The sequence below is a fragment of the Aestuariimicrobium sp. G57 genome (assembly GCF_050110855.1).
Lineage (GTDB): Bacteria > Actinomycetota > Actinomycetes > Propionibacteriales > Propionibacteriaceae > Aestuariimicrobium.
The window spans coordinates 1-57671 of the sequence record NZ_JBNINW010000006.1; the positions used below are offsets into that span (position 1 = coordinate 1).

At 68.6% G+C, this 57671-nt stretch carries 49 protein-coding genes and 5 tRNA genes (1 of these 54 running past the window's edge); 31 read left to right on the forward strand and 23 right to left on the reverse strand.

The window, feature by feature from the left end; translation table 11 throughout:
• Positions 1-12: 12 nt before the first annotated feature.
• The 3 genes from ACQCX5_RS12770 to ACQCX5_RS12780 all read right to left on the reverse strand — a co-directional run bounded on the left by ACQCX5_RS12770 (position 13) and on the right by ACQCX5_RS12780 (position 2006).
• Positions 13-85, reverse strand: a tRNA-Lys gene (locus tag ACQCX5_RS12770).
• A gap of 62 nt (positions 86-147) precedes the next feature.
• Complete coding sequence (locus tag ACQCX5_RS12775; protein WP_434542426.1) at positions 148-867, reverse strand: type 1 glutamine amidotransferase; 720 nt, start codon at positions 865-867, stop codon at positions 148-150.
• Positions 864-2006: a MurT ligase domain-containing protein gene (locus ACQCX5_RS12780; RefSeq protein WP_434542556.1), complete on the reverse strand. Its 1143-nt coding sequence runs from the start codon at positions 2004-2006 to the stop codon at positions 864-866. Before ACQCX5_RS12780 ends, ACQCX5_RS12775 begins: the two co-directional genes overlap by 4 nt.
• A 312-nt stretch (positions 2007-2318) precedes the next feature.
• Here ACQCX5_RS12780 and ACQCX5_RS12785 point away from each other — a divergent pair, with 312 nt between their 5' ends.
• Positions 2319-3161: an SDR family oxidoreductase gene (locus tag ACQCX5_RS12785; RefSeq protein ID WP_434542427.1), complete on the forward strand. Its 843-nt coding sequence runs from the start codon at positions 2319-2321 to the stop codon at positions 3159-3161.
• A 110-nt stretch (positions 3162-3271) separates the two neighbouring features.
• Here the strand turns inward: ACQCX5_RS12785 and ACQCX5_RS12790 are convergent.
• The 3 genes from ACQCX5_RS12790 to ACQCX5_RS12800 all read right to left on the reverse strand — a co-directional run bounded on the left by ACQCX5_RS12790 (position 3272) and on the right by ACQCX5_RS12800 (position 4207).
• Positions 3272-3347, reverse strand: a tRNA-His gene (locus ACQCX5_RS12790).
• 75 nt (positions 3348-3422) lie between these two features.
• The gene (gene orn, locus ACQCX5_RS12795) at positions 3423-4088 is read right to left on the reverse strand and encodes an oligoribonuclease (protein WP_434542428.1); all 666 of its coding nucleotides are present in this window, start codon (positions 4086-4088) and stop codon (positions 3423-3425) included.
• 43 nt (positions 4089-4131) lie between these two features.
• Positions 4132-4207 (reverse strand) — tRNA-Arg (locus ACQCX5_RS12800).
• Between the two features lie 48 nt (positions 4208-4255).
• Between ACQCX5_RS12800 and ACQCX5_RS12805 the strand changes: the two genes are divergently transcribed.
• The 6 genes from ACQCX5_RS12805 (at position 4256) to treS (ending at position 13767) form a co-directional block, all read left to right on the forward strand.
• Entirely contained in the window at positions 4256-5596 is a 1341-nt protein-coding gene (locus tag ACQCX5_RS12805) for a PrsW family intramembrane metalloprotease (protein ID WP_434542429.1), read from the forward strand.
• Between the two features lie 76 nt (positions 5597-5672).
• Positions 5673-7547, forward strand: a complete 1875-nt coding sequence (locus tag ACQCX5_RS12810; protein WP_434542430.1) for a GTPase — start codon at positions 5673-5675, stop codon at positions 7545-7547.
• On the forward strand, positions 7547-9163 hold the full coding sequence (locus ACQCX5_RS12815; protein WP_434542431.1) for a GTPase: 1617 nt from the start codon (positions 7547-7549) through the stop codon (positions 9161-9163). The genes ACQCX5_RS12810 and ACQCX5_RS12815 overlap by 1 nt, the downstream gene beginning before the upstream one ends.
• A gap of 114 nt (positions 9164-9277) precedes the next feature.
• Positions 9278-9715 carry a single-stranded DNA-binding protein gene (locus tag ACQCX5_RS12820; RefSeq protein WP_434542432.1) on the forward strand — a complete coding sequence of 146 codons (438 nt, stop codon included), beginning with the start codon at positions 9278-9280 and terminating at the stop codon, positions 9713-9715.
• 98 nt (positions 9716-9813) lie between these two features.
• Positions 9814-11496 (forward strand): energy-dependent translational throttle protein EttA, encoded by a 1683-nt coding sequence (ettA, locus tag ACQCX5_RS12825; RefSeq protein WP_434542433.1) that lies wholly within the window; start codon positions 9814-9816, stop codon positions 11494-11496.
• A 36-nt stretch (positions 11497-11532) separates the two neighbouring features.
• Positions 11533-13767: a maltose alpha-D-glucosyltransferase gene (gene treS, locus ACQCX5_RS12830; RefSeq protein ID WP_434542434.1), complete on the forward strand. Its 2235-nt coding sequence runs from the start codon at positions 11533-11535 to the stop codon at positions 13765-13767.
• Positions 13768-13779: 12 nt separating this feature from the next.
• Here treS and ACQCX5_RS12835 read toward each other — a convergent pair whose 3' ends face one another.
• The 4 genes from ACQCX5_RS12835 to ACQCX5_RS12850 all read right to left on the reverse strand — a co-directional run bounded on the left by ACQCX5_RS12835 (position 13780) and on the right by ACQCX5_RS12850 (position 18463).
• Positions 13780-14160 carry a GntR family transcriptional regulator gene (locus tag ACQCX5_RS12835; protein WP_434542435.1) on the reverse strand — a complete coding sequence of 127 codons (381 nt, stop codon included), beginning with the start codon at positions 14158-14160 and terminating at the stop codon, positions 13780-13782.
• Positions 14160-15023 (reverse strand): hypothetical protein, encoded by an 864-nt coding sequence (locus tag ACQCX5_RS12840; RefSeq protein WP_434542436.1) that lies wholly within the window; start codon positions 15021-15023, stop codon positions 14160-14162. Before ACQCX5_RS12840 ends, ACQCX5_RS12835 begins: the two co-directional genes overlap by 1 nt.
• Before the next feature lie 65 nt (positions 15024-15088).
• Positions 15089-17926, reverse strand: a complete 2838-nt coding sequence (locus tag ACQCX5_RS12845; protein WP_434542437.1) for an FAD-binding and (Fe-S)-binding domain-containing protein — start codon at positions 17924-17926, stop codon at positions 15089-15091.
• Positions 17927-17935: 9 nt separating this feature from the next.
• Entirely contained in the window at positions 17936-18463 is a 528-nt protein-coding gene (locus ACQCX5_RS12850; RefSeq protein WP_434542438.1) for a MarR family winged helix-turn-helix transcriptional regulator, read from the reverse strand.
• 73 nt (positions 18464-18536) lie between these two features.
• Between ACQCX5_RS12850 and ACQCX5_RS12855 the strand changes: the two genes are divergently transcribed.
• Entirely contained in the window at positions 18537-19448 is a 912-nt protein-coding gene (locus ACQCX5_RS12855; RefSeq protein ID WP_434542439.1) for an acyl-CoA thioesterase, read from the forward strand.
• A gap of 14 nt (positions 19449-19462) precedes the next feature.
• Here the strand turns inward: ACQCX5_RS12855 and ACQCX5_RS12860 are convergent, their stop codons facing one another.
• A complete protein-coding gene (locus ACQCX5_RS12860; protein WP_434542440.1) occupies positions 19463-21175 on the reverse strand; it encodes a glycoside hydrolase family 13 protein in 1713 nt (570 codons plus the stop codon).
• 103 nt (positions 21176-21278) lie between these two features.
• Positions 21279-22739: an NADP-dependent phosphogluconate dehydrogenase gene (gene gndA / locus ACQCX5_RS12865; protein WP_434542441.1), complete on the reverse strand. Its 1461-nt coding sequence runs from the start codon at positions 22737-22739 to the stop codon at positions 21279-21281.
• Positions 22740-22947: 208 nt separating this feature from the next.
• On the opposite strand from gndA, the gene ACQCX5_RS12870 reads away from it, so the two are divergent.
• Entirely contained in the window at positions 22948-24021 is a 1074-nt protein-coding gene (locus tag ACQCX5_RS12870; protein WP_434542442.1) for a sugar kinase, read from the forward strand.
• A 130-nt stretch (positions 24022-24151) separates the two neighbouring features.
• A complete protein-coding gene (locus ACQCX5_RS12875; RefSeq protein ID WP_434542443.1) occupies positions 24152-24847 on the forward strand; it encodes a M50 family metallopeptidase in 696 nt (231 codons plus the stop codon).
• A 3-nt stretch (positions 24848-24850) separates the two neighbouring features.
• Here ACQCX5_RS12875 and ACQCX5_RS12880 read toward each other — a convergent pair whose 3' ends face one another.
• Entirely contained in the window at positions 24851-26122 is a 1272-nt protein-coding gene (locus ACQCX5_RS12880) for a dihydroorotase (RefSeq protein WP_434542444.1), read from the reverse strand.
• Positions 26123-26286: 164 nt separating this feature from the next.
• Here ACQCX5_RS12880 and ACQCX5_RS12885 point away from each other — a divergent pair, with 164 nt between their 5' ends.
• On the forward strand, positions 26287-27903 hold the full coding sequence (locus tag ACQCX5_RS12885) for a hypothetical protein (protein ID WP_434542445.1): 1617 nt from the start codon (positions 26287-26289) through the stop codon (positions 27901-27903).
• 98 nt (positions 27904-28001) lie between these two features.
• On the opposite strand, the gene pyrB is transcribed toward ACQCX5_RS12885, so the two are convergent.
• A complete protein-coding gene (gene pyrB, locus ACQCX5_RS12890) occupies positions 28002-29051 on the reverse strand; it encodes an aspartate carbamoyltransferase (protein WP_434542446.1) in 1050 nt (349 codons plus the stop codon).
• Between the two features lie 92 nt (positions 29052-29143).
• Between pyrB and ACQCX5_RS12895 the strand changes: the two genes are divergently transcribed.
• Positions 29144-29386, forward strand: coding sequence for a hypothetical protein (locus ACQCX5_RS12895; RefSeq protein ID WP_434542447.1), 243 nt, complete (start codon positions 29144-29146; stop codon positions 29384-29386).
• A gap of 109 nt (positions 29387-29495) precedes the next feature.
• Here the strand turns inward: ACQCX5_RS12895 and pepN are convergent, their stop codons facing one another.
• The gene (pepN, locus tag ACQCX5_RS12900) at positions 29496-32072 is read right to left on the reverse strand and encodes an aminopeptidase N (protein WP_434542448.1); all 2577 of its coding nucleotides are present in this window, start codon (positions 32070-32072) and stop codon (positions 29496-29498) included.
• A 191-nt stretch (positions 32073-32263) separates the two neighbouring features.
• On the opposite strand from pepN, the gene ACQCX5_RS12905 reads away from it, so the two are divergent.
• On the forward strand, positions 32264-32866 hold the full coding sequence (locus ACQCX5_RS12905; protein WP_434542449.1) for a mycothiol-dependent nitroreductase Rv2466c family protein: 603 nt from the start codon (positions 32264-32266) through the stop codon (positions 32864-32866).
• A 1-nt stretch (position 32867) separates the two neighbouring features.
• Positions 32868-34997, forward strand: a complete 2130-nt coding sequence (gene ligA, locus ACQCX5_RS12910) for an NAD-dependent DNA ligase LigA (RefSeq protein ID WP_434542450.1) — start codon at positions 32868-32870, stop codon at positions 34995-34997.
• 15 nt (positions 34998-35012) lie between these two features.
• Here the strand turns inward: ligA and ACQCX5_RS12915 are convergent, their stop codons facing one another.
• Positions 35013-36290 (reverse strand): GNAT family N-acetyltransferase, encoded by a 1278-nt coding sequence (locus tag ACQCX5_RS12915; RefSeq protein WP_434542451.1) that lies wholly within the window; start codon positions 36288-36290, stop codon positions 35013-35015.
• A gap of 53 nt (positions 36291-36343) precedes the next feature.
• Between ACQCX5_RS12915 and ACQCX5_RS12920 the strand changes: the two genes are divergently transcribed.
• Positions 36344-36799 carry a ribose-5-phosphate isomerase gene (locus tag ACQCX5_RS12920; protein WP_434542452.1) on the forward strand — a complete coding sequence of 152 codons (456 nt, stop codon included), beginning with the start codon at positions 36344-36346 and terminating at the stop codon, positions 36797-36799.
• A gap of 3 nt (positions 36800-36802) precedes the next feature.
• Here the strand turns inward: ACQCX5_RS12920 and ACQCX5_RS12925 are convergent, their stop codons facing one another.
• On the reverse strand, positions 36803-37027 hold the full coding sequence (locus tag ACQCX5_RS12925) for a hypothetical protein (protein WP_434542453.1): 225 nt from the start codon (positions 37025-37027) through the stop codon (positions 36803-36805).
• Between the two features lie 66 nt (positions 37028-37093).
• Between ACQCX5_RS12925 and ACQCX5_RS12930 the strand changes: the two genes are divergently transcribed.
• Both ACQCX5_RS12930 and ACQCX5_RS12935 read left to right on the forward strand, forming a co-directional pair.
• On the forward strand, positions 37094-37909 hold the full coding sequence (locus tag ACQCX5_RS12930) for an Fpg/Nei family DNA glycosylase (RefSeq protein ID WP_434542454.1): 816 nt from the start codon (positions 37094-37096) through the stop codon (positions 37907-37909).
• Positions 37882-39360, forward strand: coding sequence for a hypothetical protein (locus tag ACQCX5_RS12935; RefSeq protein WP_434542455.1), 1479 nt, complete (start codon positions 37882-37884; stop codon positions 39358-39360). Before ACQCX5_RS12930 ends, ACQCX5_RS12935 begins: the two co-directional genes overlap by 28 nt.
• A gap of 12 nt (positions 39361-39372) precedes the next feature.
• On the opposite strand, the gene ggt is transcribed toward ACQCX5_RS12935, so the two are convergent.
• Positions 39373-41247, reverse strand: coding sequence for a gamma-glutamyltransferase (gene ggt / locus ACQCX5_RS12940; RefSeq protein WP_434542456.1), 1875 nt, complete (start codon positions 41245-41247; stop codon positions 39373-39375).
• 74 nt (positions 41248-41321) lie between these two features.
• Complete coding sequence (locus tag ACQCX5_RS12945; protein WP_434542457.1) at positions 41322-41552, reverse strand: hypothetical protein; 231 nt, start codon at positions 41550-41552, stop codon at positions 41322-41324.
• A 56-nt stretch (positions 41553-41608) separates the two neighbouring features.
• Here ACQCX5_RS12945 and ACQCX5_RS12950 point away from each other — a divergent pair.
• The 13 genes from ACQCX5_RS12950 to ACQCX5_RS13010 all read left to right on the forward strand — a co-directional run bounded on the left by ACQCX5_RS12950 (position 41609) and on the right by ACQCX5_RS13010 (position 52252).
• Positions 41609-41684: transfer RNA gene (locus ACQCX5_RS12950), tRNA-Pro, on the forward strand.
• Between the two features lie 44 nt (positions 41685-41728).
• On the forward strand, positions 41729-41968 hold the full coding sequence (locus ACQCX5_RS12955) for a CopG family ribbon-helix-helix protein (RefSeq protein ID WP_434542458.1): 240 nt from the start codon (positions 41729-41731) through the stop codon (positions 41966-41968).
• Complete coding sequence (locus tag ACQCX5_RS12960) at positions 41952-42302, forward strand: type II toxin-antitoxin system PemK/MazF family toxin (protein ID WP_434542459.1); 351 nt, start codon at positions 41952-41954, stop codon at positions 42300-42302. Before ACQCX5_RS12955 ends, ACQCX5_RS12960 begins: the two co-directional genes overlap by 17 nt.
• Positions 42303-42390: 88 nt before the next feature.
• Entirely contained in the window at positions 42391-42813 is a 423-nt protein-coding gene (locus ACQCX5_RS12965) for a CBS domain-containing protein (protein ID WP_434542460.1), read from the forward strand.
• A gap of 13 nt (positions 42814-42826) precedes the next feature.
• Positions 42827-43486 (forward strand): hypothetical protein, encoded by a 660-nt coding sequence (locus ACQCX5_RS12970; protein ID WP_434542461.1) that lies wholly within the window; start codon positions 42827-42829, stop codon positions 43484-43486.
• 47 nt (positions 43487-43533) lie between these two features.
• A tRNA-Gly gene (locus tag ACQCX5_RS12975) sits at positions 43534-43607 on the forward strand.
• A 91-nt stretch (positions 43608-43698) separates the two neighbouring features.
• Positions 43699-45192 (forward strand): trigger factor, encoded by a 1494-nt coding sequence (gene tig, locus ACQCX5_RS12980; protein ID WP_434542462.1) that lies wholly within the window; start codon positions 43699-43701, stop codon positions 45190-45192.
• Positions 45193-45316: 124 nt separating this feature from the next.
• The gene (locus ACQCX5_RS12985) at positions 45317-46633 is read left to right on the forward strand and encodes an AI-2E family transporter (protein WP_434542463.1); all 1317 of its coding nucleotides are present in this window, start codon (positions 45317-45319) and stop codon (positions 46631-46633) included.
• 131 nt (positions 46634-46764) lie between these two features.
• Entirely contained in the window at positions 46765-47331 is a 567-nt protein-coding gene (locus tag ACQCX5_RS12990; protein WP_434542557.1) for an ATP-dependent Clp protease proteolytic subunit, read from the forward strand.
• 10 nt (positions 47332-47341) lie between these two features.
• Complete coding sequence (locus ACQCX5_RS12995; protein ID WP_434542464.1) at positions 47342-48001, forward strand: ATP-dependent Clp protease proteolytic subunit; 660 nt, start codon at positions 47342-47344, stop codon at positions 47999-48001.
• 183 nt (positions 48002-48184) lie between these two features.
• Entirely contained in the window at positions 48185-49468 is a 1284-nt protein-coding gene (clpX, locus tag ACQCX5_RS13000; protein ID WP_434542465.1) for an ATP-dependent Clp protease ATP-binding subunit ClpX, read from the forward strand.
• Between the two features lie 26 nt (positions 49469-49494).
• A complete protein-coding gene (locus ACQCX5_RS13005; protein ID WP_434542466.1) occupies positions 49495-50271 on the forward strand; it encodes a nitrilase-related carbon-nitrogen hydrolase in 777 nt (258 codons plus the stop codon).
• Between the two features lie 139 nt (positions 50272-50410).
• The gene (locus tag ACQCX5_RS13010; RefSeq protein WP_434542467.1) at positions 50411-52252 is read left to right on the forward strand and encodes an AMP-dependent synthetase/ligase; all 1842 of its coding nucleotides are present in this window, start codon (positions 50411-50413) and stop codon (positions 52250-52252) included.
• A gap of 3 nt (positions 52253-52255) precedes the next feature.
• Here the strand turns inward: ACQCX5_RS13010 and ACQCX5_RS13015 are convergent, their stop codons facing one another.
• Genes ACQCX5_RS13015 through ACQCX5_RS13030 form a run of 4 tightly spaced genes read right to left on the reverse strand, consistent with a single transcriptional unit; the run spans position 52256 to position 56671 of the window.
• Complete coding sequence (locus ACQCX5_RS13015) at positions 52256-52681, reverse strand: hypothetical protein (protein WP_434542468.1); 426 nt, start codon at positions 52679-52681, stop codon at positions 52256-52258.
• Between the two features lie 22 nt (positions 52682-52703).
• A complete protein-coding gene (gene valS, locus ACQCX5_RS13020) occupies positions 52704-55277 on the reverse strand; it encodes a valine--tRNA ligase (RefSeq protein ID WP_434542469.1) in 2574 nt (857 codons plus the stop codon).
• A gap of 42 nt (positions 55278-55319) precedes the next feature.
• Positions 55320-56162 (reverse strand): thioredoxin domain-containing protein, encoded by an 843-nt coding sequence (locus ACQCX5_RS13025; RefSeq protein ID WP_434542470.1) that lies wholly within the window; start codon positions 56160-56162, stop codon positions 55320-55322.
• Positions 56159-56671: a DoxX family protein gene (locus ACQCX5_RS13030; RefSeq protein ID WP_434542471.1), complete on the reverse strand. Its 513-nt coding sequence runs from the start codon at positions 56669-56671 to the stop codon at positions 56159-56161. The genes ACQCX5_RS13025 and ACQCX5_RS13030 overlap by 4 nt, the downstream gene beginning before the upstream one ends.
• A 147-nt stretch (positions 56672-56818) precedes the next feature.
• On the opposite strand from ACQCX5_RS13030, the gene ACQCX5_RS13035 reads away from it, so the two are divergent.
• On the forward strand, positions 56819-57671 hold the 5' portion of the coding sequence (locus ACQCX5_RS13035) for a bifunctional folylpolyglutamate synthase/dihydrofolate synthase (RefSeq protein ID WP_434542472.1). It continues 593 nt past the right edge of the window; 853 of the gene's 1446 nt are visible here — the first part of the coding sequence; the start codon lies at positions 56819-56821; its stop codon lies off the right edge, out of view.

Sequence of the window (57671 nt, forward strand, 5' to 3'; positions counted from 1 at the left end):
CCGATGCCACCGTACGCCGCCCGGGACTCGAACCCGGAACCCGCTGATTAAGAGTCAGCTGCTCTGCCAATTGAGCTAGCAGCGCGCGCGAGAAATAACTATAGACGGTCTGGCCCCAAAGGTGAAATCGGGGGTGAGGGCGGCCCCTCAGCGCCCCCTGACGGCGGCCACCCGCTCGGCGCGCAGCACCTCGATCGAGGGCATGACAAGGGGTTCCAGTGCGCGGCCCAGCGCCAGCTCGAGCAGGTGGTCGGCCAGGTCGGGGTTGCGCGCCAGCACCGGGCCATGGGGATAGGTGCCGATGACATTGCCCTGCACCGCACCCTCGGTGCCGCCGCCGTCGTTGCCGATGCCCTTCTCGACGGTGGCGAGCGGGGTCGCCGCCGGGCCCAACCTGGTGTAGCCACCGTGGTTCTCGAAGCCGGTGATCAGGCTGGTGCTGCCGTCGGGGCGCTGCCAGCGGGTCAGGATCTCGCCGACGGCCCGCGTGGCGCCACGGGTGGTGGTCACGTCAAGAAGGCCGAGGCCCTCGTGCACGGTGTCCTGGGCACCCACCGTGAAGCTGTGGCCACAGATCTGGTAGCCGGCGCACACGGCGAACAGCACGCCGCCCCCCTCGAGGCCGCGGAAGAGGTTGCCGTCGGCCCGCAGGGCCTTGACGGCCGAGACCTGCGCCAGGTCCTCGCCGCCGCCGAGCAGGTAGACATCGCCGTCTGCGGGCACCTCGTCCCCGGGTTCGACGACGACCAGTTCGGCCTCGAGACCGCGGCGGCGCAGCCGCTGCACCAGCACCGTCGAGTTGCCGCGGTCGCCATAGATGCCCAGCAGCGACTGGTAGACGAGGACGATCCGGGTGGGGGTGGTCATGCGAGGCCTCCCAGCTTGCGCAGCTTCTGGAACGGGGTGTAGGTCGCGACCACGTCGACGGGGCCGTCGTGGGCCAGCACCCGGGGGTCGCGGAAGGCCTCGGCCAGGTCTTTGATCACGAGGTGGTCAACGCCGGCATAGTCGAGTCGCACAGCCAGGTCCTGGGCACGGGGACCGGTGGCGATCACGGTGCGGCCGGCCAACTGCTCGTACTCGACGTCCCACAGCCAGGACACGTCGCGGCCGTCGGCTGCGGCGGCGTCGATGGCGAGGACGACCGGCTCGCTGGTGGCCAGAGGCAGCGACTCGGCCCACCCGGCCGGGTTCTTCGCCAGCAGCAGGCGCCCCTGTGCCGCGCCGAAGGTGCCGGTCGCGTAGCGTCCGGCCGGGGACGTGACCCCCGCCATGCCGCGCAGGGCGTCCTCGGCCGAGACCCCCATCACCCGGGCGGCGGCGAGGGCACAGGCCGCATTGGCGAGGTTGAACCGGCCCGGCACCTGCAACTGCAGTGTCCAGGCCTGGCCGTTCGGGTCAGTGATCGTGTCGCCGTCGAGCACGTAGTCAGCAGTGGGCTGGACGAGGTCGCCGGTGGGACAGGCCCAGCGCCCGTCCTCGCGTCCGAGCACTGAGCCGCACTCGGGACATAGCGACGCATCCTGGGTCCACGGGTCGGCGGTGTCGACCCAGATGACGCGGCGGGCGGGCTGCGCAGACCAGACGATCAGGGGGTCGCAGGCATTGGCGACCACGACGGGGCCGACATCGCCCGCAGCGGCCAGGGCCTTGCGCCAGCCGCGGCCCAGGGCATTGATCTCGTGGTGGCGGTCGAGTTGGTCACGGCTGAAGTTCAGCAGCACGAGCACCTCGGGGGCGCCGAGTTCAACGACGGCGGGCACGACGCGCTCGTCGGTCTCGAGCACGGCGATCGAGGCATGCGGGTGGGTGGCCAGCGCCGAGGCGATGCCGTGATGCAGGTTCGCGCCGTCGGCGTTGGTGACGACCTCGGTGGGGTCAGCCAGCGAGGCCTCGACGGCAGCGGCGAGCAGGTGGGTGGTGGTGGTCTTGCCGTTGGTGCCCGACACGGCGGCCACGCGGCGGCCGGCCAGCAGCTTGCCGAGTGCCTTCGGGTCGACCTTCAACAGCACCTTGCCGCGGATCGAGGCTCCGGAGCCGCGGCCGGTCACCCGTGAGGCCAGGGCTGCGCCGCTGCCGGCCAGTGCGGCGGCATCAAGGTGCAGGCGTGCCAACAGGCCCGGGCGGGGGCGGCTGAAACGAAGTCTCGGTCGTGCCATGGCGACCATTGTGACACGGGTTGTGGTGGGTGGGACTGCGCTGTGAGTAGGGGGTCCACTGCTCGGCAGCAGCAGTCCAGCCTCGCGACCGTCAGGGCAGGGTGATGTGGTGGATACTGACCGTGTCGTGATCCAGGTCGAGCACAGGAGGACGAGCCCATGAATGCCAAGCCATTGATCGCGCTCAGCGGTGCCACCGGAAACATCGGCAGGGCGGTCAGCGCCCAGCTTGCCGATGAGGGTGCCCGGCTGCGCCTGCTGGTGCGTGACCCGAGCCGAGCGCCGTCCGGGGCCGAAGACGTTGCCGTGGCCGGCTATGGCGACGGGGAGGCCGCAACGGCGGCGCTGCGTGGCGTCGATGTGCTGTTCATGGTCTCGGCCGCAGAGAGCGCTGACCGGTTGGCGCAGCATCGAACCTTCATCGATGCCGCCGCCGAGGCCGGCGTGGGCCATGTGGTCTACACGTCCTTCCTGGGGGCAGCCCCCGATGCGACCTTCACGCTCGGCCGCGACCACTTCATCACCGAGGAGCACCTGCGTGCCTCCGGGATGGCCTGGACGTTCCTGCGGGACTCCATGTACCTGGATTTCCTGCCCGAACTTGCCGGGCCGGATGGGGTCATTCGCGGTCCAGCAGGGGAGGGCCGGGTGGGCGCCGTGGCGCGGGCCGATGTCGCCCGCAGCGCCGCCGCCGTGCTGGCTGACCCTGCGCGGCACGCGGGCAGCATCCTCGAGCTGACCGGGCCGCAGGCGCTCAGCCTGGCCGAGGTCGCTCGCCTCACGACAGAGATCACCGGGCGGGCGACCAGCTACCACGAAGAGACCATCGAAGAGGCGTATGCCTCGCGTGCGGGCTACGGCGCCCCTGACTGGCAGGTCGACGCCTGGGTCTCGACCTACACCGCGATCGCGTCCGGTGAACTGGACCTCGTGACCGACACCGTCGAACGGCTGACCGGCAGGCCGCCGATCAGCCTGGTGGACCTGTTGCAGCAGGCTTGAGGGTCCGCGCGGGTTCGGCCCGCCAGGTCTTGGCCCCAAGTACGCGGAATTATGCACGGTGCTCGACGCGGCCATCGCCGCAACGATCCTCTGGGCGGTGTTTGGGAGTGTGGGGTGAGTAACGGGACTTGAACCCGCGACATCCGCGACCACAACGCGGCGCTCTACCAGCTGAGCTATACCCACCATGTCCACACATCACGCCGGTAAACCGGCTCGCATGAATATACCGGTCGAGCCTCCGGCCCGGCAAATCGGGGCCTACTCCACGTCCTGCTCGCCGATCGGCGCCGTCGCCTCGTCCGCGGTGCCAACGCCGGTGAGCGAACCCTGCACACGTCGCGAAATGGCCCGGGCATCCTGCGTCGAGGGCCCCGGGGCAGGGACGAAGACGGCTTCGCGGTAGTAGCGCAGTTCCTCGATCGACTCCTGGATGTCGGCCAGGGCGCGGTGGTTCCCCGACTTCGCAGGGGAGTGGTAATAGGCCTTGGGGAACCAGCGCCGGCTCAGTTCTTTGATGGAACTCACGTCGACGTTGCGGTAGTGCACCCAGCCCTCGAGCTCGGCCATGTCGCGGGCCAGGAACGCCCGGTCAGTGCCGATGGAGTTGCCGGCCAATGGTGACTTGCGGGCCACCGGCACATGCTCGCGGATGTAGTCGAGCACCAGCTCTTCGGCCTCGCGCATCGTCAGCCCCTGGGGCAGTTCATCGAGCAGGCCCGACGTGGTGTGCATCTCGCGCACGAAGTCGCCCATCTGCTCCAGCGCCTGGTCGCTGGGCTTGATGATGACGTCGACGCCCTCACCGAGCACATTGAGGTCGGAGTCGGTGACCAGCGCCGCCACCTCGATGAGCGCGTCCGCCCCGATGTCGAGACCGGTCATTTCGCAGTCGACCCAGACCAGGGTCTCGCTGGTGGCACTCAACGGGGGCGGCTCCTTCGTGGATGATGCGGCTGGGCGGATCATGTGGCGCCCCAGGCAGGAATCGAACCTGCGCACGACAGATTAGAAGGCTGTTGCTCTATCCGCTGAGCTACTGGGGCTGGCTGCACCAGCATATCGCCGGAACTGCGGGCGCTACTCTGGAGCACATGGCCCAGACACACAAGCTCGAGCGGCGCGCCCGTGTGCTCAACGGCATTCCGCGCGACCCTGTGCCGGGACGAAGCCCCGCGCAGCGGTTGCTGCGCAACCCCTGGGTGTGGTCGACGCTGGTGCTGGCCCTGGTCAGCTTCGTCGGACTCTGGGACATGTACGCGATGATGCACCCCGACGTCGAAGTGCCCGGCGGCATCATCCCCGGCATCACGAACCAGTCCTTCATCCTGGCCGCGAAATACGCCTGGCCGACAGCCGCAGTGTGGGTGGCGTTGTTCGTGCTGCTCGACCGGTTCCGGCGCCAGAACGTATGGATGTACCTGCTGGTGTTCCTGTGGGGCGGGGCCATGTCGACGTGGTTCAGCATCTACGTCAACACCTGGATGGGCGAGAAGCTCGGTGTCAGCGGGGCAGACCCGAGCGCCGGTGCCCGGTCGGCGGTGTTCTCGGCGCCGTTCGTCGAAGAGATCGCGAAGACGGCCATCATCTTCCTGCTGGCGATCCTGCTGCGCTACCGCTTGGTCAGCACGCTGCAGACCGTCAGCATGGCCGGCATCGCCGGCATCGGCTTCGCATTCGTCGAGAACATCGTCTATTACGCCCGCGCGCACAACTTCGCGACGCTGACCCCAGAGATTGTCGACCCCGAGGCCGCCATGCTCGAACTGGTGATGCTGCGCGGCGTCTACACCTCGTTCGGGCACCCGCTGTTCACCGCGATGACGGGCTTCGGCATCGCGGTCGCGTTGCGGCACCGCTCCAAGATTGTGCGCATCTGTGCGCCACTCGCCGGCTTTGCGCTGTCGTGCCTGGGACACATGATCTTCAACGGCATCAGCTCGGTCGTGCCCGGCGAGCAGCTGCGCATCTATTGGTTCATGGCGCTCGGTCTGGTGCTGATGGTGGTCATCGCCCTGGTGGGCCAGACCATCACCGAAGGACGACGCATCCGCGCCCGGCTCACCGACTTCGTGCGCAGCGGTTGGCTCGAGGAATCCGATCCCTTCATGTATTCGCGGTGGCGCAGCCGGGTGGCGATGATCACCGTCGCGGTCTTCCAGCCCCGCCGGCTGCCGGCCACCCTCGAGGTCATGCGGATGATGACCGAACTGGCCTACCTGCGTGACTCCATCACCCGCGGCCTGGTCGACGAGGCCGGCTATGGACGAGCGCGTGGCCTGCTGGAACGCATCGAGCAGCGGCGCCTCATCGCCGTGACCTCGAGCGCGGGCGAGCGGATCATCTGGCCGAAGCTCAAGCTGCCGCGCCGTGTAGGCGTCGGCCAGCCGGTGCCTGTACCGGTCACCGCAGGGTCACACCTGAACCAGCGCTGAAGGGTCTGCCGCACGGCCGGCAGGTTTCCGTCACGAGAGCTCGCCCACCGGCGCGTGGCCGTGCCACAGTGTGGGGGTGCCGACCAACGAGCTTGCCCAGTCGCTGCGCGCATTGCGTGAACACCTCGCCGCAGTGCAGTTGCCGCTGCCCCTGCCCGGTGCCGACGAGCAACAACGCCAGGCCCGCGCGATGCGCGAACAACTGGACGACTACGTGCTGCCACGCCTCGAGAGCATCGATGCGCCCCTGCTGTGCGTTGTCGGCGGGTCGACTGGTGCGGGCAAGTCGACGCTGGTCAACTCCCTGCTGGGCCGCCGCGTCACCCAGCCCGGCGTGATCCGCCCCACGACCCGCAGCCCCGTCCTGGTGCACCACCCGGACGACGCGCGCTGGTTCGATGACGAGCGGGTGCTGCCGGGTCTCATCCGGGCGACGGTGTCGTCGCAGGATGCGCGCTCGCTGCAGCTGGTGGCAGAACCGTCGCTGCCGAAAGGCCTGGCGCTCATCGATGCCCCCGATGTCGACTCCGTGGTCGACCAGAACCGTGCCCTGGCTGCGCAACTGCTGCAGGCCGCCGACCTGTGGCTGTTCGTCACTTCGGCCGCCCGCTATGCCGACGCTGTGCCGTGGGACTACCTGCGCCGGGCCGTCGAGCGCAAGGCCGCCGTCGCGGTCGTACTGAACCGGGTGCCACCGGCAGCGATGGTCGAGGTGCCGCCGCACCTGGGCCAGATGATGACCGAACGCGGGTTGGGTGATTCGGCCCTGTTCGCGGTGCCCGAGACCACCACGGACGACGAAGGCATGCTGCCCGACTCTGCGGTGTCGCCGATCCGCACATGGCTGGCCACGCTCGCCGCTGACCAGAACACCAAGGCCGCGGTGGTCATGCAGACGCTGCAGGGCGCCATCACCAGCCTCACTGACCAGGTGCCCGCGCTCGCGTCCGCCGCCGACGACCAGGGCGAGGCGCTCGAACAACTGCGCCAGGACGCGCTCGCGCAGTACGGCGAGGCGAGCCGGGCGGTCGCGGTGCAGACCGCTGACGGCACGCTGCTGCGCGGCGAGGTGTTGGCCCGTTGGCACGAGTTCGTCGGCACCGGTGAGTTCATGCGCGCCGTCGAGCAGAAGATCAGCTGGCTGCGTGACCGGGTCTGGGGCGCCATCGCCGGCAAACCACCCGAGGTCGACAAGATGCAGGTCGCCGTCGAGAACGGGCTCGAGGCGCTGGTGCGCGAAGAGGGCACCGCCGCCGCCGAACGGGCCGACGCCGCATGGCGCGCCAACCCCGCAGGCAGGGCGCTGCTCGAACGGCATCATGCCGCTGGTGGCGAAGACCTGTCCCGGGCCTCGGCACAGTTCCCGTCCGCGGTCGCGCGCATGGTGCGCGACTGGCAGGGCGATGTCATCGAACTGGTCTCGGGCGAGGGCATGAGCAAGCGCTCCCGGGCGCGGCTGCTTGCGTTCGGCATCAACGGCGCCTCGGTGGCGCTGATGGTGGTGATCTTCGCCCAGACCGGTGGCGTCACCGGCGCCGAGATCGGCATCGCCGGCGGCACGTCGGTGGTCGCCCAGCGGCTGCTCGAGGCTCTCATCGGCGACGACGCGGTGCGCAAACTGGCGACCCAGGCCAAGGCCGACCTCGACACGCGGGTGCAGGCGCTGATGGCCGGCGAATACGCCCGCTACGAAGATGTGCTCAGCAGGGTCAGTGCGACCGAACACCTGGGTGACGAGCTGCGCCAGGCCGTCGCCGACATCACCGCCGCCCGCAGCGACGACCGCGCGCTGACCACCGGCGCGGACACCGAGGGCTCAGCTCGTCCGCAGCTCGAAACCGGCGAACAGCCGCAAACCATCACGTTCAACCAGCTGGGTGCGGGCACCGACCACGACGAGGCCGAGACGGTGCAGGCCGAACTGCTGCCGCATGAGCAGGGGGACCGGTGATGGCGAGGACCAAGGGGCGTGCGCTGCCCGAACGCATTGTCGCGTTGCGCGAGGCGGGGGCGCTGTCGCGTGGGCGCTCGGACGACGCACTCGTCGACGAGGTTGAAGCCCTGGTGGCGCGTGCCGACGAGCGGCTCGCCTTCAGCGGCGGGCACACGGTGGTCGCGCTGGCCGGTGCCACCGGCTCGGGCAAGTCGTCGCTGTTCAACGCCATCGCGGGGGTGAAGCTCGCTGAGCCCGGGGTGAAGCGGCCCACCACCTCGAAGGCCATGGCGGGCACCTTCGGCCCCGAACCGAGCTCGTCGCTGCTCGACTGGATGGATGTGCCGCGCCGCCACGTCGTGCCCAACGCCCCCGCAGACCTCGAGGGCCTGGTACTGGTCGACCTGCCCGACCACGACTCGACGGCGAGCGCGCACCGCATCGAGGTCGACCGCCTGGTCGAACTCGTCGACATGCTGATCTGGGTGGTCGACCCGCAGAAGTACGCCGACGCCGCGCTGCACGACCGCTATCTGAAGCCGCTGGCCCGCCAGGCCGCCAACACGGTCGTGGTGCTCAACCAGGCCGACCGGCTGACCCCGGTGCAGCTCGAGGAATGCCTGGCCGACCTGCGTCGCCTGCTGGGGGCCGAGGGCCTGGGCGATGTGCAGGTGCGCGCGGCGTCAGCCGTGACGGGGCAGGGCGTGGCAGACATCAAGTCGATGCTGGCGAAGGTCGTCAAGGGCAAGACCGCCTCGGCGGCACGTTTCGGCAGCGATGTCGGTGAGGCAGCGGCGCGGTTGGACGAGTCGCTGGGGCAGACCACGGCCGGTGAGGTCACCGCCGGCTCGGCGAAGCAGTTGGTCAAATCGTTGTCGGCCGCTGCCGGGGTGGGGGTGGTGACCGAGGCGGTCGTGGGTGCCACCCGTCGGCGTGGGTCGGTGATCACGGGGTGGCCGGCATTGTCGTGGCTGGCATCACTGCGTCCCGACCCGTTGCGCCGGCTGCGGCTGGGCGCGTTGCCCAAGGCGGACAAGAAGCATGAGCTCGAACCGGCTCGGGTGCAGCGCACCAACATCCCCAGGGGTGAGGGTGCGTTGAAGGCGCGGGTCGATTCGGCGGTGCGGGTGGTCTCGGACGAGGCGTCGCAAGGGTTGCCGCACGGCTGGGCGCAGGCGGTGCGGGTGGCATCCCAACAGGGCGCCGCGGCGCTGCCCGACGACCTCGACCGCGCGGTGGCCACCGCTGACCTCGGCATGGACTCGGGCTTCGGCTACTGGCGCGTGATCCAGGCGGTGCAGTGGGTGCTGATGACCGCGGTGATCCTGGGGCTGGGCTGGCTGCTCGTCGACTTCGTGCTGGCCTACTTCCAGCTGCCGCCGCTGCCCACGCGGCGGTGGCGTGACGTGCCGGTGCAGACCTGGCTGATCATCGGCGGCGTCGGGTCAGGGCTGGTGTTGGGGCTGGTCAGTCGGCTGTTGGTCGAGATCACGGCCCGGTCGAAGGGACGCCGCGCGCTCGGGGTGTTGCAGAGGGCCGTCGGGCGCGTGGCCGACGCGCAGGTGCTCGCCCCTGTCAATGCCGAGCTGGGACGCCACCGCAACGCCAGGCAAAAGGTGCTGCTGGCGAAGTAGTGGGGCGGGGGTTGTCAGGGGTTTTCCACAAGGTGTTGTCCGTCCAGAAGGGACTGCGCCCTCGTCCGCATGGTCGGGGTGTCAACCCAGCACACCAACATGGAAGGACACCCCATGGATGCCCTGATCAGCCTCACCGGCAACGCCGGCAGTGATGTCGAAGTCTTCGAGGGGGACGACTGGTGCTATGCCAGGTTCCGCCTGGCCTGCACCCCGCGGTTCATTCGCAACGGCGAATGGGTCGACGGCGAGACCACCTGGATCACGGTGCGCGCGTCGAACCGCACCGCCGTCAACGTGAAGAACTCCATCCGCAAGGGCGACCCGGTGGTCGTCGTCGGCAAGCTGCGCACCCAGGCCTGGACCAACGCCGAGGGCGTGCGCCTCGAACGGCTGCTGGTCGAGGCGACCAGCATCGGCCATGACATGAGCCGCGGCACCAGCACGTTCCACCGCAACGAGCAGCGGCGTCCCGAAGAACCGCCGACCGAGGCGCCCCCGGGCGAGGGACCGCCGCCGGAGGACCGGCAGGTGGGGGAGCAGGCCGCCTGAGCCGGGTGGTCCACGGGGCGGGGTGGGGCACGGCGCAGCGCCTGACTGGCATACTGGGCCACGGCCCAACCCCGTCCCACGAAGGATTGACTTTCTCGATGGCTGAGTTCATTTACACCATGCACAACGTCCGCAAGACGGTCGGTGACAAGGTGATCCTCGACAACGTGACGCTGTCGTTCCTGCCCGGCGCCAAGATCGGCGTGGTGGGTCCCAACGGTGCCGGCAAGTCGACGCTGCTGAAGCTCATGGCCGGCCTCGACAAGCCGAACAACGGTGAGGCACAGCTGGCCAAGGGCGCCACCGTCGGCATCCTGCTGCAGGAACCGCCGCTGACCGAGGACAAGACCGTCTGGGAGAATGTTGAAGAGGCAGTCGCCGAGACCAAGCAAATGCTGGCCCGGTTCAACGAGATCTCTGAGAGCTTCGGTGACCCCGATGCCGACTTCGACGCCCTGATGGCCGAGATGGGCACGCTGCAGACCGAACTCGACGTGCGCAATGCCTGGGACGTCGATGCCCAGCTGCAGCAGGCCATGGATGCACTGCGCTGCCCGCCCGGCGACACCCCCGTCAACGTGCTCTCAGGTGGTGAGCGCCGCCGCGTGGCGCTGTGCAAGCTGCTGCTGCAGGCCCCCGACCTGCTGCTGCTCGACGAGCCCACCAACCACCTGGACGCCGAGTCGGTGAACTGGCTCGAGGGCCACCTGAAGAACTACCCGGGCGCCGTGCTGGCCGTCACCCACGACCGCTACTTCCTCGACAATGTTGCGTCGTGGATCTGCGAGGTCGACCGCGGTCGCCTGCACCCCTACGAGGGCAACTACTCGACCTACCTCGAGACCAAGCGCAAGCGCCTGCAGATCGAGGGCCAGAAGGACGCCAAGCGTGCCAAGATCCTCGAGCGCGAACTTGAGTGGGTGCGCTCGAGCCCCAAGGCCCGCCAGGCCAAGAGCAAGGCCCGTCTGGCCAAGTACGAAGAGCTGGCGGCCGAGGCCGAACGCAACCGCAAGATCGACACGGCCGAGATCAACATCCCGGCGGGCCCGCGCTTGGGCGCCGACGTGCTCGAGGCCTCGCACCTCGTCAAGGGCTTTGGCGACCGCGTACTGATCGACGGCCTGTCGTTCACCCTGCCCCGTGCCGGCATCGTCGGCATCATCGGCCCGAACGGCGTGGGCAAGTCGACGCTGTTCAAGATGATCGTCGGCGAGCAGCAGCCTGACAAGGGCGAGCTCAAGGTCGGCCAGACCGTCTCGTTCAGCTATGTCGACCAGAGCCGCTCGGGCCTCGACCCCGAGAAGAACGTCTGGGAGGTCGTTTCGGACGGCCTGGACTACATCAAGGTCGGCAACTTCGAGATGCCGTCACGCGCCTATGTCGCCAGCTTCGGCTTCAAGGGCCCCGACCAGCAGAAGAAGTCCGGGGTGCTCTCGGGCGGTGAACGCAACCGCCTGAACCTGGCGCTCACGCTGAAGATGGGCGGCAACGTGCTGCTGCTCGACGAGCCCACCAACGACCTCGACGTCGAGACGCTGTCGTCGCTCGAGGATGCCCTGCTCGAGTTCCCCGGCTGTGCCGTCGTGATCTCTCACGACCGCTGGTTCCTCGACCGCACCGCCACCCACATCCTCGCGTGGGAGGGCGACGACGAGTCGGAGGCCAAGTGGTTCTGGTTCGAGGGCAACTTCCAGGACTACGAAGCCAACAAGGTCGAGCGACTGGGTGCCGAGGCCGCACGTCCGCATGCCTCGAAGCACCGCCGCCTGACGCGCGACTGAGCACGGGGTCGGGTGCGGGTTGCTAGCGTGGGCCGGGTGACGGTTCCCACCAACCCGGCCCAGCCCGAGCCCATCGACATGTCCCTGATCGACCCGCCGACCGAAGAGCTGCCTGAGATCAGTTTCGACGAGCAGTTCTTCGCGGCGAGGCCGGCCCGGCTTCGTCCATCATCACTGCGCCGCAAGAGCGGTGCGACGGGCATGGCGGTGCCACCGTTCGAGGCGAGCGGCTCGAACCATGCCTACATTGAATGGCTCGAAGACCAGTCGATGCTGCATGACGCCGAGCTGATCAGCCGCCAGCTGGCAGGCAAGCACACGATGTGGGCGAACCCCTATGCCTTCCCCGACCCGCGCGCGGCGCTGTCGCGTGCCTCGGTCTGGTACACCGCCTACCCGCTGTCGCACATCACCCGGTCGGGCGAGTCGTTCCTGGCCTCGATCGGATCGCCCGCGCTGTGGGACGCGTTCAAAAGCATTGGCATCGATGCCATCCACACCGGCCCTGTGAAGTTCGCCGGCGGCATCGACGGCTGGAACCTGACGCCCAGCGTCGACGGCCATTTCGACCGCATCTCGATGACGATCGACCCGCTGTTCGGCACTGAGGACGAGTTCCGGGCCATGACGGAGACGGCCGCCCGCTACGGTGGCGCCGTCATCGACGACATCGTGCCCGGGCACACCGGCAAAGGCCCCGACTTTCGCCTGGCAGAACTGAACTACCGGGACTACCCGGGCATCTACCACATGATCGACATTCCCGAAGAGGCCTGGCACCTGCTGCCGGACGTGCCCGAGGGACGCGATGCCATGAACCTGTCGCCCGAGGCCGAGCAGGCGCTCGCCGACGGCGGCTACATCATCGGGGCGCTGCAGCGGGTCATCTTCTACGAGCCCGGCGTCAAAGAGACGAACTGGTCGGTCACCCCGCCGATCCGTGACTACAAGGGCACGCTGCGCCGCTGGGTCTACCTGCACTACTTCAAAGAGGGCCAGCCCACCATCAACTGGCTCGACCCGACCTGCGCCGGGATGCGGGTGGTGATGGGTGATGCGCTGCACTCGCTGCTCGACCTCGGCACCGGCGGGCTGCGGCTCGATGCCAACGGGTTCCTCGGGGTGGAGCGCAGCTTCGAGGCACCCGCGTGGTCCGAGGGGCACCCGCTGTCGCTGGCCGCCAACCAGCTGATCGGTTCGCTCGTGCGCAAGGTCGGGGGGTTCACGTTCCAGGAACTCAACCTCGCCATCGACGACATCCAGCGCACGGGCGCCGTCGGTCCCGACCTGTCCTACGACTTCATCACCCGTCCCGCCGCGCAGGTGGCAATGTGCACCGGTGACACCGAGTTCCTGCGGCTGGTCATGCGCGAGGCCATGGACATCGGCATCGACCAGGCCGCGCTCGTGCATGCGCTGCAGAACCATGACGAGCTCACCTATGAACTCGTCCACTTCGCGGCCGCCCACCGCGACGATGTCTACGAACTCGGCGGCGTCGAATACACGGGCATCGCGCTGGCCGAGCACATCCGTGAGGTGATGCGCGACCGGCTGACCGGCGAATCAGCGCCCTACAACGCGGTGTTCACCACGAACGGCATCGCCAGCACCACCGCCTCGATCGTGGCGGCGAGCATCGGCATCACCAACCTGGACGACATCACCGACGCGACGGCCCGCAAGATCCAGGCAGCCCACCTGTTGCTGTGCAAGTTCAACGCCTGGCAGCCCGGTGTCTTTGCCCTGTCGGGCTGGGACCTGGTGGGTGCGTTGCCGCTGCCACGCGAAGAGGTCAGGGCCCTCATCTCCGGCGGCGACACCCGCTGGATCGAGCGCGGCGCCTACGACCTGTTGGGCACCGCCCCCACGGCGAAAAAGTCGGCCGCAGGCCTGCCCAGGGCGCGCAGCCTGTACGGTCCCGTGCCCGAGCAGCTGACCCGCGACACCTCGTTCGCGTCCCGGTTGGCCGAGGTCATCCGCGTGCGCAAGAAGTCGCGGATTGATTCAGCCACGCTCGTCGATGTGCCCGTCGTGGGTCACAAGTCGGTGATGGCGATGGTCAACGAGCTCGAGACCGGTTCGACCCAGATCACGGTGCTCAACTTCTCGGGCGAGAAGATCGAGACCCGCATCCAGTCCGAGAAGCTGCCGGTGGGGCGGGTGTTCGACCTGTCGACCCGCCGCCGGGTGGCCGTGGTCGACGAGCTGGGCGGGTTCAGCCTTGAGTTGCCGGCCTTCGGTGGGGTGGCGCTGGTCATCCGGGCCTGAGCCGCGGCCAGGTCAGCGCTGCAGCGCCCGGCGCACGGCGGCTTCGATGACCTCGTCGGGGGCCCCGAGCGCGCGTGTCTGCGCCACGAAGTCGGCCGCCAACCGCTGCAGTTGCCCGTCGGGGGCGGTGGGCGTGGACGACGTGCCCCGGTTCGCGGCGACCCTCGTGCCGGCGCCGCGGGCGGTGACCAGCTGGCCCGACTCCTCGAGCAAGCGGTAGGCGCGGGCCACGGTCCCGGTGGCCACGCCCAGGTCGCGGGCGAGCTGGCGCACAGGCGGCAGGCGGTCACCCGGGGTCAGTTCACCGGTCGCGACCGCATCGGCCAACTGGCGGCGCAATTGCTCATAGGGCGGGGTCGGGTCGGCGGCGACGACCCTCACGGTCAGTCCCATCAGTCGCGTCGTCCGCCGTCGGGCACCAGCAGCACCGCCGCCGCCCAGCCGACCCCGACGATGCCCAGGGCTGCCACCAGCACCAGCAGCCAGCCGGCGGTCGGGTTGAATCGTCCCACGGCGATGGCCATCAGCAGCGCGACGGGGACGAGGCTGCCGCAGGCCCCCAACAACACCGTCGCGATGGTGGCCTCGGCATTGCGCCGGCGCACCACGTCGTCGACGGCGACCACCTGCGGGTCGGAGCCGTTGCGCGGCCGCAATGCGATGACCACCAGCGTCACGCCGGCCACCAGCAGCGCCGCCAGGCCCAGCCACACGAGTGGCATCGAGTAGTAGTCGCCGGGGAAGGGGCTGCTGATCGTCCATCCGCTGGGGAACACCTGCAGGTAGCCGCGGCCGCGGGTCATCGAGGCCGGGTCATTGTCCTGGTGGTCGCGTGCCCACCCCAACAGCCCTGCCAACACCAGAACCGCCACGATCGTCGTGCCCAACAGCACCCGGGGCAGGTGCGCGCTCGGTCGCCGGGTCTCGAGCGCCGCGACCCCGGGGGTGCGCGCCTCACGCCAGACCAGCACCTCACCCACGAACAGGCTCACTGCCAGGCCGAGCGCCAGCACCGTGGGGGCCAGCAGCAGCCCCCGGCCGTAGTCACCCACGAAGACAGCCACGAGCAGCGCCACCGCCGCACCAACCCCCAGACCGAACGCCTTGGCCCGCGCACTGCGTCGCGCCAACCGCATCAGGTGCGGATGGGTCTGCGGGTCGGCGTTGACGACCTGCCGGCGCCTCAGCACCACCGCCAGGAACGCGCCGACGCCCAGCACCAGCAGCACCGGCATTGACACTCCAGGACCGCCCATGGTGTCCCCCCGTCCTTCTTGTATCCAATAGTTGATACAAGAATGGGGTCACCTGCCTATTTGTGTCAAGCAGTTGGTACAAGATGCGTGGCGAGCAGTTGCGCCAGCGTCATCGAGTCGCGCTGCTCGAGGTCGCTGACCTGCTTGCGGCAGCTGAACCCGTCAGCCAGCACGATCGCGTCGGGATGCGCCCGCAGCGCCGGCAGCAGCGAGGTCTCGGCGACCGCCACAGACGTCTCGTAGTGGCCGCGCTCGACGCCCCAGTTGCCGGCCAGACCACAGCACCCGCCGAGCGTGATCACCTCGGCGCCGGTGGCGGCCAGCAGCTTCGCGTCGGCCTGCCAGCCCAGGATCGACGCGTGGTGGCAGTGCGGCTGGGCGATGATGGTGTGCCCTGACAGGTCAGGCGCCGTGAACGACGCGTCGCGGGTCAACAGTTCGGCCAGCGTCACGATCGCCTTCGAGACCACCGGCACCCGCTCGTCATCGGGCAGCAGTTCCAGGGCGTCGCTGCGCCACACGGCCAGGCACGAAGGTTCCATGCCGACGATCGGGACGCCGCTCGCGGCCACAGGGCCGAGCACCTCGAGCGCAGTGAGCAGTTGCTTGCGGGCGCCGTCGAGCTGGCCGGTGGTGATCCAAGTGAGGCCGCAGCAGGCGTTCTGCTGCAGCACCTGCGGCGCATAGCCGGCCGACTCGAGCGTCTGCACCAGGCTCGCCAGCTGCGGCCCCGCGAACGCGTCGTCGAACGAGTCGACCCAGATCACCACGGGCTTGCCCGAGCCCTGGTCACGCGAGGCGAAGTCGTGGCGCGCAGCCCGCCCGGGTCGGAACACCGGCAGCGGGCGGCGCTGGTCGACCCCGGCCACCCATTTGGCCAGGTGGCTGGTGCCGGGCAGCTTCAGCGCCAGGTTCGCGATGGCGCCGAGCCCCGGCAGGCGTCCCATCAGGCGGCCCCACCGGGGCAGCCAGCCCATCGCGTAGTGCGTGCGGGGGCGCAGCCGTCCGGTGTACGACTCGTGCAGCACGCGAGACTTGTACGCGGCCATGTCGATGCCGGTGGGGCAGTCTCGGGCGCAGCCCTTGCAGCTCAGGCACAGGTCGAGCGCCTCGTGCACCTCGGGCGAGCGCCACTGCTGTGAGACCAGCGAGCCGTTCACCATCTCTTGCAGAATGCGCGAGCGGCCGCGGGTCGAGTCCTTCTCGTTGCGGGTGGCCTGGAACGACGGGCACATCACCTGGCCGCCGGCCATGCCGTCGGCGAGGCATTTGCCCACGCCAGAGCACTGGTGCACCGCCTCGACGAACTCGGGGTGGCTCAGCCGCAGCGGCGAGGTGACCGTCGCCGAGACGCGCACGTCCGCGGCCACCGGACGGGGGTCGACCAGCACCCCGGGGTTCAGCAGGCCCTTGGGGTCGAACACATGCTTGACCTGCTCGAACAGCCCGATCACCTCGGGGCTGAACATGCGCGGCAACAGCGCCGAGCGGGCCCGGCCGTCGCCATGTTCGCCCGACATCGACCCACCCAGCCCGGCGACCAGGTCTGCCGCCTCTTCGACGAACCGACGGTAGGCATCGTCGCCGCCCTCACGGTCGAAGGGGAAATCGATGCGGCAGTGCACACAGCCGTCGCCGAAGTGGCCGTACGGCAGGCCGTGCAGCCCGTGGCGCTCGAGCAGCTCGTCGAAGCGGCGCAGGTAGGCGCCCAGGTTCTCGACGGGCACCGATGCGTCCTCCCAGCCGGGAAAGGCCGGGCGGTCCAGGCTGACCCCAGCCAGGCCGGCGCCGTCGGACCGGATCTTCCACAGCGCCCTGACCGTGGCCGGGTCATCGACCAACCAGGCCTCCATGGCACCAGCCGCGGCCACCATCGCCTCGGCGCGTCCACGCACCTCGGCGGCGTCGTCGCCGACCAGTTCGACGAACACCCAGCCGTCGCCGGCGGGCAGCGGCGGCACCGCATCGGCGCCCTTGCTGCGGACGACGACGTCGACGATCCGGCGGTCCATGCCCTCGGCTGCGGTCGGTGAGAACGTCGCGACCGTCGGCATCGCATCGGCGGCGTCGGCCATCGAGGCGTAGCCCAGGGCGACCATCTGCTTGACGGGGGCGTCGGCCACCAGCCGCACCGTGGCGCGGGTGATGATGCCCAGGGTGCCCTCGGAGCTGGCGATGAACCGGGCAAGGTCGAACTTCTTCTCTGGCAGCAGCCAGCTGAGCGCATAGCCCGAACCCATGCGCGAGAACGTGCCCAGCTCGGTGCGAATGATGCCCAGGTTGCCCGCGACAAGGTCTTTCAGCGGTGCGAGCTGGGTCGGTGGCTCGGCATCACGGGCCGTGGCATCGGCATTCGGTGAGCGCAGCGTCACCAGCTCGCCGGTGCCGGTCAACACCTCGAGCTCGATGATGTTGTCGCTGGTGCGGCCATAGCCCATGGCCCGGGGCCCGCAGGCGTCGTTGGCGATCATGCCGCCGATGGTGCAGCGCGACGAGCTCGACGGGTCGGGGCCGAAGCGCAGCCCGTGGGGCGCGACGGCCTGCTGCAGCACGTCCTGGACGACGCCGGGTTCGACGGTCGCGGTGCGGGCGACGGGGTCGATGTCGATGATCCGGTTCAGGTGGCGGGCGACGTCGATGACCAGACCCGTGCCAATGGCATTGCCACCACAACTGGTGCCCGCCCCGCGCATTGTGACCGGCACCCCCGACGCCAGCGCCGCGCGGGCGATCGCCACGAGTTCGTCACGGTCACGCGGAAAGGCCACCCCCTCGGGCACGACCCGATAGATCGACGCATCCGACGAGTACAGCCCCCGGGTCAGCGTCGAACGGTCGACCTCGAAATCGGCCAGGCTGGCGGGGGCTGAGGGGGTGTTGCGGATGGTGTCGTGCGCGCTCACCCGGTGAGTCTATCGACGTGGACGACGAATGGTTGCGGGCACCGGCACGGCTGGTTCGCCCGGGTCAGCAGCAAGCACGGCAGCCATGGCGCGACCCAGTGCGGCGTAGTCATCAGGGGCCACCACGTCGACGAAGATGTCGCGCACCGACTGCACGTGGGTCGGTGCGGCGGCGACCAGCAGCGCGAAGCCCTCATCGGTGAGAATGGCCACCACGCCGCGGCCGTCGTCGGCGGCGGGGGTGCGAGAGACGAGCCCATCGCGTTCCATGCGGGCGATGCCGTGGGTGAGGCGCGACCGGGACTGGTGCACCTGGGCGGCCAGCTGCGACATCCGCAGTTCGCGGTTGGGCGCCTCGGACAGGCTGACGAGGATCTCGTAGTCACCGACATCGAGACCCAGCGGCCGCAGTGCCTTGTCGAGGTGGTCCTCGATGCGGGCAACCCCGAGCAGGTAGGACCGCCAGACCTGCTGCTGGTCGTCGGTGAGCCACAGGCCATCGGGGGCCGGTGCGGCCTCGCTGGGTTCGGCTGCCATGAATTGATGTTATCGGTTGTCGGGCCGCGTTCCGGGAACGGGGTGCCGTTAGGCTGCGCAGCAGGAGGCAGATGTGGTGGATTGGTTTGAGGTCGCGGGGCTGCACGTCGAGGGACGGGGCGAATTGTTCGAAGTGCGGTTGCCCGTGCGGTGGGGTGACATGGACGCCCAGGGCCACGTCAACAATGGCGTGCACCTGGACTACCTGCAGGACGCCCGCTGGGACTACCTGCTGCAGAACGGCGTCACCGACATGCTCGAGGGGGTGCTGGCGGTCGAGCACAAGATCGAGTACCGCGCCCCCATCCAGTTCTCACCCGAACCGGTGACGGTGCAAATGGTGGTGCTCGAGCGCCGCGCGGTGAAGTTCCGGCTGGGCTACCTGATCATTCACCAGGGCCGCCTGTGCGCAGTGGCCTCGTCCACGATGGTGCCGTTCGACCTTGCGGGCCAGAAGATGCGCCGGTTGAACCCGGACGAGGTCGACCTGCTCGACCGGTACACGTGGCAGGTGCAGCGGGTGTTTCGCGAACTGCCGAACCCGCCCCTGCAGGGTCGGGGGCACGAGATGGGCATCCTGACCAGGTTCTCGGACGTCGACCGGCAGGACCACGTGAACAACGTGCGGGTGCTCGACTACTTCCAGGAGGGCCGCATCGCCATGACCACCGCGGCCGACCCCCTGGCAGCCCGCAGCGGCACCAGCGGCTCGGCCCAGGGGCGCTCGCTGTGGTTGCTGGTGCGCCAGGACGTCGAGTACCTGCGCCAGATGACCCTGCGGCGCGTGCCCTATCGACTGTTCACCGCTGTCACCCGCATCGGCACCACGTCGTTGGGGCTTGCCGCCGAGATCGTCGACCCGGACGATGGCACGGTCATCACCCGCGCACAACATGTGCTGGTGTGCGCGGATGATGCCCTGCGGCCGACACCGATCTCGGACACGCTGCGGGCCAACCTGCAGCGGTTCGTGGTCGAGGCCTGAGCCCGGGGCAGGGGTCAGGCGGTACGCAGCCAGACGGCGGCGTCACTGGGCAGCAGCCCGTCAACCAGCGGCTGGCTGGCGATGATCGGCTCACCCTCGACCGCCACCGGCTCGGCGCCGAAGTTCACCACGCACCGGAACCCGGGGTCGCGGGTGAACGACAGCACGTCAGCAGATGACTCGTCCCACGTGATTGAGCCCGCACCCAGCGCGGGGTTGGCGCGTCGCTCGGCCAGCAGGCTGCGGTAGAGCTCGAGCATCGAACCGTCGCGGCCGGTCTGTGCCTCGACACTCAGCCCCGCCCAGTGCGCGGGCTGCGGCAACCACGGCTCGGCACTCTGGCCGAACCCGAACGGCTGGTGCGTCCCCGACCACGGGATCGGCACCCGGCAGCCGTCGCGGCCCCGCTCGGTGTGGCCCGAGCGCTCCCAGATCGGGTCCTGCAGCAGGTGCTCGGGCAGGTCCTCGACCTCTTCCAGGCCCAGCTCTTCGCCCTGGTAGACATAGGCCCCGCCCGGCAGCGCCAGCATCAGCAGCGCGGCAGCACGGGCCCGGCGCAGCCCCAGGTCGAGGTCGAGCGGGGCGGCGACCATCGCATCGGCCCAGTGCGGGGCCTGGCCGGGTTCGAGGTCTTCGTCGGGTGTCACCGAGAAGTCCATGCCCGAGGGGTGGCGCCCGAACCGGCTGGGGGAGCGGTAGTTGTCGTGGTTGTTGAGCACCCACGTGGTGGGGGCGCCGACCTCGTCATGTTCGGCGATGCTCTGGGTGATCACCGTGCGCAGGCTGGGCGCCGTCCACGCACTTTCGAGGAATTCGAAGTTGAACGACGTGTGCAACCGGCCCTCGGCGACGTAGTGCTTGCGGCGCGGGCCGGGCAGGTAGGCCTCGGACACGAAGACGCGCGGGCCCAGGTCGGTGTCGGCGTACTCGTCGGCGACCGCGCGCCAGTGGCGCTGGTGGTCGGCCATCGCGGGACGGTCCCAGAACGGGGAGCCCTCGTACTTCTCGAGCGTGCCCAGCCCCGTCTTCGGGTCGAGCGGGATGTCGGGGAAGGTCTGGTCCTTGAACATCGAGTCGGCCACGTCAATGCGGAAGCCGTCAACACCGCGGTCGAACCAGAACCGCAGCACATCGTCGAAGAAGTCGGTGACGGCCGGGTTCTCCCAGTTGAAGTCGGGCTGTTCGGGGGCGAACAGGTGCAGGTACCACTGGCCGGGCGTGCCGTCGGCCTCGGTGACCCGGTGCCAGGCCGGTCCGCCGAAGTGGGCGCCCCAGTTGGTCGGGGGCTGGGAGCCGTCCGGGCCCCTGCCCTCGCGGAAGATGAAAAGGTCGCGTTCGGGCGAGCCGGGACCCGCGGCCAGCGCTGCCTGGAACAGCGGGTGGTCGATGGAACAGTGGTTGGGCACCAGGTCGATCACCACCCGGATGCCGAGTTCGTGGGCACGGGCGATGAACTCGTCCGCCTGTGCGAGGGTGCCGAATTCGGGCTTGATGTCGCAATAGTCGGCCACGTCATAGCCGCCGTCGTGCAGCGGTGAGGGGTACCAGGGTGAGACCCAGACGGCGTCGACGCCGAGGCCGGCCAGGTGGTCGAGGTGGGCGATCATGCCGGCGATGTCGCCGGTGCCGTCGTTGTTCGCATCGGCGAAGCTGCGGGGATAGATCTGGTAGACGACGGCGCTGCGCCACCAGTCGTGATGGGCGAGGGACGGGTGCAGGGTGGTCACGAGAACCCACTCTAGGGTCTGAGGACGAAACGCAAGCGCCCTCCGCCGGAAGGACGGAGGGCGCAGCCCGTGGGGGTGCAGGGGGTCATCCCCCGCAAGGTACTCAGTGCGTGTCGGTGGCTTCGATTTCGGAGCGGTCGCCCGACCACACCGTGTGGAACGTTCCCTCGGCGTCGATGCGGCGGTAGGTGTGCGAGCCGAAGAAGTCGCGGAGGCCCTGGGTCAGCGCGGCGTTCAGGCGGGGGGCGCGCACCATGTCGTAGTACGACAGCGCCGACGAGAAGCCGGGGATCGGCACGCCCGCCTGGGTGGCGCGGGCCACGACCCGGCGCCAGGCATCCTGCGAGTCGGCCAGGCCGGCCTTGATCGAGGGGGCCTCGAGCAGGGTGACCAGGTTTGCGGCGGCGTACTCGTTGGCGATGCGGTCGAGCAGCTTGGCGCGGATGATGCAGCCGGCGCGCCAGATGCGGGCCACGGCGGCCACGTCGATGTCCCAGCCGTACTCGGCCGCGGCGACCTTGATCTCGTGCAGGCCCTGGGCGTAGGCGATCACCTTCGAAGCCCACAGCGCCTGGCGGATGTCGTCGACGAAGGCGTCGCGGTCGTCCACGGTCAGCGTGCCGTCGGGGCCCTGCAGGGCGGCCTGGCCGGCGGCGCGCAGGTCGGCGTGGGACGAGACCGCGCGGGCGAAGACGGACTCGGCGATCGAGGCCGCGGGCACGCCCAGGTTCAGGGCCTCCTGCACGGTCCAGGTGCCGGTGCCCTTCATGCCGGCGGCGTCCTTGATGACGTCGACCAGCGGCTGGCCCGTGCGGGCGTCGACCTGGGCGAGCACCTCGGCGGTGATCTCGATCAGGTACGAGTCGAGGTCGCCGGTGTTCCAGGTCTTGAAGATCTCGGCCGACTCGGCGGCGCTGAAACCGGCACCCTTGAGCAGTTCGTAGGCCTCGCCGATGAACTGCATGTCGGCGTACTCGATGCCGTTGTGCACCATCTTGACGAAGTGGCCGGCGCCGTCGGTGCCGATGTAGGTGCAGCAGGGCTCGCCGTCGACCTTGGCCGAGATGTCCTCGAGCATCTTGCCGACGTACTGGTAGCTGTGGGGCGAACCGCCGGGCATGATCGAGGGGCCCTCGAGCGCGCCGGTCTCGCCGCCCGAAATGCCGGCGCCGACGAAGTGCAGGTCGTGCTCGCGCAGCTTCTGCTCGCGGCGACGGGTGTCCTGGAAGAAGGCATTGCCGCCGTCGATGACGATGTCGCCGGGCTCCATGAGCGGGATGAGCGAGTCGATGACCGCGTCGGTGCCGGTGCCAGCCTTGACCATGATGATCACGCGGCGCGGCTTCTCGAGCGAGTTGACGAAGTCCTCGAGCTCTTCGGATGCGATGAAGTTGGCCTCGGCGTGCTCGTCGAGCACGGACTGGGTCTTGGCGAAGGTGCGGTTGTAGATCGCGGTCCGGTAGCCGTGGTTGGCGAAGTTGCGGGCCAGGTTCGAACCCATCACGGCCATGCCGATGACGCCGATCTGCGCCGAGCCCTCGGCGGCGGCGGTCTGTTCGCTCATCAATGCTCTCCTTGGTTCGGGGGCCGCCGACAGTGCGGCCAACACTGGTAATCCTGCCCGGAGTCAGCCGAGTTTGCACCTGTCAGACGACGATTCCGGTAACAGGTGGCAACCGGGGACGCCGCCGGGGGAATGTTGAGAGACTGGCAATGCAGCCCTGGACCAGCGGAGGAGTCCGGGCGTACCCCGACACCCCTGGAGGAAAGACATGGAGTTGCGTCAGGACGCACAGTGGTCGATGGTCGTCGCCACCTCGATCGGTATTCGTATCACCCCCGAGAACTTCCAGCCCGTGCACACCTCGGACCGGTACTTCATGCACGCCACCTCGGCCGAGTCGAACGTCGCCTCGGTCGCCTCACACCTGGGTGAGCCCACCAAGGTGCTGACGAACTTTGTCGAGGGCAGCCCCATCTCGGCCTTCATCAAGGCTGACCTGCGCGCCCGCGGCATGAGCTACGAGGGTCCCGACCTGCCGCAGGGCGGTGCCTGGGGCTACCGCCACCAGTTCAACATCGCCGACTCGGGCTACGGCCTGCGCGGCCCCCGCGTGTGGAACGACCGCGCCGGTGAGGTCGGCCTGGCCCTCAATGTCGACGACTTCGACCTCGAGAAGCTGTTCAACACCGAAGGTGTCAAGATCCTGCACCTGTCGGGCCTGATCGCCGCACTGTCGCCCGAGACCAGCAAGTTCTGCCTCGAGGTGGCCCGCAAGGCCAAGCAGCATGGCACCGCCATCGCGTTCGACCTGAACTTCCGCGCCTCGTTCTGGAAGGGCCGTGAAGAGGAACTGCGCGCCGCCTTCCACGAGATCGCCTCGGCCGCCGACATCCTGATCGGCAACGAAGAGGACTTCCAGCTGGCGCTCGGCATCGAGGGCCCCGAGGCCGGCGGCGCCGCGCTCGGCAGCAAGCTGGACGCGTTCAAGGAGATGATCGGCCGCATCACGCAGGCCTACCCGAACGCGAAGTTCATCGCCACCACCCTGCGTGAGGTTGAGACCGTCAACCGCCACCTGTGGGGTGCCGTGGTGTGGTCGGGCGGCGAGTTCCACGTCGCCGAGCCCCGCGAGATCGGCGTGATCGACCGTGTCGGCGGCGGCGACGGCTTCGTCGGTGGCCTGTTGTACGGCCTGATCAAGGACTGGGATGCCGAGAAGTGCATGCAGTTCGGTTGGGCGACCGGTGCGCTGGCCGCCACGTCGCTGACCGACTACGGCGCACCGGCCGACGAGGACCAGGTCTGGAGCATCTGGAAGGGCAACGCGCGCGTCAAGCGCTGAGCGACTGAACCGGGACGCGGGCGTCCCGACGTGGTTCGCATCGAAAGGTCACAATCTGCAGATCCCGAGCCCGGGAACTGCAGATTGTGGCCTTTCGGCGCACACAGCAACGCTCGGTACCCTCAACACCGTGGACGAGATCTGGACCCGCATCACCACCCGCCAACCCGTGCCCGAGCCCCAGGTCGTGGCGTTGCTCGGCGGGGGAGCGCTGCTGCTCGTGGTGTTCGCCTGGCCCGTGGTGCGCATGCTCGTCACCATCGTGCACGAGGCGGGCCATGCACTCGTGGCCACCCTGACCGGACGATCGCTCAGCGGCATCCGACTGCATTCGGACACCTCGGGGCTGACCGTCACCCGCGGCCGCCCCACCGGCCCCGGCATGGTCGCCACCCTGACCGCCGGCTACACCGCTCCCGGCATCGTCGGCCTGGCCGCCGCGCTGGTGCTGGCCTCCGGGCATGCGGTGGGGCTGCTGTGGGCCTGGGTCGCGGCGCTGGCGGTGATGCTGCTGTTCATCCGCAACTTCTACGGGCTGCTGGTGATGGTGGTCGTCGGGGGGCTGATCGGGGCCGCGACGTGGTACCTCGACCCGTTGTCGCAGTCGTGGCTGGCCTACCTGCTCACCTGGTTGCTGCTGTTGTCGGCGCCGCGGCCCGCCGTCGAGGTGATACGTCGTCCATCTTCGACGTCGGACGCCGCCCAACTCGCCCGCATCACCAGGGTGCCGGCGACGATGTGGAACCTGTACTTCCTGCTCATCACCCTCGCCTGCCTCGTGGTGGGCGTGGCGGTGCTGGCGCCGCAGGTGCTCAGCGCGACCTGAGGCTCAGCGCGCCACCCACGTCCGGCGCCCCGCCCACCACGTCGCCAGCACCGGGTCGGCCAGGTCGCGACCGTGGTAGGGGTTGTTGCGGCCCTTCGACAGCGACTGCTCGCGGTCGATGACGCTGCGCCTGGTCGGGTCGACCAGCACGAGGTTCGCCGGTTCGCCCACCGCCACCGGACGCCCCTGGTGGGGCAGTGAGCCGATCCGTGCCGGGGTGTGGCTCATCCGGTCGGCCACCTGTGCCCAGCTGAGTCGTCCGGGGTTGACCATGGTCTCGACGACGGCGGCCAGCGCCTGCTCGATGGCGATCATTCCCGGCTTGGCCTCGGGGAACGGCTTGGCCTTGTCGACCGCGCGGTGCGGGGCGTGGTCGGTGGCGACGACGTCGATGGTGCCGTCGGCCAGGGCCTCGCGCACGGCCTCGACGTCCTCGGCCGACCGCAGCGGCGGATTGACCTTGTACGTCGTGTCGCCGGACCGCAGTTCGTCGGCGGTGAGCAGCAGGTGGTGCGGCATCACCTCGGCGGTCACCCGGACGCCGCGCGCCCTGGCCCAGCGCAGCACCTCGACGCCCTCGGCTGTCGAGACGTGGCAGACATGCAACCGCGTGCCCAGGTAGCCCGCGATCTGCACATCCCGGGCGATGATCACCGATTCGGCGATCGTGGGCCAGCCGACCAGCCCGAGTTCGTCCGACACGGGCCCCTCGTGGCAGCACGCCGACGGCCCCGCGAGTGTCGCGTCCTGGCAGTGCTCGGCGAGCACGCCGTCGAAAGGCTTGAGCTGCTCCATCGCCGCCCGGACGAGGCCAGCAGTCGGCACCGAGAAGCCGTCATCGCTGAAGACGGTGACCCCGGCCGCGTGCAGGCCGGCGATGTCCGACAGTTCCTGGCCGGCCAAGCCCTTGGTGACCGAGCCGATCGGGACCACCTCGGTCGACGCGCCGCGTGCAGCCAGCCGCCGCACCCCGTCGGCGCGGGCGCCGGTGTCGGTGGTCGGGGCGGTGTTGGCCATCGCGAAGGTCGCGGTGAAGCCACCGCGGGCAGCCGCAGCGGTGCCGGTGGCGATGGTCTCGGCCGCCTCCTGGCCGGGCTCGCGCAGGTGGGTGTGCAGGTCGACCAGCCCGGGCAGCGCCACCAGTCCATCGGCGTCGACCCGGGTCGCCCCTGCGCGCGCGGCCTCCACCAGCAGGCCGTCGGCGATGTGCAGGTCGGCCCGCGTGCCGTCGGGCAGGGTCGCTCCGGTGATGGTCCAGGTGGTGGGTTGGCTCACCCCGCCATCCTAGGGGTCACGACTGGACGAAGCAGCCGGGTGGTCGCGCTCACCCCCGTTGTGCGAATTCTGGGGAACCCTCCCCGATTACCCCGATGCTGAGTACGTTCATCAGACGTCAGACAACAGATGTCTGGCGTGACGTATTCAGAGGAGATGATGTCATGGGAACCAATCCCCTTTCCCGGCTCGGTCGCCGAGGCTTCTTCGGGGGAGTGGCCGCGGTCAGCGCCGCCGCAGCCGCAGCCACCAGTGCCCAGCCGGCCACCGCAGCTCCAGCCGCCACCCCCGTTCTGCCCCTTGCCCTTCCCGACCCCTCACAGCAGCGCAAGTTCTTCGCCTTCGACTCCGGCCTGTGGAACGGCCACCTGATGAGCAACTGCAAGGTGGTCACGGGCCAGTTCCACAAGGACACCCGCAACAACCCCCTGTTTCGTGAGGGAATCTTCGAGGATCCCTACCTGCCCTGGGAGCCTCGCTTCGACAACGGTTACCCCAACGTCATCTGGGACCCGGTCGCCAAGCTCTACCGCTGTTACTACACCCTGTTCATCAAGGACCCGACCTCGAAGGACACCCGGCCGGCCGATCGGGCCCGCAAGCCCTACGTCATCTCCGGGCGTCAGACCGGCTGCGCCTACGCCGAGTCGAAGGACGGTGTCCGCTGGACCAAGCCCCAGCTCGGCATCGTCGACTTCGAGGGCAGCACCGCGAACAACCTGCTGTTCACCGACATTCAGGGCACCTCAGTGCTCTACGACGCGAAGGACCCCAACCCCGCGCGCCGTTTCAAGCTGCTGACGCTGAAGGAGAAGGGCGGCACGTCGCTGTGCGTCGCCTTCTCCGCCGACGGTATCCACTTCTCCGACCTGCAGCCGTGGCCCGCAGCCAGCGGCAGCCCCGTCCCCGGCGGTGACTGCCACAACCAGGTGTTCATCGACCCGCGCACCAACGAGTACGTGCTGATCACCCGCTTGTGGGACAACAACATCCGGGTGTCGGCGATGTCACGCAGCACCGATTTCATCAACTGGTCGAAGCCGGTCGAGATCCATCGCGGCACCGGCTTCGAGAGCCAGATCTACTCCATGCCCGTCTTCGAAAAGCACGGCGTTTACCTTGGGCTGGCCTCCATGTTCCACGACGGCGACGACACCCGCGACGACTACGACAGTGTCGACCTGGAACTGCACTGGTCCTCGAACACCGCTGAGTGGCAGCCGGTGGCTGTTGACCCAGAGGACGCCACCTTCATTCCGCACGGAAACAAGCGCGGCGGCTACCCCAACGGGGAGTTCGACAGCAATGTGGTCTTCTCGGCCGTGCCGATCGAGGAGGACGACAAGCTGTGGTTCTACTACATGGGCGGCAAGGGCGGCCACACGAACTGGCGTGAGTCGGCGCTCGGCCGTGGCTGGATCGAGAAGGACAGGTACGCCGCCTACGTTCCACGCAGGGGCAACCGGACGACGGTGCTGACCACCCAGGGGCTGAACTTCTCCGAGGGCATCCTGCAGATCCTGGCCGACATCGAGCCCGGCGGTGACCTGAGGTGCGAACTGCGCAATGTCGGCGGCACGGTCGTCCAGCCCGGCTTCGAGTTGTCCAAGTCGCGCGTGAGTGAGCGGGGTGATGGCTGGCTGGACATCTCCTGGCGCGGATCCTCCCTCAGCAGCCTGAACCCGAACGCCTTCTACGCGCTGCGCGTCGAGATGCGCCGCACCAAGGTGTGGGCGATCCAGGGCATCTACCCGCGCCCGCTGAAGTACACCAAGCACTGACCCCGTCGGCAGTGACAGTTCGTCCCCGGCCGCGCCAACGGCAGCCGGGGACGAATCAGTGTCGCGTCGGTCGAGTCAGCCTGCGGGTGTCCGACACGTCAGCCCAGCTCCCAGTCGAGCTCGGCCTTCCACGGGCGCTGCTTCAGCGTCGCCCGCACCGAATCGGCCGAGCAGCCCAGCGCCGTCAGGAACAGCGCCATCCGCACCAGCAGGCCGTTGTCGGTCTGCTTGAAGATCGAGAGCCCCGGCAGGTCGTCCACGTCGTTCGACAGGTCGAACGCGTCGTGGCGGGAGTCGCGCGGCAGCGGGTGCATGATGATGATGTGCTGGTCGACCCCGGCCTGTTCGAGGCGCTCGCGGTCGAGCAGGCTGCCACGCACGCTCGAGTGCAGCTCTTCGGTCATGCGTTCACGTTGCACGCGGGTGGCATAGACGACGTCGGCTCCTTCGAGGGCCTCGACGACCGAATCACACACGATGATCGTGTTGCCGTGTGCGCGTGCGTGCTCGGCGATGGCATCGGGCAGGTGCAGGCTCGGCGGGCTGTACAGCCGGAAGGTGATGCCGTCGTGGATCGAGAGCAGCTTGATCAGCGAGTGCACCGTGCGCCCGAAGCGCAGGTCGCCGACCACGGCGATGGTCGCGCCGTCGAGGTCGCGGCCGCGGGCTCCCAGCTCACGGATCAGCGTGTAGGTGTCCAGCAGCGCCTGGCTGGGGTGTTCGCCGGCGCCGTCACCTGCGTTGAGCACCGGGACCGTGGAGGCCGAGGCGAACTGGGCCACCGAGCCTTCGTCGGGGTGTCGCACCACCATCACGTCGGAATACCCGCTGATGACCCGTGAAGTGTCCTCGATCGACTCGCCCTTGGCCATCGACGAGAACGTGACGCCGGTGGTGGTGGTCACCTCGCCACCCAGGCGCAGGAAGGCCGACTCGAAGCTCAACCGCGTGCGCGTCGACGGCTCGAAGAACAGCGAGCCGAGCACCGCGCCGTCGAGTACGGTGCAGACGCTGCGGCGCTGCGCGATGGGTTCGACGAGGTCGGCCAGCGCGAACAGGGCCTCGAGCCCCTCCCGGTTGAACTGGCTGACGCTGAGCAGGTGGCGTCCGGGGCCGAACTGGGGCAGTGGGGCTGAGGCGGTGCTCACGGCTTGGGTCTCCGATCTGCGGGGCTGGCCCCAGCAAACTAGCACGTGGTCGCATGCCCCGATCGGTGGCGCGTTTCGGCTAGTCTGTGCACATGATCGCTGCGCTTGTTCTCGAGGTGCTGCCGGGTTGGCCCGAACCCGAGCCCTTCTCGCCTCTGTTCCTCGTGCTGCTCACCGTGGTGGGCCCCCTGGCCCTGTTGGCTGTGATCAGCATTGTGGCGTGGACGCCGCGCCTGATGCACCGTGGCCGGGCCGAGGCTCGCGCCGAGGGTGTCGCGATTGAGGCTGGTGAGCTCGACGGCAGTGCGGCGCGCCGCGCCGCGCTGGACGCCTGATCCATCGCCGTCTGATCCATCGCCGTCTGATCCATCGCCGCTGACAACGACAAACAGCCCGGGCCCGCACTGCTGCGGGCCCGGGCTGTTTGCTGTCAGGCACAGTTTCTCAGGCCAGGCTGGCCTGCTGGCACTTCAGCGCCCGCACCAGCGCATCGCGGCGCTCGGTGATCGTGCGGCGCACCTGGTCGGAACGTTCGCCGGCCGCCAGCCACTCGTCGGTGCGCTCGACCCAGGCCTGGTCAGCGTCGATGGGGTAGAGCAGCGTCAGCACGGCGTCAACCGCCGCATGCCCGCGATCTGCCCAGCCGTCGCGGCCGTCCGAGATCGCCTCGGCCACCTCGAGGTAGCGCTGTTGGTACGGGGCCAGCAGGTCGACCTGGTCGAACTGCAGGAAGTTCGCGCACACCGCCCGGTGGGTGCCGTTCGGCACGGCGGGGTCGGCGGTGGCCAGCCGCCACGCCTCGGCCTTTGTGTCGGCATCCTTGAGCGCCGCCCGCACCCCGGCGGCCTGTTCGGCGCCGCTGATGGTCTTGTCGCGCTCGGCCTCTGCGGCGATCTCGTCGGTGGTCGTGGCACCCTGTCGGGCGAGCGCCACCAGGATGCGCCAGCGCATGTCTGTGTCGACGTCCAGACCCTCGGGCACCTCATCGCCGCTCAGCAGGGCCCTCAACAGGTCGACGCCTGCGGGTGAGCTGACCGCAGCGATCAGCGCATTCGCGAACGCGAGCTGGTGGTCCGAGCCGGGTTCGGCGTTCTTCAGCTGCAGCGCCAGCCCTGGCACCAGGTCGGCGCGCACCTGCTCGCGCAGGCTCGGGTCGGTATAGGCGCTCGCGGCGAGGTTGGCCTGCCGGGTCAGCGTCTGCACTGCGGTCAGGTCGGTCTCGGCGCCGACCCCGCGCACGACCAGGTTGACGTAGTCGGACGACGTCATCTCGGCATCGCGGGTCATGTCCCACGCCGCACCCCACAGCAGGGCACGGGCCAGTGCGTCGTCCAGGGTGTCGATGGACGAGACCGCGGTGGTCAGCGAGTGCTCGTCCAGGCGCACCTTCGCATACGACAGGTCCTGGTCGTTGAGCAGCACCAGGTCGGCGCGCGGCTGGCCGACCAGCACCGCGATCGGGGTGCGCTCGCCCGAGATCTCGACCGGCAGCGATTCCCGACGGGTCAACGTGCCCTCGACAAGGTCGAACAGGCCGACCGCGAGCGTGTGGGTGCGCAGCGTGGGCCAGTCGGGGTGGGCAGTCTGGACGACGTCGAAGCGGGTGAAGTTGCCGGCCCCGTCGACGTCGAAGTCGGCGCGCAGGGTGTTGACACCGGCCTTCTCGAGCCATTCGCCCGAGAACCAGCTCAGGTCTCGTCCGGACGCCTTCTCGAGTGCACCGAGCAGGTCGGACAGCTCGGTGTTGCCCCAGGCGTGGTCCCGGAAGTAGGCGCGCACGCCCTCGAGGAAGGTGTCCTGCCCGACGATGCTGACCAGTTGCTTCAGCGCCGAGGCGCCCTTGGCATAGGTGATGCCGTCGAAGTTCTGTTCGACCGCGCGCAGGTCGACCATGTCGGCCACGATCGGGTGGGTGGTGGGCAGCTGGTCCTGGGCATAGGCCCAGCCCTTGCGTGCGTTGGCGAAGCTGACCCACGGGTCGACGCCGCCGTACTGGGCGACGATGCGGCTCTGGGCATAGTGGCTGGCCCATTCGGCGAACGACTCGTTCAGCCACAGGTCGTCCCACCACTTCATGGTGACCAGGTCACCGAACCACATGTGGGCCAGTTCGTGCAGGATCGTGTTGTCGCGGCCCTCGTAGGCGGCGGCGGTCACCCGCGAGCGGAACAGGTACTCGTCGCGGATGGTGACGAGCCCGGCATTCTCCATGGCGCCGGCGTTGTACTCGGGCACGAACGCCTGGTCATAGGTGCCGAACGGGTAGGCCATGCCGAAGTCGGCCTCGAACACGTCGAAACCGCGCTGGGTGGTGGTGATGATGCGCTCGTCGTCCAGGTGCTGCTTGACCGACTGGCGGCACAGCACCGAGGCGGGCACGGGGCCTTCGGTGCCGTTGATGGTGTGCTGCACCACGTGGTACTCACCGGCGACCACGGCGGTGATGTACGTCGAGATCGGCGGCGTGGGGGCGAAGGTCCAGCGGCCCAGGTTGTCGGCCTCGTTGCCGAAGGGTTCGGGCTCGACCGCCGCAGAGTTGGACACGACCACCCAGTGCTTCGGCGCGATCACCCGCAGCGCGAACTGGGCCTTCTGGTTGGGCTGGTCGAAGTTGGCGAACACGCGGCGGGCATCGGCCGGCTCGAACTGCGTGTACAGGTAGACCCGGTCGTCGGCGGGGTCGACGAAGCGGTGCAGGCCCTCGCCGGTGTGGCTGTAGCGGGTCACGGCCGTGATGGTGAGTTCGTGGTCACCGGGCTCGGCGGTGAAGGGGTAGCGGGTGCCCGTGAACGCAGTGGGGTCGAGTGGGGTGCCGTCGAGCACGACCTCGCGCACCTCGTCGGCGATCAGGTCGATGTGGGTCGGCTCGCCGGTCGAGGTGGTGAACCGCGCTGTCGTGGACGAGACGAAATGCTCCGCGTCCTCAAGTCCGAGACCGCTCAGGTCGAGGGTGACGTGGTAGCTGTGGCTGCGCACGATGGTCGAGCGCCGCAGTGCCTCGTCCCTGGTGATGTTCGTCATCGAAGTCCTTTCGCGGTGTCCGCAGCAGGCTAGTGCAGTGTCAGGGCTGAACCGCGTCCACCCCGCCGAACGTTGCCGAATCGTCAGCAACCCCACTGTTTGGCACGTCGCCGGTTCGTTCTGGGCGAACGGGGCTGCCCGGCCACCTCGACGACGACTTTCTTGTCGGTACCCCCGGTTAGGCTGGCGCCATGACTGTTGACGTTGATTTCTGGTTCGACCCCCTGTGCCCCTGGGCCTGGATGACCTCGCGGTGGATGCTCGAGGTCGAGAAGGTGCGCGACGTGCACACGACCTTCCACATCTTCAGCCTGTCGATGCTGAACGAGAACCACGACATTCCCGACGACTACCGCGCGGGCGTGGACGCCGGCCGCCCGGCCACCCGTGCGGCCATCGGCGTGCTCGACGCCTACGGGCAGGACGGCCTGCGCGAGTTCTACACCGCACTGGGCACCCGCTACCACCCCGGTGGTGAGCCGAAGAATGAAGAGACGCTGCGCGCGGTCTTCACGGACAAGGGTTGGGACCAGACCATCGTCGACCGTGCCCTCGAGGGCGAGTGGGACGACCGTGTGCGCGAGTCGTACGAGTCGGGCATCAAGCTGGTCGGCGGCGACGTCGGCACCCCGATCGTGAAGGTGCACGACACGGCGCTGTTCGGCCCGGTCATCTCGCCGGCGCCGAAGGGTGAGGCAGCGGGCGAGCTGTTCGACGGGTTCGAGAAGCTTGCCGCCTACCCGGGCTTCTTCGAGGCCAAGCGCACCCGCACCGTCGACCCGATCTTCGACTGAGGTGCAGGGGCCGGACCCGCAACTGCGGCACCGCTGGACCGACCTGGTCGCGCTGATCACCGACGCGCAAGAGGCCTACTATGGCCACGACGCGCCGACTGTCAGCGACGCCGAGTATGACGGGTGGATGCGTGAGCTCGTGGTGCTGGAGGACCAGCACCCCGAACTGCGCACCCCTGACAGCCCGACCCAGCAGGTCGGGGCCGCCCACCGTCCCACCGACTTCGCACCGGTCACGCACCGGCGCCAGATGACGAGCCTCGACAATGTCTTCTCGGCAGACGAGCTCGATGACTGGTTCGCCCGCGTGCTGCGCGGTGTCGGTGGGAATGTCGGTGCGGGCGACGGCGGGGCGGTGGCGTGGCTCTGCGAGCCGAAGATTGACGGTCTGGCCATCAACCTGACCTATGTCGACGGTCGCCTCGTCACCGCGGCCACCCGCGGTGACGGGCGTGTCGGCGAGGACGTCACGGGCAACGTGCGCACGATCAGGGGGGTGCCGCACCGGCTCGCGGGCGACGACATCCCCGCACTGGTCGAGGTGCGCGGCGAGATCTTCTTTCCCCTTGGCGGCTTCACCGACCTGAACGCCTCGCTGGTCGAGGCGGGCAAGGCGCCGTTCGCCAACCCCCGCAACGCCGCCGCCGGGTCGCTGCGCCAGAAGGACCCGGCCGTCACGGCCACCCGGCCGCTGCGCATGCTCGTCCATGGAATCGGTGCGCGTGAGGGGTTCGAGATCACGTCGCAGTCGCAGGCCTACGAGCGGTTGCGGGGCTGGGGGTTGCCGACGACGACGCACTACAAGGTGGTGCACAGCACCGACGAGGTGCGTGGGTTCATCGCCCATTACGGCGAACACCGCGAATCGGTCGAGCACGAGATCGACGGGGCAGTGGTCAAGGTTGACGAGTTGGCGCTGCAGGCCGAACTCGGCTTCACCAGCCGGGCACCGCGCTGGGCCATTGCCTACAAGTACCCGCCCGTCGAGGTGAACACCAAGTTGTTGAACATCGAGGTGAACGTCGGGCGCACCGGCCGGGTCACACCGTTCGGCGTCATGGAACCCGTGGTCGTCGCTGGTTCGACAGTGGGCATGGCCACCCTGCACAACGCACACGAAGTGAAGCGCAAGGGTGTGCTGATCGGTGACACGGTGGTGCTGCGCAAGGCCGGTGATGTCATCCCCGAGATCCTGGGGCCGGTCGTCGAACTGCGCGACGGCACCGAACGTGAGTTCGTGATGCCGACTCATTGCCCGTCGTGCGGTGCCGAACTGCGCCCCGAGAAAGAGGGCGACAAAGACATTCGCTGTCCGAATGCGCGCTCGTGCCCGTCGCAGCTGCGCGAGCGGCTGTTCGGGTTGTCGTCACGCGGCGCCCTCGACATCGAGGCACTGGGTTGGGAGGCCGCGACCGCGTTGCTGTCATCGCACACGCTGGTCAACGAGGCGGAGCTGTTCTCGCTGACCGGCGACGACCTGGTGAAGGTGCCGTTCTTCACCCGGACGGCGAAGAAGGCCGAGTTGGCCAACCCCGATACGGTGCCCGCCCCCGGCATCGTCGACGGGCAGGTGCTCAGCGCCAACGGTGCGAAGCTGCTGACCAACCTCGAGAACGCCAAGCACCAACCGCTGTGGCGGGTGCTGGTGGCGCTGTCGATCCGCCACGTCGGGCCGACGGCGGCCAGGGCGCTGGCCACCGAGTTCGGGTCACTGGACGAGATCAGGCAGGCGGGCGTGGAACGGCTGGCGGCCACCGACGGCGTCGGCGGCGTGATCGCCGAGTCGATCCGCGAATGGTTTGACGTCGACTGGCATGTCGAGATCGTCGAGGCGTGGGCCCGCGACGGCGTGCGGATGGCCGACGAGCGCGACGCATCGATCGAGCGCACCCTCGAGGGGCTCACGGTGGTGGTCACCGGTTCGCTCGAGGGGTTCAGTCGCGACGGGGCGAAAGAGGCCATCATCAGCCGCGGCGGCAAGGCCTCGGGCTCGGTGAGCAAGAACACCGACTTCGTGGTGATCGGCGCCAATGCGGGCTCGAAGGCGGCGAAGGCCGAAGAGCTCGGGCGACCGATCCTGGACGAAGCCGGGTTCGTACGGCTGCTCGAGGGTGGCCCGGCGGCGGTCTGAGCGCCGGTCGCAGACTCAGAAGTAGCGCAGGCTGCGCGGCGCGACGCTGACCCCGAACAGGTCGGCGAGCGCCGCGACAGCCGCGGGGCCACCGTGCAGCCGCCCGGCCGCAGCCAGCACCTGGGCGCTGACCCCACCCAGGTACAGCGAGGCGAACGTGTCGACGCCCATCGTCACGTCGGGGTCGTGCGTGGTCGGCTCGGCCTCGGCGATGCCGTCGCGCACGACCAGCCGCCAGATGCCCGGGGTGATGCCGGTGGGGTCGTCAATGCCGAGCACGACCTCGCCGGCCAGCAGCCGGCCGTCGCGCTCGAAGTGGCGCACCCGCAGGGCGGCGGCGATGTCGAGCACCCGCAGCCAGATGCCGTCCATCACGCCAGTGACCTTGAGCCGGCGCGAGTCGGTCAGCGCCCAGCGCAGCGGCCCGTCGGGGTTGCCGCGGCGCCACACCGCCCGCTCGAGCAGGTCGTGGTGGCCGATGAAGGCCCACAACCCCAACTCGGCCTCGGGGTTGAGCGGCACCAGGTCAATCACCTGCAGTTCGTCGCCGTTGTTGATCTTGTAACTGAGCACCCCGTCGACCGCGCCCGATTCGTCGACGTGGGCGACGGTGCGCACGGCCCGGTCGACGCTGCCGTCGGTCCAGTTGAACCGCCCGGTCAGGGCGGCAAGGTGGTGGGCGCTGGCACCGGCAGAGCCGAACGTCTGTGCGTGGAACTGGTCGAAGACGCGGGTCCAGGTCTGGGCGGTGCCCTCGGCAGCGGGGTCGAGGTGCACGACCCGCCCGGCCGGCTCGTGGCGCAGTCCGAAGCCGTGGCGGATGTCGAGCGCCAGTTCATGGATGGCCGTGGCGACGCCGAACCCGAACCGGGAATAGATGGTGGCCTCGGTGACGGTCAGCGCCGCCAGGCTCTGCCCGCGGTCGCGGGCCTCGTGCAGGTCGGTCATCATCATCGTGCGCAGCATGCCGCGGCGCCGCTCGGTCTGGCGCACCGTGACGTCGGTGATGAAGTTGGCCGGCTCCAGGTGTCCATGGCCGGTGTTGATGGTGTTGTCCCACGAGCGGAACGTCGCCAGCGGCGCCGCGACCTGGCCCGGCAGGGTGTCGCGGTCGTCCGTGGGGCGCACGGCGCGCAACCGGGCATCGTCGGCGGCCCGGGACTCGGCGAACGTGGCGAGCACGGCGTCGACCGGGTCTGCATCGAGGAACCCCAGCAACACGGCGCGGGTCCAGGCATCTGTCTCGGGCGTGCGGGTGGACGAGTCGATCAGGTGCAGGTCGTAGCTGGTCACTGCATGACTGTAGCGGGGTGACTGCAGCGGGCAGAACCTGACAAGATGGCGGCATGCGTGTTCACATTGCGACCGACCATGCCGCGTTCGAACTGAAGGAGTACCTGGTCAAGGAACTCCAGGCCCGGGACTATGACGTCGTCGACCACGGTGCCGCCGAGTACGACGCCCTCGATGACTACCCGGTCTTTGTCATTCCGTGCGCCGAGGCCGTTGCCGCCGAGCCCGGTGCGCTCGGCATCGTGCTGGGTGGCTCGGGCAACGGCGAACAGATTGCCGCCAACAAGGTGAAGGGCGTGCGCGCCGCCCTGGCCTACAACGCCGAACTGGCCCGCCTGGGCCGCCAGCACAACAACGCCAACTGCGTCGCCCTGGGCGGGCGCATGCAGCCGCTGGAACAGTCGCTCGAGATCGTGCTGGCCTTTCTCGAGACCCCGTGGACGAACGAGGAACGCCACGCCCGCCGGGTCAACATGCTCAAGAAGTACGAAGAGACCGGCAACCTCTGAGGCTCACTGACGCCGTCGGCCACGCGCCCGGGCGACCAGGTCGTCGACCACCAACTCGGCGGCGGCCAGGTCGGCTGTCGTCGGGCGACTGACCTCGCGGGCACGCAGCGCCCGGTCGCCCTCGACCAGGCCCGTGATGCCGTCGCGCCCGAATTCGCGCCGGTCCCCGGCCTCTGCCCGGCGGGGGCCGCCATTCTCGGTGCGGCCTGCGCCTGCGCGTCCAGTCATGGGCGCAAGACTACGCGTGGAATACTGGCCGGACCGTTGCGTTCGGGTGGGATCCAGGAGGTGGCCGTGCCGGAAGGACATGTGACGCACCGCTTGGCGCGTGCCCTCACCGGCACCTTCGGCCAGCACGAGGTCGGGGTCAGTTCGCCGCAGGGCCGTTTCGCCGAGTCGGCCGCCCTTTTGGACGGGCACGTGCTGGCCGGTGCGGAATCGTTCGGCAAGAACCTGTTCGTCGAGTTTCGCACGGGGCTGCCCGAGACATTCCTGCACATTCATCTTGGCCTGATCGGCAAGTTCAACCTGGCCCCGGCCGCGCCCCCGCAGGGCATCGTCCGGTTGCGGATCAGCGATGGGCAGACCGCCGCCGACCTGCGCGGGCCACAGACGTGTGCGCTGGTCAGCGCGGCACGATGCGACGAGGTGGTCGCCGCGCTCGGCCCCGATCCGATCCGGGACGACGCCGACCCCGATGGGGGCTACGCCCGGGTGCGCCGCTCGGGCAAGTCGATCGCCGCGCTGCTCATGGACCAGAAGGTGGCCGCCGGTGTCGGCAACATTTTTCGTGCCGAAGTGCTGTTTCGCCACCGCCGCAACCCCATGACGCCCGGCAATCGCATCAGCGCCAAGGAATGGGCATCGATGTATGCCGACCTGTCGCAGCTGATGCGCCGGGCGGTCGAGGTCGGCAGCATCGACACCGTGCGTGATGAACACCTGCCCGAGGCGATGGGCCGGGCGCCGCGCGATGACGTGCACGGCGGCGAGGTCTACGTCTATCGCCGCACCGGCCAGCCGTGCCATGTCTGTGGCACCCCGGTGAAGTCGGCCATTGTCGAATCCCGCAACCTGTACTGGTGCTCGACATGCCAGCGCCGCAGGTGATCAGCTGGCAGAACCTCGAGGTGGCGACCGGCCCGCGGGGCGACATCGAGAGTGTCACCGACCAGGTCTCGGGCGAGGTGTTGTTGGCGCACCTGCGCATCGAGATGGCCGAACCGTGGCAGCCCGGAGACGCCGACGTGCTGGCTGCCGAGGTGGAACTGTCGTGGGCGCACCCCAGCGGTGCGACCGCCGTGCTGCGCCACGTCTTCGACGAGACGTGGACGATCAGGCTGACGCTGGTGAACCGCACTGACGCCGAAGCACGGGTGCCGGCGCCGCGGCTGCGGTTCCAGGCACCGTGGCCCACTCGCCGCTGGATCGCCGGGGGAGAGGCCTCGATCGGTATCGATCCCGGGCGCGCCGAACAGTTGGTGCTGACCCAGCTGCAGGGCCAGGCGCACGTGGTCGACGGGCAGGTGGTGCTGACCCCCGACCCGCTGGTGCTGCCCGCGCAGTCCGCGACCGGTGGGCCGGGGCAGTTCCAGGTGTCGTGGCGCGGCGCATGGCTGGCTGACCACGTGCACGCCGCCCGGGTGCTGCCGGCCTGGTGGCCCGATCGGGTGGGGCTGGCCGAGGGCCAGGAGGTCGTGCTCAGCCTGCCCGATGCCGCACTGACCACCTCGGCGGGGGTGACGCTGACCCAGCAGGACGAGGACACCTGGATCGCCGGGCCACCCGGCAAACGACTCGTGCAGGTGCACAACCGGCTGGGCACCACCGACATGGTGCTCTGGTGGGGTGAGGGCATCGAACGGGCCCAGCAGCGTGAGTCTGCCCGGATCGTCGAGGTCACCGACCCGCGCACGTGCGAGCCGTGGGAGGCCTGGATCGTCACCCGCTCGGCCGCACTGCTGGGGTCGGCAGAGGTGGACGACTACCTGCGCACCGCCGTCGAGGAACGCTGCGCCCGCTCAGGCCCGGTGCACCCACTGGACGTCATGGCCGTCTGCGCCTGGCTCGCCGACAAGCCCGGCGAGGCCGACGTCTGGGATGAGCTCGACGACCTGGTGGCGCGGATGCCGACGCAACCCGGCAGCCAACTCGCGCTCGTCCACGCGCGGTTGTTGGCGATGCAGCACCGCCGGGCAAGCACATCGCTGCGGTCGCGGCGGGCACCGGCGCGGGGGCTCAGCCGGGTCGAGGACGCGATGTGCCAGGTCGAGGCGGGCCTGCTGCACCCCGCCGACGAACCGGACGAACTCGCGTGGCGCGTGGCGGGCCTGCTCGGGGCCGGGCTGCCCGGCGAGACCGTCGGTCTGGTGCGACTCGCACAGGTGTATACCCTGACGGCGCTGTACCCAGAGCACTGGGACTTCACCCGCCGCTGGCCCACCTCGCTGGCAGAAGCGCGCGAGGTGGTGCAGCACAAGCTGGTCGCCAGCGCGCTGGCCGCTGCCGGCAGCCAGCCGGACGCGTGTGAGGCGTTCGGCTGGCTGTTGGCAGGCGTCTGACCTCGTGGCAGGTCAGGCAGGGGTCACGACCCGGGCGGCGCCACCGCCACCGCGGGTGGTCTCGGCCGCTGCCGTCAGATGGTCGCCGTTGACGGCGATGCCCGAGGCGTTGCCGATGGTGCCGCTGTTGGTCAGGTTGTGGCCGAGTGCGCGCAGCCCATCGCCGGTGGCCGACGTCGACAGCCCGCCGTCGGTGCCGGACGACGCACCGTTGCGGGAACTGATGCGCGGGGCAGCGACCGCGGCCACGAGCGGCAGACCGCGTTCGAGGTGGCCCAGGATGATCTGGGCCACGGTGGTGATGATCGTCGCGCCACCCGGGGTGCCGGCGAGCAGCACGGGGCCCGAGGCGTCCGAGATGATCGTCGGGCTCATCGACGAACGGGGGTACTTGCCCGGTCCCGGAAGGTTCGGGTCGGGCACACCGGCGGTCAGCGGCACGAAGTTGAAGTCGGTCAGCTCGTTGTTGAGCAGGAAGCCGCGGCCCGGCACCGTGATCGCCGAACCGGCCGTGGCCTCGATGGTCAGCGTGTAGGCCACCGCATTGCCCCACTGGTCGACCACGTTGAAGTGGGTGGTGTGCGGTCCCTCGTAGGGCTCACCCTGCGCCACGCCCAGCGGCGGGGCGATGGTGTAGTCGCCGTCGGGCGAACCGAACGGGATCGGCCGGGCCTGGGCCCGGGTCGGGTCGAACAGCAGGGCCCGCTCACGGGCGAAGCCCATGCTGAGCAGTTCGTCCACGGGCACACCCTTGACGTCGCCCACCCAGCGGTTGCGGTCGGCGAACGCGGTCGAGCTGGCCTCGGCGAACCGGTGCAGGTAGTCGACCTCTGACAGCGCCGACAGCCCGACGCCGGTGCGCTCGGCATAGGCGGTGATCAGGTTGAGGATCTCGCCGACCGCGATGCCGCCCGAGCTGGGCACACCCATGCCGTTGACGGTCAGCGTGCGGCCGCCGGTGGTGAACTGGCTCTCGACTGGTTTGAGCACCCGGGCCGAATAGCGCTGCAGGTCGTTGACGCGCAGCTGGCCGGGGTAGACCGTCACACCGGCAACGGTGCTGGGGTTGGCGGCCTCGGCGGCGATCTCACGGGCCAGCCCGCCGGTGTAGAACTCCTGGGCGCCCTTGCGGGCGATCAGCCGGTAGGTGTCGGCCAGGTCGGTGTTGGTGAAGACGTCGCCGATGGCCGGGGCCGCCCCGCCGGGCAGGAACAGCTGCGCCGAGGCAGTGAACTTCGCCAGCCGCGAAGCGTTCGACAGGGTGTGGCTGCGAAAGTTGGCGTCGACGATGAACCCGCGACGGGCAAGTTCTTCGGCCGGCGCGAGCAGGTCGCCGAGTTTGCGGGTGCCGAACCGCTTCGCGGCCACGGCCCAGGTCGCCAGCGTGCCGGGGGTGCCGATTGACAGGCCCGAGGTGACGACCTCGTTGAAGTTCAGGGCATTGCCCGCACCATCGGTGAACGTCTGCTCGTGGAACGTCTGCGGCGCGGTCTCGCGGCCATTGATCGTGTGGACCTTGCCGGATCGGGCCTCGCGGTAGACGAAGAAGCCGCCGCCGCCGATGCCCGACGAGAACGGTTCGGTCAGGCCAAGGGCAGCGGCCGTGGCGATCGCCGCGTCGACGGCATTGCCGCCGTCCCTGAGCACGGCCAGGCCGATGGCACTGGCATAGGGGTCGACGGACGAGACAGCGCCGCCCGCACCAATCGCCTCGGGCACCTTCAGGGGCTCGGGCACCGGGTGGGAATCGGCATGGGCAGTGGTGGGCAGGCCGGCGGCGGCGACTGCGGCGGACGCTGCCGCAGCAGCGAGCACGGTACGACGTGAGGCGGTGGAATGGGTCATGGTGGGGCGCTCCTCGGTGAGCAGGATGAGGGATTTGACCATCCTTGCCCGTGTGGGGGCGTGCTGCTGGCAGTCGTGGCAAATGTCACATCGGGTGTGATCGGGCTGGGGGCAGGTCACGGTTGGGCCTGTCGGCCTCGTCCGGGACGGGCTGGACTGGTGGTGGTGCCAGTTGTGCAGGGCCGGGCCGATGCCTCGTCCGGGCGGGGGCCGATGTTGCGGAACTGGCGGTGGTGCCAGTTGTGCACGCGAAACCGCCCGTCGCGGTTGCGGTCGTGGCGGTGGTGCCAGTTGTGCAGCTTCTGGTCCTGGATGACCCGGGGCCTGGCAAGTGCGCGGTTGGTCACGAGCTCCCGGTGTCCAGTACTCTGGACGACGTTGTCAACGCGAGGCGTCGGCAATTCGGGGCGTAGCGTAGTGGCTAGCGCGCCTGCTTTGGGAGCAGGAGACCGCAGGTTCGAGTCCTGTCGCCCCGACCAATCACATCAACGCGTCGGTAGCACCGCAGTAGTAAACTCGGCCCATGGGTGCGATCAAACTGAGCGTGAGCCTCTCCGATGATGAGTTGGCCGCCCTGGACAAGTACGTGCAAGCAGCTGGTCTGCCGTCGCGGTCGGCGGGCATCCAGCACGCCATCAAACTGCTGGGCGACGCGGACCTGGACACCGACTACGAAGAAGCCTTCCAGGAGTGGGAAGAGTCAGGCGAAGGGTCAGTCTGGGACTCGACGGCATCGGACGGGCTGAGTGTTGCACCGCGGTGAGATCCGGCTCGTTGACCTGGACCCGGCGCGGCCAGGTGAGGCCAACAAGCGCAGACCGGCAGTGATCGTGAGCAATGACAGCGCCAATCAGGTGTCCGAACGGTTGGGCCGTGGTGTTGTCACCATCGTGCCGATCACCAGCAATGTGGAACGAATCCATCCGTTCCAGGTGCTGTTGCTTGCGGATGACACCGGCCTGTCGCGTGACTCCAAGGCCCAGGCCGAACAGGTTCGATCGGTCGCCGTCACGCGGGTGGGCGCGGTCGTGGGACGGGTGCCGACGGCCGTCATGGTGCAGGTGGACGATGCACTGCGGATGCACCTGAACCTCTGAGCGGTAAATGGGCCCCGAAACCCAAGTTTCCCCGAAAGACTTGCCCAGCACGCACCCGCACCCCGCCCCCACCGTTCTACGATCAGACATGCGTATCGACGAGGTGGTCCGCCGCAAGGGACGCGAGGTTGTCACGATCCGCTCCGATGCCACCGTCGGGGAACTGTTGGATCTGCTCGAGAAGCACCACATCGGCGCCGTCGTGGTGTCGGACGGCGATGGCCGCGTTGACGGCATCGTCTCTGAACGCGACCTGGTGCCGCTGGTGCGCCAGGAAGGCGCGTCGGCACGTCCGGTGTCAGACGTCATGACGCGCGAAGTGTTCACCTGCGGGCTGCAGGACGAACTCGAGGTCATCGCCCGCACCATGACCGACCGGCGGGTGCGCCACCTGCCCGTGGTCGACGCCGGCGTGATGGTCGCGATCGTCTCGATCGGTGACGTCGTCAAGAACCGGCTGGACGAACTGCAGGTTGAACGCGACCAGCTCGAGGGCTACGTCCGGGGCTGAGTACTCTGGCCGCATGACGTCGTCCCACCTCGCAGCCGCAGTGCTGGCCGCTGCGCTCGTCCTCGCAGGCTGCACCTCGCAGGACAAGGTCGACGCGACACCGGTCGTTGCGACCCAGCAGCCGACCAGCCAGAGCGCGCCGGCCTCGCAGGCGGTGCCGAGCTCGGCTGCGCCCGCGAGCACTACGTCCACCAGCGCTGCGCCGACTTCTTCGGCCCCGCGAACCACCACGGCCGCACCGTCGAAGTCGTCCACCACGACCGCTGACACCGGTGGCCTGCGTGGACGACCTGTCGACCCCACGACCGGGCCACGCACCAAGGACTTCGGCCAGGTCACGACCTGGGCTGACAAGACAGCCATCCGGATTTCGCAGCCGGTGCCGTTCACGCCGAGCACTGGCGGTGGCGGGCAGTACGTGGTGCTGACCGTGACCGTCCACAACGGGGCACCGGCGGCGCAGCCGCTCGAGTTCTGGTACTTCGCGGCCACCCTCGACGGCAATCCGGTCGAGTCGGTGACGGATCCCGCGCAGGGGGTGGGGCTGCCCACCGGCATGCTGGCCGCCGGGGCCGAACGCACGTTCAAGCTCGCCTACCCGAAGACGTCGGCGCAGAAGTTGGTGCTGCAGGTGACGTGGCGCGACGGGTTCCCGTTTACGTATCAGGCCTGAGCCGTGGCATACTGGGCGCGCTGAATCCGCCGGTGCGGGTGCAGCGCGCGGATGTAGCTCAATGGTAGAGCCCTAGTCTTCCAAACTAGCTACGCGGGTTCGATTCCCGTCATCCGCTCCACCCGGCGTGATTGGTCGGCCTCGGGGCTACATCGCTAAGCTTGGCGGGTCAGCCCTGTCGGGCTCCCATGAACACCCATCCAGGAGAACACGTGCCCAGCACCCTTGAGCAGCTCAGCCCGAACCGGGTGAAGCTCACCATCGAGTTGCCCTTCAGCGAACTCAAGCCGGCCCTCGACAAGGCCTACGCCGAGATCGGCTCGCAGGTGACCGTCCCCGGCTTCCGCAAGGGTAAGGTGCCCGCGCGCGTCATCGACCAGCGCTTCGGCCGTGGTGCCGTGCTCGAGCAGGCCATCAACTCGGCATTGCCCGATGCCTACGCCGCAGCCGTGGCCGAGCACGAGCTGGTGCCGCTGGGCCAGCCCGATGTTGACGTGACCAAGCTCGAGGACGGTGACCTGGTCGAGTTCACCGCCGAGGTCGACGTGCGCCCCGAGTTCGACCTGCCCGACTTCAGCGGCATCACCGCCGAGGTCGACGTGCTCGAGGTCGGCGACGAGCAGTTGGCCGAGCGCATCGAGATGTTGCGCTCGCGCTTCGCCACAAACACCGAGGTCGACCGCGCTGCCGCCGAGGGCGACGTCGTCACCCTCGACCTGGCCGGTTCGCAGAACGGTGAGCCCCTCGACGAGGCATCGGCCACCGGCGTCAACTACAAGCTGGGCTCGGGCGGCATGCTCGACGGCCTCGACGAGGCCGCGACCGGTCTGAAGGCCGGTGAGACCGCCACCTTCACCTCGACCCTGGTCGGCGGCGCCCACAAGGACGAGCAGGCCGAGATCGAGCTGACCGTGACCAAGGTCGCCGAGCAGGAACTGCCCGAGCTCGACGACGACTTCGCCCAGATGGTCAGCCAGTTCGACACCGTCGACGAGATGAAGGCCGACCTGTCTGACGCCATCGTGCGCCAGGCCCGCCTCGAGCAGGCCACCCAGGCCCGCGACAAGGTGCTCGAGGCCGTGCTCGCCAAGACCGACTTCGAGCTGCCCGAGGCGCTGGTGACCGGCGACTTCGAGGCGCGCCAGCAGCAGATCAACTCCCAGCTGGCCCAGGCGGGTCTCACCCTCGAGCGCTACCTGGCCGAATCGGACGAAGAGGCCGACACCGCCGAGGAGTTCTGGACCACCATCCAGAAGCGCTCGCTCGACGCCCTGCGTGCCCAGGTCGTGCTCGACAAGCTGGCTGACGAGACCGAGATCGGGGTGGGCCAGGAAGAGCTGACCCAGCTGATCTTCGCCAAGGCAGCCCAGAACGGCAGCACTCCCGAGCAGGAGATGCAGCACATGATGGAGCACAACCACACCCAGGAGTGGATGCTCGAGGTGCGCCGCAACAAGGCCCTGACCGAGATCGTCAACGCCGCCACCATCAAGGACGCCAACGGCGAGGTCGTCGACCTGACCCGCCTGCAGCAGGACGGCAGCCTGGTCGAGGACACCGAGGTTGTCGAGGACGAGCCCGCCGAGCAGGCCGAAGAGGCCAAGCCGGCCAAGAAGGCCACCAAGAAGGCGTCGGCTGCTGCGAGCGCACCCACCGGCACCACCGCCGTGAAGCCTGCCAAGAAGGCCGAGGCTGACGAGGCCTGATCAGACCCGCCACAACTGCCGCTCCCCCAGGGGGGCGGCAGTTGTCGTATCCGCGCAGTGCTTCTGCCATCTGCCAAGATGGGGACCGCACACGCGCGTTCGCGCGAAGAACGATGGGGGTTGCATGAACCAGCTCGGACGTTGGGCAAAGGGCGTGTTCGGGGCGAAGGCTCCTTCTGCCGCCGAACCGGCCGCCACGCCCGCCGCGTCGACGTCGTCCACGCCGCCCACGCCACCCCCGACGCCGCCCACGCCCACGCCGACTGCCACGGACGCCGTGGCCGAGCGCACGCCACCTGCACCGACGGCGCCGACCGCGACTGCCGACCCGGGGGAGCAGCCCGTCGACAAGGCCGCTCGCAAGCAGGGACCGCCGTTCGTCAATGTCGCCATCGTGCTCGCGGCAATCGGCCTGTCGTTGTGGCTGATGACGACCTACAACGGCCTGCTTGCGCCCATCTTCTTCACGCTGAACCTGATGATCACGGTCTACCCGGTCTATCGCTGGCTGGTGGGGCGCAAGGTGCCCAGCGTGGTGGCCAGCATGGTCTCAGGCCTGCTGGTGATCGCGATCCTGTTGGCGTTCCTGTTCGGCCTGTACTGGTCGGTGGCGGCCATGGTGACGAAGCTGCCCGAATACCAGGAGCAGTTCAACACGATGTACGCCCAGACCATCACCTTCCTCGAAGGGCTGGGGCTGTCGGAAGAGATGCTCAAGGACCAGATCATGAGCATCGACCCGAAATCGATCGCGGGTTTCGCGACCGGCCTGCTGTCTGACGTCGGCAGCGTCGGTTCGACCATCGTCGTGATGGTGACGGCACTGATCTTCATGGTGATGGACACCTCGCAGGTGCAGGACCGGCTGGCACTGGCGGGCCGCAGCCATGGCCGGTTCATCGACGCGCTCGGCAACTTCTCGGCGGGAATCCGCAAGTACTGGGTCATCACGACCGTTTTCGGCCTCATCGTCGCGGTGCTCGACGGCGCCGTGCTGCTCGGCCTGGGCGTGCCGTTGGCGCTCGTGTGGGCCATCTTCAGCTTCCTCACCAACTACATCCCCAACATCGGCTTCGTCATTGGTCTGGTGCCGCCGGCGCTACTGGCCCTGTTCGACTCAGGCCCCAAGACGGCGCTCGCGGTCGTCATCGCCTATTCGGTGCTGAACTTTGTGGTGCAGTCGATCATCCAGCCGAAGTTCGCGGGCAACGCGGTGGGCCTGACCCCGACGCTGTCGTTCATCTCGCTGCTGTTGTGGACAGCAGTGCTCGGACCGCTCGGGGCCCTGCTCGCCCTGCCGATGTCGCTGCTGGTCAAGGCACTGCTCATCGACCCCCACCCGGGGTCGCGCTGGGTCAATGCGCTGATCTCGTCGCGCCCCGAGGACGCGATCGACCCGGAGCCGGTCGACGAGCCGACGTACACCCGGGCCCGCGACTGACCTGTGACCTGAACGCCTCTGGCGAACACCCGTCATGTGCGCGGGTTTTGTCAGAGCCACCGGGTAGGTTCTTAGACGTGAACATTCCAGAAAAGACCATCAAGGCCGCCGCCGGTGGCGGCGGCCTCGGGATGACCGACAACGTCTACCAGTCGCTGCTGGCCAACCGCATCATCTTCCTGGGCTCTGAGGTCAAGGACGAGAACGCGAACGCCATCTGCGCCCAGATGCTCCTGCTCAATGCCGAGGACCCCGAGAAGGACATCTACCTCTACATCAACTCGCCCGGCGGTTCGGTCGACTCCGGCATGGCGATCTTCGACACCATGCAGTGGATCAGCAATGACGTGGCCACGGTGGCCATGGGCCTGGCCGCATCGATGGGCCAGTTCCTGCTGTCGGCGGGCACCCCCGGCAAGCGCTTCGCGCTGCCGCACAGCCGCATCATGATGCACCAGCCCTCGGGCGGACTCGGCGGCACCGCCTCTGACATCCGCATCCAGGCCGAGCAGTCGCTGCACATCAAGTCGACGATGGCTCAGCTGATCGCCCAGCACACCGGCCAGACGCTCGAACAGATCGAGGCCGATTCCGACCGCGACCGCTGGTTCACCGCTGAGCAGGCACTCGAATACGGGTTCATCGACCACGTCTACGAGCGGGCCAGCCAGATCAAGACCGACTCCCCGAACCAGTAAGGAAGCAACGATGACTCTGCCTCTCATGAACGCTTCCCAGCTGCCCGGCGGCATGGCCCCCCAGGGCCCGTCGATGGACTACTACATCCCGCAGTGGGAAGAGCGCACCAGCTACGGCGTGCGCCGCGTCGACCCCTACACCAAGCTGTTCGAGGACCGCATCATCTTCCTCGGCACCCCGATCACCGATGACATCGCCAATGCGGTCATGGCCCAGCTGCTGTGCCTGCAGTCGATGGACGCCGACCGCCAGATCTCGATCTACATCAACTCGCCCGGCGGATCGTTCACCGCGCTGACCGCGATCTACGACACGATCCGCTACATCAAGCCCGATGTGCAGACCGTGTGCCTCGGCCAGGCCGCCTCGGCCGCCGCCGTGCTGCTCGCGTCCGGCACCAAGGGCAAGCGCCTGGCCCTGCCGAACTCGCGCATCCTGATCCACCAGCCGGCGACTGAGGGTGGCTACGGCCAGAGCTCCGACCTCGAGATCCAGGCCCGCGAGATCCTGCGCATCCGTGCACTGATGGAAAACATGCTGGCCACCGACACCGGCCAGCCGGTCGAGAAGGTCAGCAAGGACATCGAACGTGACAAGTACCTGACCGCCGAAGAGGCAGTCGAGTACGGCATCATCGACGACATCCTGACCTCGCTGAAGGACCTCTGAGCCCCAGGGCCACAGAGACAACGTGTTCTGGTGGCGGCGCACCGCCGCCACCAGGTCACGATGGGGACTCAGCGTCAGCCGCTGCCCAGTCACACGCCCACCAACAGCTAGGGTGGGGGTACCGAGTGATCATCATGATCAACTCGTCATCGAATGAATGTCACCGAAGAGGAGGTGGACGTCATGGCTCGCGTGGGGGAGACCAGCGACCTGTTCAAGTGTTCGTTCTGCGGCAAGAGTCAGAAGCAGGTCAAGCGCCTGATCGCCGGTCCGAGCGTCTACATCTGCGACGAGTGCATCGAGTTGTGCCTCGAGATCATCGAGGAGGAGTTCTCGGAGGCCGCTGACGTCGGCCTGCTCGAAGAACTGCCGCGCCCTGTCGAGATCCGGGACTTCCTGGACGAGTACGTCATCGGTCAGGATGCTGCCAAGCGCGCACTGGCCGTCGCGGTGTACAACCACTACAAGCGTGTCCAGGCCCAGTCGTCCGGCACCCCGCGCCGTGCCGAGGACGACGGTGTCGAACTGGGCAAGTCGAATGTGCTGCTGATTGGCCCGACGGGCTGCGGCAAGACCTACCTGGCCCAGACGCTCGCCAAGAAGCTCAACGTGCCGTTCGCCATGGCCGATGCGACCGCGCTCACCGAGGCGGGCTATGTCGGCGAGGACGTCGAGAACATCCTGCTCAAGCTCATCCAGGCCGCAGACTTCGACATCAAGAAGGCCGAGACGGGCATCATCTACATCGACGAGATCGACAAGGTCGCCCGCAAGGCCGAGAACCCGTCGATCACGCGGGACGTGTCCGGTGAGGGCGTGCAGCAGGCGCTGCTGAAGATCATCGAGGGCACGGTCGCCTCGGTGCCGCCGCAGGGCGGCCGCAAGCACCCGCACCAGGAGTTCCTGCAGATCGACACCTCGAACATCCTGTTCGTGGTCGGTGGCGCGTTCTCGGGGCTCGACCACATCATCGGCCAGCGGGTCGGCAAGCGCCCGCTCGGCTTCAGCAACCAGGACGCCGTGCGCAAGGTCTCTGACGACGACCTGATGTCGCAGGTCACGCCCGAAGACCTGCACCAGTTCGGCCTGATCCCCGAATTCATCGGCCGGTTGCCGATCATCTCGACGGTGACCCCGCTCGACAAGGACTCGCTCACCAGGATCCTCGAAGAGCCGCGCAATGCGTTGGTCAAGCAGTACCGCAAGCTGTTCGAACTCGACGGGGTGCACCTGGAATTCACGCCCGAGGCCATCGATGCGGTCGCCGAGAAGGCGCTGCACCGTGGCACCGGCGCCCGCGGGCTGCGTGCCATCCTCGAAGAGGCGCTGCTGGATGTGATGTTCGAGGTGCCCAGCCAGACCGGTGTGGCCGGTGTGCTGATCACCCCCGGTGTGATCGAGGGCACCGAGAAGCCGACGCTGCTGCCGCGCGCCAAACTCGCGCAGCGCCGTGAGATGTCGGCCTGAGTGATGGCTGGCTGACGATGGCCACCATGCGGGTTGCTGCCGCCCAACTGCGCAGTACGCCCGACCCGGGCATCAACGCCGGCCTCGTCGCCGAGTGGGCGGCGCGGGCGGCTGACGCGGGCGCCCAACTGGTGGTGTTCCCCGAGGCCATGATGGCCAACTTCACGGTGAAGCTCGCACCGCTCGCCCAGACCCTCGACGGCCCGTTCGTCACCCGCGCCCGCGAGGTGGCTGCGGCCCACGGCGTCTGGGTGGTCGCGGGCATGTTCGAACCCGCGGACGACGGACGCGTGCACAACACGGTCATCGCCACCGACGGCGACCGGGTGCACCACTACCGCAAGCAGCACCTCTATGACTCCTTCGGCTCGCAGGAGTCGAAGACGGTCAAGGCGGGCACGGACCTGGTCACGTTCGAGGCCCTCGGCACCCGCATCGGCCTGGCAACCTGCTACGACGTGCGCTTCGCCGAACAGTTCATCAACCTGCGTCGGGCCGGTGCCGAGGTGGTCTGCCTGCCCACCAGTTGGGCCCCCGGTCCGCAGAAGGTCGACCAGTGGCAACTCCTCGTCAGGGCCCGGGCCATGGACGCCCAGGCCTTCGTCCTCGGGGCTGACCAGGCGGGCGACCCGAACCCCGACGACAACCCCAAGTCGCGGGCACCGCTCGGCGTCGGCTATTCGCTGGTCGCCGGCCCACTGGGCGAGGTGGTGGCGAAGCTGGGGGCGAACGACGACCTGATGGTCGCGGACCTGGACCTTGACCGGGTACCGGCCGCACGCGCCGCAATCCCCATGGACTGACACCGCGCAGGTTGTGGACTTCTCACAAACCTCTGGGCACAATCGCGGGCGAAACATCGGCGTCACGGGACATGGCATCGGTAGGCTGGTGCGGAACCCGGCCGTGCGATGTGGGCCGTGCAACCTGGAGGGAATCACCGTGGAGAAGACCGTCCCGCTGGCCGTGAACGTCGACGATGTGCGCAGCGTGCAGCAGCTGGTGCGCCGCCGCGTGCAGATGAGCCCGGAGCGAGTTTCGTTCCGCGTGCTGCGTGACCGCGCCTACCACGACGTCACCGCCGCGCAGTTCCTCGATGACATCACCCGGACCGCCAAGGCTGTGATCGCCGCGGGCATCCAGCCGGGCGAGCATGTTGCCATCACGTCAGCCACCCGCTATGAGTGGACCGTCATCGACTTCGCCGTGCTGTTCGCCGGTGGTGTCGTCGTGCCGATCTATGAGACGAGTTCTGTCGAGCAGGCAGCGTTCATCCTGAGCGATGCCGACGTCAAGCTTGCCTTCGGTGAGACCGGGCGCCACGTGAAGCTGCTGGGTGACGCGCTCGCCGCCAACGGGCGGCAGGCGCCGGTGTGGCGCATCATCGACGGCAACGAGAACACCTTCGAACAGTTCCGGGCCCTCGGTGCCGATGTCACCGATGAGCAGCTGGCCGAGCGCGAGGCGCTCGCGACCCCGCAAACCATCGCCAGCCTTGTCTACACCTCGGGCACCATGTCCGACCCCCGTGGCGCCGAGATCACCCACGCCAACCTGGCCCACCTGGCGGTGAACGCTGTCGACGCGCTTCCCCAGATCCTGCACGATGAGGCATCGACGGTGTTGATGCTGCCGCTGGCACACATCCTCGCCCGGTTCGTGCAGCTGGCGGCGTTCTGGGGTGGCACGGCCATCACCCACGTGCGCGACGCCAGCCGCGTCGTCGCCACACTGTCTGAGGCGAAGCCCACCTTCATGGTGGTGGTGCCGCGCGTCATGGCCAAGGTGCTCGCCGGGGTGCGCAAGACCGCTGAGGGCAAGAAGATGGGCAAGGTCTTCGACCAGGCCGAGAAGGTCGCCATCGAGTGGGCACAGCACATCCAGAAGCTCGATGCGGGCCAGGACGACAAGGCCTCGCTGGCACTGAAGGCCCAGTACAAGGTGTTCGACAAGCTGTTCTATTCGCGCATCCGCGAGACCCTCGGCGGCCGACTGCAGTTCATGGTGAGCGGTGCTGCCCCGCTCGACAAGCACCTGGGCGAGTTCTTCCATGGCGCCGGCATTCAGGTGCTCGAGGGCTACGGCCTGACCGAGACGACCGCGCCCTTCACCCTGAACTTCCCGAACCATGCCCTGCTCGGTTCGGTCGGCACGCCGCTGCCCGGTTCGACCGCGCGCATTTCGAACGACGGCGAGATCGAGGTCAAGGGGCTGGGCGTGTTCGCCGGCTACCACAACTACGACGGGCGTGAGTTCACCGAGGACGGGTTCTTCCCGACTGGTGACCTGGGCCGGCTCGATGCCGACGGCCGGTTGTTCATCACGGGCCGCGCCAAAGACATGATCATCACCGACTCGGGCAAGAACATCTCGCCCCAGCGCTGGCAGGGCGTTGTCGAGCGCGGCGGTCTGGTCGCGAATGCCGTCGTCGTCGGCGACAAGCGCCCGCACCCGGTCGCGCTGCTGGTGCTCGACCTGGCCGCGGTGAAGGAATGGGCCAAGACCAACAACCGCGCCGACCTCGAGAACAAGTGGCAGGTGGCCCCGCCGGTGCCCGGCGAGCGGGTTACGGACGAGCAGCTGCTGGCCGCCGTGCAGACGATTGTCAACGACGCGAACAAGGGCGGCAACCATGCCGAGCGCATCGACGACTACGCCGTGATCGTGGCCGATGTCAGCGAGGACGCGGGCTACACCACCGCGACCATGAAGCTGAAGCGCCCGAAGTTCATCGAGGCAATGGCCCCGGTGATCGAGGAGCTGTACGCCAAGGGCCGCAAGTAGGGCTCAGCCCAGCGGGTCGTCCGGCGCCAGGTCCGAGGTGATGATCTCGGTCAACAGGCCGGACGCCCGCGCCCGCAGCTGCTTGAGGTTCACCTTGCCCTGACGGCCCGGCTGCGCCTGCACCAGCGGCAGTTTCGCCCTGATGGACGACGATTCCTGCAGCCATGCCGTCGCACGGTCGGCGCCCGCCGGGTGGGCACCCAGTTTCAGGGCGTACTCATCGATCAGGTCGAGCTGCTTCAGCAGCCGCGCCTCGGGCGAGCGCACGCTCGCGCTCGCCTTCAACTTCGCGCCCAGCCCGCGCAGGGCATCGCTGACGCGGTCGTCCTTGTTCAGTGCCTCCCAGGCCTTGTGGGCCGCCTCGGCGCCGACGACGATGAGCGTGCTCGCCGCCGCAATCTGGTTCTTGTCGGGGAGCTTCCTGGCCATACCACTCAGGGTACGGCCGCGATCACTCCGTGACAGCCAGCTCGACCTCGACGCTCACCGGACCCTCAGCCTCGACCCAGGCCACCTCACCGGTGATCCGGCCGACGGCCCGCAGGTCGTCCTCGACGAGCCGCAGCCGCGCCAGCGAGCCGGACTCGCCGCTGAACACGGCGCGCGTGACCTCGGTCTTCATTGAGACCTTCGCCGTCGACTTCGCGCCGCGGATGCCGATGAGCGCCGCAGCCACGTCGTCCAGCACCGCGATCTCGCCGCCGCCCGGCAGTTCGTCGACGGTCGGCCATGCCTCGTGGTGCACCGAACCCTCGTGGCCCCACGACCACACTTCTTCGGTCACGAACGGCAGGAACGGTGCCAGCAGCCGCAGCATCACGTCCAGTGCCAGCGTGAGCGTCGCCACCGCCGACTTGGCCGGGGCTTCGCCGCGGGCACCGTAGGCACGCTCCTTGACCAGTTCGAGGTAGTCGTCGCAGAACGCCCAGAACGTGGCCTCGGCGGCCTCGAGCGCGCTGGTGTAATCGAACGCCTCGAAGGCGTCGGTCGCCTTCGTCACGGTCTGCGCCAGCGACGCCAGCAGGGCCAGGTCGACGGGTTCGACCACATCAGCAGCGGTGGTGCCGCCCACCTTGGCCGTGATGTCGCCGAGCACGAACTTCGAGGCGTTCAGCACCTTCATGGCGAGGCGTCGTCCGACCTTCATCTGGGTTTCGTCGAACGGCGAGTCCATGCCCGGACGCGCCATCGCCGCACGCCAACGCACCGCATCGGCGCCGTACTTGTCGAGGATCTCGGTCGGCACCACCACGTTGCCCTTGGACTTGCTCATCTTCTTGCGGTCGGGGTCGACCACGAAGCCTGAGATGGTGGCCCGCTTCCACGGCACCTCGCCGAACTCGAAGTTGGCCCGGACGACGCGGCTGAACAGCCAGGTGCGAATGATGTCGTGGGCTTGCGGCGCCATGTCCATGGGGAACGTCAGCCCGAACAGCTCGTCATCACGCTGCCACCCGCAGGCAATCTGGGGGGTCAGCGACGACGTCGCCCAGGTGTCCATCACGTCGGGGTCGCCGATGAAGCCACCGGCCTGCCCACGCTGCGATTCGGCATAGCCTGCCGGGACGGACGACTGCGGGTCAACGGGCAGCTCTGCGACGTCCGCGACGATGGGTGCGCTGTAGTCGGGCTCCCCATCGGCGTCGAGCGGGTACCAGACCGGGAACGGCACGCCGAAGAACCGCTGGCGGCTGATCAGCCAGTCGCCGTTGAGGCCGCCGACCCAGTTGTCGTAGCGGTGGCGCATGTGTTCGGGGGTCCACGCGATCTCACTGCCGCGCTGCAGCAGGGTCTGCTTCAGCGCCTCGTCGCGGCCGCCGTTGGCGATGTACCACTGGCGGGTCGAGACGATCTCGAGCGGCTTGTCACCCTTCTCATAGAAGTTCGCCATGCGCTGCGTCGGCTTCGGCTCGCCGTCCAGGTCACCGGTCTCGCGCAGCTTCGCCACGATCGCCTCGCGGGCGCTGAACGTGGTCTTGCCGGCCATCTCGGCATAGAAGTCCGCGTTGACCAGCCACTCGGGGGCCTCGGCCTGCAGGCGCCCGTCGCGGTTGATCACGGTGCGGGTGGGCAGGTTGAGCTCGCGCCACCAGACCACGTCGGTCAGGTCGCCGAACGTGCAGCACATCGCGATGCCGGCGCCCTTGTCGGGCTCGGCGGCCGGGTGCGCCACCACGGGGATCTCGACACCGAAGATGGGCGAGGTCACGGTGGTGCCGAACAGCGGCTGGTAGCGCTCGTCGTCGGGATGGGCGATCAGCGCGACCACGCTCGGCAGCAGTTCGGGACGGGTCGTCTCGATGTGGACCGGCTCACCGTCAGGTCGGTGGAAGGCCACGCGGTGGTAGGCACCCGGGTATTCGCGGGCCTCGAGCTCGGCCTGGGCCACCGCGGTCTGGAACGTCACGTCCCACATCGTCGGTGCCTCGGACATGTACGCCTCGCCGCGGTCGTGGTTGCGCACGAACGCCAGCTGGGCGATGCGCTGCGCCTCCTCAGAGATGGTGGTGTAGACCGAATCCCAGTCGACGGAAAGGCCGACGCGGCGCCACAGGTCTTCGAAGGCCTGCTCGTCGACGGCCGTCAGCTCGTGGCACAGCTCGATGAAGTTGCGCCGGCTGATCGGCACCTGCCTCTTCGGGTCGGGCTTGGCCGGCGGGGTGAAGTCCGGGTCGTAGGCGATGCTGGGGTCGCAGCGCACGCCGTAGTAGTTCTGCACCCGCCGCTCGGTCGGCAGGCCGTTGTCGTCCCAGCCGATGGGATAGAAGACGTGCTTGCCGCGCATGCGCTGGTAGCGCGCCACCAGGTCGGTGTGGGTGTAGCTGAACACGTGGCCCACGTGCAGCGAGCCCGAGACAGTCGGCGGGGGAGTGTCGATCGAGAACACCTGCTCGCGCGATTCGGGTCGCACGAACGCGAACGTGCCCTGCTGCTTCCACTTCTCGGCCCAGGCTACCTCGAGCCCCTCGAGCACCGGCTTGTCGGGCACACGGGGGGCGGGCAGGTTCTGGGCGAGATCAGTCATGCGCCCAAGACTAGTGAACCCGCCCGCGTGGGTTCGAATCCGTCAGCTGTTGGCTGCGCTCTCGATGGCCTTCTTCCAGGCATCGGTGGTGGGGTCGAGCACCTTCCACCAGTCGACCATGCGGCCATCGCCCTGCACCTGCGGGTTCTTGCCGTTGACCATGATGGTGGGGGTGCCGGTGACACCGGCCTTGAACGCGTTCTCGTCGGTCAGGCGCACGAACTGCGAGGTGGCCTTCGAGTCATAGCAGGACTTCCACTTGTCGTACTCGGCCCCGGTGATGCCAGCCTGCTCGGGGATCGTCTTCGTGATGTCCTGGTCGGTGTAACCCGCACCCTCGTTCGCCGGCTGGTGCTTGAACGCCGCACCGTGGAACTCCCAGTAGCGCCCGGTGGTGTCGGCGCACGCTGCGGCGATGGCCACCTTCGTCGACGAATCGTTCTTCAGGTTGCCGTCCATGAACGTCATGGGGTGCACCTGCAGCTTGACGAAGCCCTCATTCGCCAGGTCGGTCCAGACCTGGGCGTACATGTCCTCGGACTGCTTGCAGATCGGGCACTGGTAGTCCATGTAGATGTTCAGCGTGTACTTCGCCTCGGCGGCCTTGGCGGGCAGCGCCAGGATCGCCTCTTGCCCCACCGCGTTGGGCGGGGTGATCTGCGAGGACGCCTCGTTGGCCGCCTGCTGGCTCTTGCGGCGCTGGTCCTGGATGACGACCGTGGCCACCACGGCGATGATCGCCAGGGCGACGACGCTGGTCACGATGATCATCGCCAGGCGTGCCGTCTTCTGCTTCCGGGCCTGTGCCTCTTGCTGGGCGCGCAGCTGCTCGCGGCGGGTGGTGGTCTCGGCAGCCATCTTGCCGGTGGCCTTCTTGGTGCTCATTCCCCGTCTTCCTTGGTCAATTCGTCATCATCAGCAAACTCATGAAATTGCGGCGCGTCGTCCGGGAACAGCAGGTTATCGACCGCGAACACACTGCGTGGTCGCACCACCAGCCACACGCCCGCCAGCAGGAACAGCGCATCGCGCGCCAGCTCCTGGGGGTACTTCGTCTGTTCCGGGTTGACCAGGCCGCCGGTGCCGAAACAGCCGCAGTCGATGCTCAGCCCGCGCGCCCACGCCGAGGCGATGCCGAACATGAAAGCCACCATCACCAGCGATCCCAGCAGGGCCGTCCAACGGGTGGCGATGCCGGCCACGATCAGCAGGCCCAGCAGGATCTCCAACGGCGGCAACGCATAGCCGACCCACTTGGACATGTCGAAGGGCAGCAGCTGGTAGGCGCGCACCGACAAGACGCTGTCTTCCAGGTTGCCGATCTTCAACAGTCCGGCCACCAGCAGCGAACCACCGAGCACCAGTCGCGCCACCAGCCCGACCCAGTCGCGCACGTCGCGTCCCCACCACTGCCGGGTCGCCGGACGAGCGGACGCACGATCACGCTGGGGCTGGTGCTTCGGGAGAGCCTCGGTCACGCTGCAGAGCATACCCAGCGGTGGAACGGTCACAGCGGGCAGGGTCGCTAGGCTTGGCCCACCATGGCATTCCACGAACCCACCTCACCGGCGCCGTCCTCACACGGGGCCATCACCGCTGACCTCGTCAGCCGGTGGCCCGAACATCGCGTCGCGCCCAGCCTCGGCCGCGTGCAGGCGCTGTGCGACCTGCTCGGCAACCCCGAGAAGTCGGCACCGGTCATCCACATCACCGGCACCAACGGCAAGGGCAGCACCGCCGCCATGATCGATGCGCTGCTGCGGGCCCAAGGCCTGCGCACCGGGCGCACCGCCAGCCCGCACCTGATCGACATCACCGAACGCATCTGCCTGGACGGCGAGCCCGTCAGCGTCGAGGTCTTCGACGAGGCCTGGGCCCAGATTGCCCCGCTGGTCGAGATGGTCGACGAGCAGCGCATCGACGGCGTGCCCATGACCTTCTTCGAAGTGATGACCGCCCTGTCGTTCGCCATCTTCGCCGACGCACCCGTTGACGTCATGGTGCTCGAGGTCGGCATGGGCGGGCGCTGGGACGCCACCAATGTCGCCGATGGCCAGGTGGCCGTGATCACCCCCATCGACCTCGACCACACCCACCTGCTGGGCGAGACGGTCGCAGCGATCGCCGCCGAGAAGGCCGGCATCATCAAGCCCGGCGCCACCGCCGTGATCGCCGCCCAGCAACCCGAGGCCGCCACGGTGCTGCTCGCACGCTGCGCCGAGGTCGGCGCGCTGCCGGTGCTCGAAGGCCCCGGCTTCGGGCTGCTCGACCGCCACCGTGCGGTCGGTGGCCAACTGCTGCGCCTGCAGAGTGCCCAGGGCCCCGTCGGTGACGTGCACCTGCCGCTGCATGGCGAACACATGGCCGCCAATGCGGCACTCGCACTGGCCGCCG

Excerpts from the sequence above, each read along its gene's own strand:
- ACQCX5_RS12775 (WP_434542426.1), bottom strand. The coding sequence starts at position 867 with ATGACCACCCCCACCCGGATCGTCCTCGTCTACCAGTCGCTGCTGGGC.
- ACQCX5_RS12785 (WP_434542427.1), top strand. The coding sequence starts at position 2,319 with ATGAATGCCAAGCCATTGATCGCGCTCAGCGGTGCCACCGGAAACATC.
- ACQCX5_RS12805 (WP_434542429.1), top strand. The coding sequence starts at position 4,256 with ATGGCCCAGACACACAAGCTCGAGCGGCGCGCCCGTGTGCTCAACGGC.
- ACQCX5_RS12815 (WP_434542431.1), top strand. The coding sequence starts at position 7,547 with ATGGCGAGGACCAAGGGGCGTGCGCTGCCCGAACGCATTGTCGCGTTG.
- ACQCX5_RS12820 (WP_434542432.1), top strand. The coding sequence starts at position 9,278 with ATGGATGCCCTGATCAGCCTCACCGGCAACGCCGGCAGTGATGTCGAA.
- ettA (WP_434542433.1), top strand. The coding sequence starts at position 9,814 with ATGGCTGAGTTCATTTACACCATGCACAACGTCCGCAAGACGGTCGGT.
- ACQCX5_RS12835 (WP_434542435.1), bottom strand. The coding sequence starts at position 14,160 with ATGGGACTGACCGTGAGGGTCGTCGCCGCCGACCCGACCCCGCCCTAT.
- ACQCX5_RS12840 (WP_434542436.1), bottom strand. The coding sequence starts at position 15,023 with ATGGGCGGTCCTGGAGTGTCAATGCCGGTGCTGCTGGTGCTGGGCGTC.
- ACQCX5_RS12850 (WP_434542438.1), bottom strand. The coding sequence starts at position 18,463 with ATGGCAGCCGAACCCAGCGAGGCCGCACCGGCCCCCGATGGCCTGTGG.
- gndA (WP_434542441.1), bottom strand. The coding sequence starts at position 22,739 with ATGAGCGAACAGACCGCCGCCGCCGAGGGCTCGGCGCAGATCGGCGTC.
- ACQCX5_RS12870 (WP_434542442.1), top strand. The coding sequence starts at position 22,948 with ATGGAGTTGCGTCAGGACGCACAGTGGTCGATGGTCGTCGCCACCTCG.
- ACQCX5_RS12885 (WP_434542445.1), top strand. The coding sequence starts at position 26,287 with ATGGGAACCAATCCCCTTTCCCGGCTCGGTCGCCGAGGCTTCTTCGGG.
- ACQCX5_RS12895 (WP_434542447.1), top strand. The coding sequence starts at position 29,144 with ATGATCGCTGCGCTTGTTCTCGAGGTGCTGCCGGGTTGGCCCGAACCC.
- pepN (WP_434542448.1), bottom strand. The coding sequence starts at position 32,072 with ATGACGAACATCACCAGGGACGAGGCACTGCGGCGCTCGACCATCGTG.
- ACQCX5_RS12905 (WP_434542449.1), top strand. The coding sequence starts at position 32,264 with ATGACTGTTGACGTTGATTTCTGGTTCGACCCCCTGTGCCCCTGGGCC.
- ACQCX5_RS12920 (WP_434542452.1), top strand. The coding sequence starts at position 36,344 with ATGCGTGTTCACATTGCGACCGACCATGCCGCGTTCGAACTGAAGGAG.
- ACQCX5_RS12925 (WP_434542453.1), bottom strand. The coding sequence starts at position 37,027 with ATGACTGGACGCGCAGGCGCAGGCCGCACCGAGAATGGCGGCCCCCGC.
- ggt (WP_434542456.1), bottom strand. The coding sequence starts at position 41,247 with ATGGTCAAATCCCTCATCCTGCTCACCGAGGAGCGCCCCACCATGACC.
- ACQCX5_RS12955 (WP_434542458.1), top strand. The coding sequence starts at position 41,729 with ATGGGTGCGATCAAACTGAGCGTGAGCCTCTCCGATGATGAGTTGGCC.
- ACQCX5_RS12965 (WP_434542460.1), top strand. The coding sequence starts at position 42,391 with ATGCGTATCGACGAGGTGGTCCGCCGCAAGGGACGCGAGGTTGTCACG.
- ACQCX5_RS12970 (WP_434542461.1), top strand. The coding sequence starts at position 42,827 with ATGACGTCGTCCCACCTCGCAGCCGCAGTGCTGGCCGCTGCGCTCGTC.
- ACQCX5_RS12985 (WP_434542463.1), top strand. The coding sequence starts at position 45,317 with ATGAACCAGCTCGGACGTTGGGCAAAGGGCGTGTTCGGGGCGAAGGCT.
- ACQCX5_RS12990 (WP_434542557.1), top strand. The coding sequence starts at position 46,765 with ATGACCGACAACGTCTACCAGTCGCTGCTGGCCAACCGCATCATCTTC.
- ACQCX5_RS12995 (WP_434542464.1), top strand. The coding sequence starts at position 47,342 with ATGACTCTGCCTCTCATGAACGCTTCCCAGCTGCCCGGCGGCATGGCC.
- clpX (WP_434542465.1), top strand. The coding sequence starts at position 48,185 with ATGGCTCGCGTGGGGGAGACCAGCGACCTGTTCAAGTGTTCGTTCTGC.
- ACQCX5_RS13005 (WP_434542466.1), top strand. The coding sequence starts at position 49,495 with ATGCGGGTTGCTGCCGCCCAACTGCGCAGTACGCCCGACCCGGGCATC.
- ACQCX5_RS13015 (WP_434542468.1), bottom strand. The coding sequence starts at position 52,681 with ATGGCCAGGAAGCTCCCCGACAAGAACCAGATTGCGGCGGCGAGCACG.
- valS (WP_434542469.1), bottom strand. The coding sequence starts at position 55,277 with ATGACTGATCTCGCCCAGAACCTGCCCGCCCCCCGTGTGCCCGACAAG.
- ACQCX5_RS13025 (WP_434542470.1), bottom strand. The coding sequence starts at position 56,162 with ATGAGCACCAAGAAGGCCACCGGCAAGATGGCTGCCGAGACCACCACC.